Source organism: Thermohalobacter berrensis, from assembly GCF_003609645.1.
Classification (GTDB): Bacteria; Bacillota; Clostridia; order Tissierellales; family Thermohalobacteraceae; genus Thermohalobacter; species Thermohalobacter berrensis.
In genome coordinates this window covers 57,672-115,342 of the sequence record NZ_MCIB01000038.1, presented here as the reverse complement: position 1 = coordinate 115,342, position 57,671 = coordinate 57,672, and the positions used below count along the sequence as shown (strand labels likewise).

The 57,671-nt window shown below is 29.6% G+C and carries 45 protein-coding genes and 1 other RNA gene (2 of these 46 cut by a window edge); 13 read left to right on the top strand and 33 right to left on the bottom strand.

Going from position 1 to position 57,671, the window contains the following annotated elements:
- The 6 genes from pepF to BET03_RS12385 all read right to left on the bottom strand — a co-directional run.
- A protein-coding gene (gene pepF, locus BET03_RS12405) for an oligoendopeptidase F (RefSeq protein ID WP_120170615.1) crosses the window boundary here: on the bottom strand, positions 1 to 65 show its beginning. 1,744 nt of this gene lie to the left of the window's left edge; 65 of the gene's 1,809 nt are visible here — the first part of the coding sequence; it begins with the start codon at positions 63 to 65; its stop codon lies beyond the left edge, outside the window.
- 73 nt (positions 66 to 138) lie between these two features.
- Entirely contained in the window at positions 139 to 3,882 is a 3,744-nt protein-coding gene (locus BET03_RS13860) for a GH36-type glycosyl hydrolase domain-containing protein (protein WP_279230406.1), read from the bottom strand.
- Positions 3,883 to 3,891: 9 nt separating this feature from the next.
- On the bottom strand, positions 3,892 to 8,706 hold the full coding sequence (locus BET03_RS13855) for a glucoamylase family protein (RefSeq protein WP_243096941.1): 4,815 nt from the start codon (positions 8,704 to 8,706) through the stop codon (positions 3,892 to 3,894).
- Between the two features lie 67 nt (positions 8,707 to 8,773).
- Positions 8,774 to 11,221: a mannose-1-phosphate guanyltransferase gene (locus BET03_RS12395; protein WP_243096940.1), complete on the bottom strand. Its 2,448-nt coding sequence runs from the start codon at positions 11,219 to 11,221 to the stop codon at positions 8,774 to 8,776.
- 231 nt (positions 11,222 to 11,452) lie between these two features.
- Positions 11,453 to 11,950, bottom strand: a complete 498-nt coding sequence (locus tag BET03_RS12390; RefSeq protein WP_243096939.1) for a hypothetical protein — start codon at positions 11,948 to 11,950, stop codon at positions 11,453 to 11,455.
- Between the two features lie 40 nt (positions 11,951 to 11,990).
- Positions 11,991 to 12,434 carry a cell wall hydrolase gene (locus BET03_RS12385; RefSeq protein WP_120170613.1) on the bottom strand — a complete coding sequence of 148 codons (444 nt, stop codon included), beginning with the start codon at positions 12,432 to 12,434 and terminating at the stop codon, positions 11,991 to 11,993.
- 178 nt (positions 12,435 to 12,612) lie between these two features.
- On the opposite strand from BET03_RS12385, the gene BET03_RS12380 reads away from it, so the two are divergent.
- The 9 genes from BET03_RS12380 (at position 12,613) to BET03_RS12340 (ending at position 25,771) form a co-directional block, all read left to right on the top strand.
- Positions 12,613 to 13,023 carry a PspC domain-containing protein gene (locus tag BET03_RS12380; protein WP_120170612.1) on the top strand — a complete coding sequence of 137 codons (411 nt, stop codon included), beginning with the start codon at positions 12,613 to 12,615 and terminating at the stop codon, positions 13,021 to 13,023.
- Between the two features lies 1 nt (position 13,024).
- The gene (locus tag BET03_RS12375) at positions 13,025 to 13,882 is read left to right on the top strand and encodes a LiaF transmembrane domain-containing protein (RefSeq protein WP_120170611.1); all 858 of its coding nucleotides are present in this window, start codon (positions 13,025 to 13,027) and stop codon (positions 13,880 to 13,882) included.
- A 215-nt stretch (positions 13,883 to 14,097) separates the two neighbouring features.
- Positions 14,098 to 14,778 (top strand): L-serine ammonia-lyase, iron-sulfur-dependent subunit beta, encoded by a 681-nt coding sequence (gene sdaAB, locus BET03_RS12370; RefSeq protein WP_120170610.1) that lies wholly within the window; start codon positions 14,098 to 14,100, stop codon positions 14,776 to 14,778.
- A gap of 2 nt (positions 14,779 to 14,780) precedes the next feature.
- A complete protein-coding gene (sdaAA, locus tag BET03_RS12365; RefSeq protein WP_120170609.1) occupies positions 14,781 to 15,656 on the top strand; it encodes an L-serine ammonia-lyase, iron-sulfur-dependent, subunit alpha in 876 nt (291 codons plus the stop codon).
- A 151-nt stretch (positions 15,657 to 15,807) separates the two neighbouring features.
- Positions 15,808 to 16,449, top strand: a complete 642-nt coding sequence (locus BET03_RS12360; RefSeq protein WP_120170608.1) for an undecaprenyl diphosphate synthase family protein — start codon at positions 15,808 to 15,810, stop codon at positions 16,447 to 16,449.
- A 133-nt stretch (positions 16,450 to 16,582) separates the two neighbouring features.
- Positions 16,583 to 18,292: a flavin monoamine oxidase family protein gene (locus tag BET03_RS12355; RefSeq protein ID WP_120170607.1), complete on the top strand. Its 1,710-nt coding sequence runs from the start codon at positions 16,583 to 16,585 to the stop codon at positions 18,290 to 18,292.
- 226 nt (positions 18,293 to 18,518) lie between these two features.
- The gene (locus BET03_RS12350; protein WP_120170606.1) at positions 18,519 to 23,408 is read left to right on the top strand and encodes a nicotinate-nicotinamide nucleotide adenylyltransferase; all 4,890 of its coding nucleotides are present in this window, start codon (positions 18,519 to 18,521) and stop codon (positions 23,406 to 23,408) included.
- Between the two features lie 75 nt (positions 23,409 to 23,483).
- Positions 23,484 to 24,725, top strand: coding sequence for a lactate/malate family dehydrogenase (locus BET03_RS12345; RefSeq protein WP_183108857.1), 1,242 nt, complete (start codon positions 23,484 to 23,486; stop codon positions 24,723 to 24,725).
- A complete protein-coding gene (locus BET03_RS12340) occupies positions 24,722 to 25,771 on the top strand; it encodes a flavodoxin family protein (protein ID WP_120170604.1) in 1,050 nt (349 codons plus the stop codon). Before BET03_RS12345 ends, BET03_RS12340 begins: the two co-directional genes overlap by 4 nt.
- 34 nt (positions 25,772 to 25,805) lie before the next feature.
- Here BET03_RS12340 and BET03_RS12335 read toward each other — a convergent pair whose 3' ends face one another.
- The 3 genes from BET03_RS12335 to BET03_RS12325 all read right to left on the bottom strand — a co-directional run bounded on the left by BET03_RS12335 (position 25,806) and on the right by BET03_RS12325 (position 28,611).
- Positions 25,806 to 26,978 carry a MalY/PatB family protein gene (locus BET03_RS12335; protein WP_120170603.1) on the bottom strand — a complete coding sequence of 391 codons (1,173 nt, stop codon included), beginning with the start codon at positions 26,976 to 26,978 and terminating at the stop codon, positions 25,806 to 25,808.
- Between the two features lie 27 nt (positions 26,979 to 27,005).
- Positions 27,006 to 27,974, bottom strand: a complete 969-nt coding sequence (locus tag BET03_RS12330) for a 2-hydroxyacid dehydrogenase (protein WP_120170602.1) — start codon at positions 27,972 to 27,974, stop codon at positions 27,006 to 27,008.
- A gap of 67 nt (positions 27,975 to 28,041) precedes the next feature.
- The gene (locus tag BET03_RS12325; RefSeq protein WP_120170601.1) at positions 28,042 to 28,611 is read right to left on the bottom strand and encodes a xanthine phosphoribosyltransferase; all 570 of its coding nucleotides are present in this window, start codon (positions 28,609 to 28,611) and stop codon (positions 28,042 to 28,044) included.
- Between the two features lie 183 nt (positions 28,612 to 28,794).
- Here BET03_RS12325 and lplA point away from each other — a divergent pair, with 183 nt between their 5' ends.
- Positions 28,795 to 29,778: a lipoate--protein ligase gene (gene lplA, locus BET03_RS12320; RefSeq protein WP_120170600.1), complete on the top strand. Its 984-nt coding sequence runs from the start codon at positions 28,795 to 28,797 to the stop codon at positions 29,776 to 29,778.
- A gap of 30 nt (positions 29,779 to 29,808) precedes the next feature.
- Here the strand turns inward: lplA and yjbM are convergent, their stop codons facing one another.
- The 8 genes from yjbM to BET03_RS12280 all read right to left on the bottom strand — a co-directional run bounded on the left by yjbM (position 29,809) and on the right by BET03_RS12280 (position 39,590).
- A complete protein-coding gene (yjbM, locus tag BET03_RS12315; protein ID WP_120170599.1) occupies positions 29,809 to 30,615 on the bottom strand; it encodes a GTP diphosphokinase in 807 nt (268 codons plus the stop codon).
- A 36-nt stretch (positions 30,616 to 30,651) separates the two neighbouring features.
- Complete coding sequence (locus tag BET03_RS12310) at positions 30,652 to 31,824, bottom strand: trans-sulfuration enzyme family protein (protein WP_243096938.1); 1,173 nt, start codon at positions 31,822 to 31,824, stop codon at positions 30,652 to 30,654.
- A gap of 241 nt (positions 31,825 to 32,065) precedes the next feature.
- Positions 32,066 to 32,854: a 3-deoxy-7-phosphoheptulonate synthase gene (gene aroF / locus BET03_RS12305; RefSeq protein ID WP_120170598.1), complete on the bottom strand. Its 789-nt coding sequence runs from the start codon at positions 32,852 to 32,854 to the stop codon at positions 32,066 to 32,068.
- Positions 32,847 to 33,671 (bottom strand): aminotransferase class IV, encoded by an 825-nt coding sequence (locus BET03_RS12300; RefSeq protein ID WP_120170597.1) that lies wholly within the window; start codon positions 33,669 to 33,671, stop codon positions 32,847 to 32,849. Before BET03_RS12300 ends, aroF begins: the two co-directional genes overlap by 8 nt.
- A gap of 18 nt (positions 33,672 to 33,689) precedes the next feature.
- Entirely contained in the window at positions 33,690 to 35,063 is a 1,374-nt protein-coding gene (pabB, locus tag BET03_RS12295; protein ID WP_120170596.1) for an aminodeoxychorismate synthase component I, read from the bottom strand.
- Positions 35,053 to 35,643, bottom strand: coding sequence for an anthranilate synthase component II (locus BET03_RS12290; protein WP_279230404.1), 591 nt, complete (start codon positions 35,641 to 35,643; stop codon positions 35,053 to 35,055). Before BET03_RS12290 ends, pabB begins: the two co-directional genes overlap by 11 nt.
- A gap of 167 nt (positions 35,644 to 35,810) precedes the next feature.
- Positions 35,811 to 37,163 carry an amino acid permease gene (locus BET03_RS12285; RefSeq protein WP_120170594.1) on the bottom strand — a complete coding sequence of 451 codons (1,353 nt, stop codon included), beginning with the start codon at positions 37,161 to 37,163 and terminating at the stop codon, positions 35,811 to 35,813.
- A gap of 276 nt (positions 37,164 to 37,439) precedes the next feature.
- Positions 37,440 to 39,590 carry a M20/M25/M40 family metallo-hydrolase gene (locus BET03_RS12280; protein ID WP_120170593.1) on the bottom strand — a complete coding sequence of 717 codons (2,151 nt, stop codon included), beginning with the start codon at positions 39,588 to 39,590 and terminating at the stop codon, positions 37,440 to 37,442.
- Between the two features lie 288 nt (positions 39,591 to 39,878).
- On the opposite strand from BET03_RS12280, the gene BET03_RS12275 reads away from it, so the two are divergent.
- The gene (locus BET03_RS12275; RefSeq protein ID WP_120170592.1) at positions 39,879 to 40,496 is read left to right on the top strand and encodes a metallophosphoesterase; all 618 of its coding nucleotides are present in this window, start codon (positions 39,879 to 39,881) and stop codon (positions 40,494 to 40,496) included.
- Between the two features lie 12 nt (positions 40,497 to 40,508).
- The gene (locus BET03_RS12270) at positions 40,509 to 41,507 is read left to right on the top strand and encodes a hypothetical protein (RefSeq protein WP_120170591.1); all 999 of its coding nucleotides are present in this window, start codon (positions 40,509 to 40,511) and stop codon (positions 41,505 to 41,507) included.
- Between the two features lie 28 nt (positions 41,508 to 41,535).
- On the opposite strand, the gene BET03_RS12265 is transcribed toward BET03_RS12270, so the two are convergent.
- The 13 genes from BET03_RS12265 to BET03_RS12205 all read right to left on the bottom strand — a co-directional run bounded on the left by BET03_RS12265 (position 41,536) and on the right by BET03_RS12205 (position 54,103).
- Positions 41,536 to 42,432: a DNA-processing protein DprA gene (locus BET03_RS12265; RefSeq protein ID WP_120170590.1), complete on the bottom strand. Its 897-nt coding sequence runs from the start codon at positions 42,430 to 42,432 to the stop codon at positions 41,536 to 41,538.
- Positions 42,433 to 42,504: 72 nt separating this feature from the next.
- Positions 42,505 to 43,587 (bottom strand): peptidoglycan-binding domain-containing protein, encoded by a 1,083-nt coding sequence (locus BET03_RS12260; protein ID WP_147417158.1) that lies wholly within the window; start codon positions 43,585 to 43,587, stop codon positions 42,505 to 42,507.
- Positions 43,588 to 43,818: 231 nt separating this feature from the next.
- Positions 43,819 to 44,174, bottom strand: a transfer-messenger RNA (tmRNA) gene (ssrA, locus tag BET03_RS12255).
- Between the two features lie 9 nt (positions 44,175 to 44,183).
- Positions 44,184 to 44,648 carry an SsrA-binding protein SmpB gene (smpB, locus tag BET03_RS12250; protein WP_120170588.1) on the bottom strand — a complete coding sequence of 155 codons (465 nt, stop codon included), beginning with the start codon at positions 44,646 to 44,648 and terminating at the stop codon, positions 44,184 to 44,186.
- Positions 44,649 to 44,721: 73 nt separating this feature from the next.
- Positions 44,722 to 45,648, bottom strand: coding sequence for a UvrB/UvrC motif-containing protein (locus tag BET03_RS12245; protein WP_120170587.1), 927 nt, complete (start codon positions 45,646 to 45,648; stop codon positions 44,722 to 44,724).
- Complete coding sequence (locus tag BET03_RS12240) at positions 45,645 to 45,815, bottom strand: GIY-YIG nuclease family protein (protein WP_120170586.1); 171 nt, start codon at positions 45,813 to 45,815, stop codon at positions 45,645 to 45,647. Before BET03_RS12240 ends, BET03_RS12245 begins: the two co-directional genes overlap by 4 nt.
- A 54-nt stretch (positions 45,816 to 45,869) precedes the next feature.
- Positions 45,870 to 46,559 (bottom strand): cation:proton antiporter regulatory subunit, encoded by a 690-nt coding sequence (locus BET03_RS12235; RefSeq protein ID WP_120170585.1) that lies wholly within the window; start codon positions 46,557 to 46,559, stop codon positions 45,870 to 45,872.
- Between the two features lie 305 nt (positions 46,560 to 46,864).
- On the bottom strand, positions 46,865 to 48,991 hold the full coding sequence (rnr, locus tag BET03_RS12230) for a ribonuclease R (protein WP_120170584.1): 2,127 nt from the start codon (positions 48,989 to 48,991) through the stop codon (positions 46,865 to 46,867).
- 19 nt (positions 48,992 to 49,010) lie between these two features.
- Positions 49,011 to 49,562: an HDIG domain-containing metalloprotein gene (locus BET03_RS12225; RefSeq protein WP_120170583.1), complete on the bottom strand. Its 552-nt coding sequence runs from the start codon at positions 49,560 to 49,562 to the stop codon at positions 49,011 to 49,013.
- Between the two features lie 47 nt (positions 49,563 to 49,609).
- The gene (locus BET03_RS12220) at positions 49,610 to 50,356 is read right to left on the bottom strand and encodes an alpha/beta hydrolase (RefSeq protein ID WP_120170582.1); all 747 of its coding nucleotides are present in this window, start codon (positions 50,354 to 50,356) and stop codon (positions 49,610 to 49,612) included.
- A 139-nt stretch (positions 50,357 to 50,495) separates the two neighbouring features.
- Positions 50,496 to 51,662: a D-alanine--D-alanine ligase family protein gene (locus tag BET03_RS12215; protein ID WP_120170581.1), complete on the bottom strand. Its 1,167-nt coding sequence runs from the start codon at positions 51,660 to 51,662 to the stop codon at positions 50,496 to 50,498.
- A gap of 12 nt (positions 51,663 to 51,674) precedes the next feature.
- Complete coding sequence (locus BET03_RS12210; protein WP_120170580.1) at positions 51,675 to 53,336, bottom strand: UDP-N-acetylmuramoyl-tripeptide--D-alanyl-D-alanine ligase; 1,662 nt, start codon at positions 53,334 to 53,336, stop codon at positions 51,675 to 51,677.
- 2 nt (positions 53,337 to 53,338) lie between these two features.
- Positions 53,339 to 54,103, bottom strand: a complete 765-nt coding sequence (locus BET03_RS12205; protein ID WP_120170579.1) for an alpha/beta fold hydrolase — start codon at positions 54,101 to 54,103, stop codon at positions 53,339 to 53,341.
- A gap of 289 nt (positions 54,104 to 54,392) precedes the next feature.
- Between BET03_RS12205 and BET03_RS12200 the strand changes: the two genes are divergently transcribed.
- Positions 54,393 to 54,650, top strand: coding sequence for a CPF_0552 family protein (locus BET03_RS12200; protein ID WP_120170578.1), 258 nt, complete (start codon positions 54,393 to 54,395; stop codon positions 54,648 to 54,650).
- 95 nt (positions 54,651 to 54,745) lie between these two features.
- Here the strand turns inward: BET03_RS12200 and BET03_RS12195 are convergent, their stop codons facing one another.
- The 3 genes from BET03_RS12195 to eno all read right to left on the bottom strand — a co-directional run.
- Positions 54,746 to 56,740, bottom strand: coding sequence for a sodium-translocating pyrophosphatase (locus tag BET03_RS12195; protein ID WP_120170577.1), 1,995 nt, complete (start codon positions 56,738 to 56,740; stop codon positions 54,746 to 54,748).
- A gap of 31 nt (positions 56,741 to 56,771) precedes the next feature.
- Complete coding sequence (gene secG, locus BET03_RS12190) at positions 56,772 to 57,002, bottom strand: preprotein translocase subunit SecG (RefSeq protein WP_207666075.1); 231 nt, start codon at positions 57,000 to 57,002, stop codon at positions 56,772 to 56,774.
- 162 nt (positions 57,003 to 57,164) lie between these two features.
- Positions 57,165 to 57,671, bottom strand: the 3' end of a protein-coding gene (gene eno, locus BET03_RS12185) for a phosphopyruvate hydratase (protein ID WP_120170576.1). Its footprint extends 783 nt past the window's final position; 507 of the gene's 1,290 nt are visible here — the last part of the coding sequence; the start codon falls outside the window, past its right edge; its stop codon occupies positions 57,165 to 57,167.

Here is a 57,671-nt window from a genome sequence, read left to right as displayed (position 1 = left end):
AGGGCCCATTTATATTTAGGGTCTATATCTTTCCTCTCATTTACCTTATTTTTTTCATTTGCCATTCTTACTCTCCTTTCTTTTCAATTTTATCTTAACAAAAGTTATACCATGGATTAATCCATGGCATAACATTTGTTAGCCTAAAACTACTTCAACTTTATGCTCTTTATTATCATTAACTAGTGGTATATATTTTTCTTTAAGTTCTTTTCCATCTAAAATTACTTTCACAACATTTTTATTTACTCTATTAGGATTTTTTACTACTATTTTATAAACTGTATTCTCATATCTATATTTTATCTTATAATTTAACCAATCTCTAGGGATACATGGGTCAATAATTAACTTATTTCCTTCTTTTTTAAATCCTAATATATATTCAATACCTACAGTGTACATCCAGCCAGCAGCTCCTGTATACCAAGTCCAGCCACCTCTACCTACATGGGGACTAACTGCATAAACATCTGCTGCCATAACATATGGTTCAACTTTATAAGTGGAGCATTCAATTGAAGTCCTTGAGTGGTTTATTGGGTTTATCATATTATATAACTTCCAAGCTCTATCTCCTTTTCCCATTAAGGCATATGCATTTACAACCCATGTTGCAGCATGTGTATACTGACCCCCATTTTCTCTAACACCTGGTACATAGCCTTTTATATAACCTGGGTCATGCTCAGTTTTATCAAAGGGAGGAGTAAATAGAAGGATTAACCCTTCATCTTCTTTAATAAGATATCGTTCTACTGATTCCATTGCTGATTTTACCCTATCTTTTTTTCCAGATCCTGAAATAATTGACCAAGACTGAGCAATAGAATCTATTATACACTCTGTATTCTCTGATGAACCTAGGGGTGTTCCATCGTCAAAATAGGCTCTTCTATACCAATTTCCATCCCAAGCATTCTCTTCAATTGATCTAGTAATTTTTTCAATAGCATTAGAATATTCTTTTGCCCTTTCAAAATCTTTCATCTCTTTACAAATTGGTATAAACCTTTTTAGGATAGTACAAATAAACCATCCCAGCCATATACTTTCTCCCTTTCCTTTATTTCCCACTTTGTTCATTCCGTCATTCCAGTCACCTGAACCCATAAGTGGTATTCCATGTTCTCCATATTTAAGGGACCTATCAATTGCCCTTATACAGTGTTCATATATAGTTGAACTTTCATCAGAAAATCTAGGAATATCATATTTTTCATCTTCATTTTCTTTTAATGGTTCACTTTCAAGGTATCCTACCTTCTCCTCTAGAATACTATAGTCACCTGTTTTCTTCACATATTCTGCTGTAGCTAAAGGAAGCCATAATAAATCATCAGAAAATTTGGTTCTAATTCCCTTATCAGGTCCATCAACTCCTGTTTTATGCCACCAATGCTGTACATCTCCTTCAACAAATTGATGTGCACTGTGTAATATAATTTGTTTTTTAGTAGCCTCAGGTAGTACATTTATTGAATTCATTGCATCTTGAAGTTGATCTCTAAATCCATATGCACCCCCAGATTGATAAAATGCTGATCTGGCCCAAAGCCTACAAGCTATGGTCTGATATAGCAGCCAATGATTTAACATAATGTCCATAGATTTATCAGGTGTACTAACTTCTATAGTTTCTAATACTTTATTCCAATAGTTTTTAACTTCAGTTAATGCATTTGTACAATTAGCTATTTGAGTATATTTATTTACAATTTTTCTTACTTCATCTATAGACTTTCCTTGACCTAGTATGAAAACAACTTCTTTTTCTTCATCTGGATCTATTTCAACTACAGTTTGTATTGCACCACAAGGATCAAATCCGGCTCCTAAGCGATTTGAAAGAGTTTCTCTTTTTAAGGCCTCTGGATTTTTTAAACTACCATCTATACCAATAAACTCTTCCCTATCTCCTGTATAACTTTTACCTACTTCTGATGTATTAACAAATGCAATTCTTCCTGGAAAATCTGGATTATAAGGATTTTTAATTAAAATAGCTCCACTCTCTTCATCTATTTCAGTTATAATATGTTGTTGTGTCATTTCATCTATTACTCCTAAAACTGGCCTTATATAATAGGTTAAAGATATTTTTCTCCTTATATTTGAATTATTTTTTAATTTAACTAAATTAATTTTTGCAGGTTCATCTAATGGTACAAACATAGTAAGTTCCTGTTCTAATCCATTACTTTCACGAATGAATGTTGAATATCCTTGCCCGTGTTTTATAATATATGTTCCACCTTCTCTAATAGGTAATGGAGTAATTGACCAAGTATGGCCATCTTGTTCATCCCTTATATATATTATTTCTCCAGGTGGATCTGATACTGGATCATTTGACCAAGGAGTTAATTTGTTTTCTCTACTATTTTCTGACCATGTAAATCCACTACCACTTTCAGAAACTTGAAACCCAAATTTACCATTAGAAACTACATTTATCCACGGTGCTGGTGTATTATTATAATCCATTAATTTAATAATATATTCTCTACCATTTAAGCTAAATCCACCATATCCATTAAAATATGATAATTCGAAATTTTTTTCCCTATCCATGTATATTATATTGCTTTGCTTAAATTCTTTTTCATTTGGTAGTTTCTCTGTTTCATTCTTTTCTCTTAACTGAGTTAGCAGTGGAACATTATCTGCTCTTAATATTAAGCCTGCTGAAGAATATAGTAGTATTTTATCTTCATCAGGTATACTATTAGCATTTACAATGTAAATACCTCCAGGTTTTGAATATATATGTCTACTATTACTTTCAGATACTTCATTTTTAATCATATGATATAATGGTTGAAAATAGTTACTCTTATCTTCATTTAAGATAACTAAGTCAACAGTTAATCCTTTCATTCTAAAATATTCATGGGATTTTAAAACTTTTCTTAAAACATCTAAATACTCTGCATCTTTAATTGTTAAAAGAATTATTGGATTGTCTCCAGAAATTCCATAAGCCCAAAGTCCTGACTGACCTTTAGTATTTTTCTTTATAATATTTTTATATTTCTTTCTATTTGGACTAAGAAATACTATATGTGGTACTATTTCTTGGAATAGTTTAATATCTTCTTCGCCTACATTAAGGTAGCTATTTTCTACTTGGCTTCTTGTAAACGCTAAATCAAATGCCCTTGTAATATTTGGTGTATCTGTATATTTCCTTGAAAGTTCAATAACTTCTTTTTTATTGTTACCTACTCCAGTTATAAAGGAAACCTTTGCTGTCTCACCTGGTTTTATTTTTATTTTTTTCCTTAAGCTCATTATTGGATCAATTACAACCCCAGTTGTGTTTGATAAAGGTTGTGTTAATGCTTGAGGGTTAGATATATCTCTTCCTCTACCTATAAAATTATCTCTATTAGTTTCGTATTGAAGACTTCCAAGTGTTTCTCCCTCAACTACTACACTATGGAATGCCCAAACTGTTTTTTGCCCCTCTTCTCTGGGTCTTCTAGAGGCTATTATTGTATCACTTTCATCTAAAGCTTCTGTCCTTACAAAAAGATTACTAAATGCTGGGTGTGCAATATCTGCAGATTGATTAGTTAAAACAGTTTCAAAATAACTAGTTAATTCAATTATTAATTCTTTCTCTCCATGATTTGTAAGTCTTACTCTTCTAATTTCTGCATCATCTTCTGATGTTACAATTACTTCTGTATGTGTATCTATATTATCATCAGCTCTAATATACTCTGCCTTATCTTGAGAAAATCTAACTTTATAACCATCTGGTTCTTTATTTAATGGATCATATGTTGCAGACCACATTTCTCCAGTTTCTTCGTTTTTTAAGAATATAAAATTACCATATTTATGGGTTAATAAGTCACTTCTCCAACGTGTTATTTGAAGCTCTTATTTTTTGCTATAACCTATACCCTTATCTGTAACTAAAATAGAATACCTACCATTAGAAAGTAACTGACATTTTGGCAAATAGGATTTTGTAAGACCAAATTCCCTAATTACTTCTCTTCCTTTTTGTTTGTCCTCCTCTAATGGTTCTATAAGTTCTTTGTTTTCTTTTGTAATAATTGCCCTTATAGGTACTTTTTCTTGTAATAGTATTTCACCTGCTTTCATTACTGGATTGGAATGGAACCTCTTTTGCATAATATTTTCATTTATATAGTTATTAAGAGCAATAAAACTCATTCCTTGATGATGTGCCATAAAACTTTTTATTATCCCTTTTTTTTCTCCATATGGTAGACGTTTTGGTGTATAATCAACCGCTTCATAAAGACCATATAATCCTTCTAACCCATCAGATATAAGTTTTTTGATATTTTCAATTGCTCCCTTTGGGTCAAAGGGTAGTGCCAACAATGTTGAATAACATGAAACTACCATATCTTGTACAAGGCCTCTTTTTAAGCCTAAATCTGGCACACCAAAGGCTTTATATTGATAGTTTAGATCTATATCAAAAGCAAAATATCCTGATTCTGAAGTTCCCCATGGAACTCCTCTAGCTTTTCCATATTTTTTCTGAGCTTTAATAACTGTTGAATATGTTTCATCCATAAGTGTATTATCATAATTCTTCATTATTAAGGATGGCATTAAATATTCAAACATAGTTCCTGTCCATGAAACTAACCCTCTATAACCATTAATTTTAGATAATGCTCTACCTAGTTTATACCAGTGTTTTTCTGGAATTTCTCCTTTAGCTATTGCAATGTAACTTACAGTTCTAGCCTCTGATGCTAATAAATCATAATAGGAATTGGTAAGTTCTTCATCCTGTATATTATATCCTATAGCAAACAGATGTCTTTTTTTATCATAAAGTGGTTCAAATTTTGCATTATCAATTATTTTATCTATTCTGTCTATCAATAAAGAAGTTTTATTAACAGTGTCTTGTACATTATTTTTTACTTTAAGTATTTTTTCTTTTATAGATAATAATTTCTCTTTATTGGCATTATTTTTATCATTTATAAATTTAGTTATTTTTTCTAATAGCTTTTCATATATATTATTTAAAGTAGTTAACTCCCTTGTTGATATAATTTTTTGTATATAATCATTAAAATTTTCATTAGGTAAATCCTTTAATATTTCTATTTCTTCTTCTGTAGGTAGAATTTCATCTATTTCTTCTGAAAAAGAATTAATCATTTCTACTAATTTTTGATGCCAAACCGAGACTTCTCCATCTATATTTGAAAAGTTCTTAAGTAAAGTTCTCCATTCTTTTAAATTAATCTCTTTCTTACTTAGTAAGAAGTTTATATATTCATCATCTGGCTTCTTATCTTCTATTAAGTCTAAAGTATCCTTTATACCTTTTACTAAACTTTTATCAATTAAAGGCTTTTTAAGATATTCTTTAAGACCTTCTTTTAAAGTTATTAGATATGCTATAAAATTTCCATTGTCTACTGTAGAAATAAAGTATGGTCTTAATGGTTCTAAAGTTTTTATATCATACCAGTTATATAAATGTCCCTTCCAAGTATCTAATTTTTCTATAGTTGAAATTGTTTTTTCTATCCTATCTATCATTTTTGTAGTTGAAATATATCCAAAATCTCTAGCAGCTAATATAGAAATTAATAAAAATCCTATGTTAGTTGGAGAAGTTCTATATGCCAACCCGTTAGGAGGGTCTTCTTGATAATTATCAGGTGGAAGATAATTGTTTTCTTCTCCTGAAAAATCTTCAAAATAAGCCCAAGTTTTTCTTCCGATTCTTCTTAATATTTCTATATCTTTACCTGCTAATTTTTCTATTCCTTTAATCTCTGGTTGACTTATTTTATAGGCTACATATGGACCTATTGCCCATACTATTGTAATTGGTATAATATATAGTAAATTTTGTGGTTTTATAAATATCCCTAAGGCAAACACAAGTAAGGCTATAAATATAGAAGGTCTCATTCTGCTTATAAAACTAATAGTGTTATTTTTTAATCTTTTTTCTACATCAGCTGCAGTAACCCATTCTAATAAATTCTTTTTAGATATAAATACTCTATAGAGAGTTCTTAAGATAGCATCAGCCATCATATAACCTTCATATGGTAAAAAAACAAATAAAAGGATTACAAGATAAAAGGTCCTTTTTAATCCATATATAAGATTTCCATTTAATTTATCCCTTGATGCCCTATAATATTTCATAATTAAATAGTTTGCAAATTCAATAACTAATGGAAAGCCTAAGGCTAATAAAGCTAATCCTACCCATATATATGCTTTACCAGGCAGAAGGAGTAGGCCTAATATAATTAATAAGGTTAAAGTTACAGGAACTAGACTTCTTCTTAGGTTATCTAATATCTTCCATTTAGAGAGTGTTGATAAAGGGTTTTCTACAAGTACTCCCTCTCTATTCCTCACTTTTGAAAAAAGCCACTTTATTAACTGCCAGTCACCCCTTATCCATCTATGCAACCTCATAATATATGAGTTGTATTTTGATGGATAACCATCAACAAGCTCTATATCTGTTGCAAGGCCTGTTCTTATATAACTTCCTTCAAGTAAATCATGGCTTAATATTGAATTATCAGGAATAGTATCACTTAAAACTGTATCAAAGACATCAACATCATATATACCTTTACCAGTAAATATTCCCTCTCTAAATAGGTCTTGATAAATATCTGAAATTGCAGTTGTATATGGGTCAATTCCCCCTTGTCCTGCAAAAATTCTTGTGAATAATGAAATATTTGCACTCTCTATATCAAGACTTATTCTAGGTTGTATTATCCCATAGCCTTCTGATACAATCTTATTGTTTTTATCAAGTTTAGCTTTATTTAAAGGGTGTGAAATTGTTCCTATTAGTTTTTTAGCAGTATTTAATGGCATTTTTGTATCTGCATCAAGTGTTATTACATATTTTACTTTTTCCTTAAGTTTAGAAATATCACCAGTTACTATAGAGTATGATGTATCTTCTGCTCCTTTAAGTAATCTGTTTAATTCTACTAATGCACCTCTTTTTCTTTCCCAACCCATCCATCTATTTTGAGTTTTTGAGAATTTCCTCTCTCTATGGAAAAAGAAAAAAATATCTTCATCTTTGGCATATTTTTTATTTAATTCTTTTATTAACTTTATTGCTGTCTTTGTTATTTCATTATCTTCATTATTTTCTTTTTTATCAGAATCTTTAAAATCACCCACTAATGCAAAATATAAATTATCTTCTTTATTTGATAGATAGTGTATTTCTAACTGGCTTACTAATTCTTTAACAGTTTTTACATTTGGTAATAGAGTAGGAACTACCACTAAAGTTGTAGCTTTTTCAGATATTCCATTTCTATATTCTAATTTAGGTAATAGGGCTGGAGGAACTAAATGAGTGTAAAGCCAGTTTATACTTTTTACAGCTATATCGCTTACTGGAATTACAGTTATAACCGCAGTTAAGATAGTAGTTAGAATACTTTCAGATACCCTATAAGTATATATAGTAAATAGTGTTACAATTGTAAATACAATTAATATGATAGGAGCTATATAATAAGAAAAAGGGTAGTCATGAAAGTTATCCTTCCCTGTGTATCCTAATTCTTTTAACAATTTTTTTCTTCCATTATCTATTAAATAGTATCCAACATGTCCCTTTTTATTCTCATCATTATTGGATTCTTTTTTAGCTATTTCGATTGCTTTTCTAGCTACTGTAGTTTCTGGTATTCTAGTTTTATCTGCAATATCTGCAATTTGCTGTCTATAATAATCTCTTGACTCAAAATCCATATCTGAATATACCTTTAATGGATCATCTCTTAAAATCCCTTCAACAACACATAATGTTTCAAATATGTCATTCCAATCAAGTTTAGAAACAACCTTAAGACTTGTAATTGCATTTCCAAGTGAATTCTTTAATTCAGCTTGTTCGTTATGTGATTCTTCTATTACCCTTTCTAGTGCAGTATTAAATTGTTCTAACTTATTATTTATTATCTCTTTTATATTACCAATATCATATTTCTTATTCCTTATTTGTCTTATTAAATACTCAATAAATACTGGGTTTAATCTATTCATATTTTCAATAGTAGTATCTACTGAATCTAATAGTTTATCATATGGTGCATCTGTTAAATTTTCTATTTTAGTCCAATCATCCTGAATTTTGTGAATTCTTTGGCATAAATTTCTAATATACTCAATTAATGCTATTCTTATCATTAAAGAGAGGGACCATATTTCTGCAATAGAAAGTATATGTTGAGACTGATATGCCTTTATAAACTTTATTAATTGTTCTTCATCTAATCTTCCATCTGTATGTGAAATTAATTCAAGTGTTAAAGCATATACCCTTGGATATCCCTTTAAAAACCCATTGTTCAATACTCTTAACTTTAGATATTTTTTCTTAGTAAGTTTTTGTTTTACTTCTTTTACTTGTTCTTCAATTAGATAGTAGTTATCAAGTAACCACTCAGAGGCATGGGACAAGTTTTGGTTGTTTTTAGAAAGCTTGTTTAGGCTATTATATACTGAGGTTATTATATTAAAATTTTGATCTAATCTTTTTAATAAAGACCTTGTTGGTCTTTTATCTTTTGATACATTATGAATTTTAGCAACCTCTTTGGCATGTTCAATTAAATCCTCTGGATCTAACAATACATCTTTAATTTGAATAAATTTATCATTAGTTTTGTTTAAATTTTTTAACATTCCTCATCCCTTCCCTCTGTTTTTTTAATCTTTTATCTTTTAGTTACTGTCAAAAAATCAAAGGCAATTATTGCCCTTGATTTTTTAATAATTTTTTTACCTTTTCACTATAAAATGTTGATAACTCTTGTGCATACTCTTCCGAAAATCCCTCAGCATATATGTTAAAAACTGGTTTTTCACTATCGGGAAGTATTAAAGCCCAACCTCTGTTATCATTTATTTTTACTCCTTCAAAAAGTTCAATATCCTTATCTTTATTCTCTTCTATAACCTCTCTTATGACTCTTCCTTTATCTTTCCAATCACATGCTATCTCTTCTCTTACATAATGGAAATTTGGCACTTCATCGGCTATTTTACTAAGAGAGGTTTCATTTTGAATAAGAAAATCAATAATTTTACCTGTTCCCCAAATTCCATCAAAATTTAATATATATTGTATTAACGAATTTTTATCTGATATTTCAAATATTCTGTTTATAATGTTTGAAGGATTTGATTTAGTTCTAATTACATCTACGTCATATTTTCTAGCCATTTCTTCAATAACTTTAGGGGAATTATAAGGAATGACTAATTTTTTTATATTTCCAATCTTTAAAGTTATAAGTGAAATTACAGCAATATATTTTTCCTTATCAATAACCCTTCCTTTATCATCAATTAGTATAATATTTTCTCCATTTTCGCTAAATATTATCCCCATATCTGCTTTCTTGTCTTTTACCTGTTTTGATAAAAATGAAAAATATTCATCTACTGAATTATATTTTTCGATTGAGTATTCCGTATTAACTTCACATCCAATATATTCAAGGAACATCTTAGCTAATGAAATTATATTTTGAGATCTTGAGCTAATAATAACTTTAGGATTTTTCCTTTTTATCTGTGAAATATCTTTTAATAAATCTCCTCCATTCTTGATATAAAATGAAGCAAAATTCTGGATTTTTATTACATCTTTTACTTTATCACCATTACATCTTTCAAAGTCTTCTCTATTAAAAATATTTTCAATTTTTCTTTCAGTACTTCTACCAATATTAGCACCATTTTTATCAACAAACTCAATGTGCACTTTATTTTTATTTGAATAATCGATTCTTACATGAATTCCGCCATTTGCTTTATAATGTCTTACTGCAAATCGATTCATAGGCATAGCAGTATTATTAATGTCAATAACTCCCACACCTGTTGAAAGTATTCCAGAAGCTATACAGTTTTTAATAATATTAGAAGCACTTGAATTATCACTACTTACAATAATAGTTGATTCATCATCCATTATAGATGCAAAGGCCGACCCTAAACGTGTAGCAAATTCTGGAGTAATATCTATATTAATATTTCCGGATATATCTCTATATCCAAACAATGTTTTTGATGCCTTAGTACCCCAAATTAAATTTTGTTTTACGATTGTATTCTCTTCTATTTTTTTATCTGGCCAAATCTTAATATTAGGCTTAATGACAACATTTGATGATACTATACTTCCTACTCCTACTGCTGAACCTTCAAACAATTTAGCCCTATCATTAACGTGTACATTATTACAAATTACAGTTCCCCTACCTTCTACTTTCTTACCAATTCTAGAATTATTCCATATTATACTTCTTTTTAAAGATGTATTTTTTTCAATATGACAATTATGTCCAATTATAGTATATGGTTCAATATTAACATTATCTTTTATAATACAATTTTTCCCTATATAAACTGGTGGTATTATTTTTACATTTCTACCTAATTTTGTTCCTTCTCCAATCCAAATTCCTTCTTCTACTTTATTTAAGCTTAAATCTACATTTACTTTTCCATTTAAAATATCATACTGTGTTAATTTATATGTATTTAGGTTTCCAATATCACACCAATAGTCATCTGTTACATATCCATACATTGGTACCTTATCCCTTAGCAATTTAGGAAAAAGGTCTTTACTAAAATCAAAATTGTCTCCCTTTTTATAATAATCTAAAACTTCCGGTTCTAATATATATATACCTGTGTTTATAGTATCACTAAAGACTTCGCCCCAACTTGGTTTTTCTAAAAATCTTACTATTCTACCCTCATCATCCGTTATTATTACTCCATATTCTAAAGGAACTGATTCTTTTTTTAATACTAAAGTTGCCTTTGAGTTTTTATCTTTATGGAATTTAATAGCCTCTCTTAAATTTATATCAGTTAAAGCGTCTCCACTTATTACTACAAATGTATCATCTAATATTTCTTCTGCGTTTTTAACACTTCCACCTGTACCTAGAGGTACATCTTCAATAAAATAATTAAGGTTTACCCCCCATTCTTGGCCATCCCCAAAATAATCTGTAATAACAGAAGGAAAATATGCCATGGTTACAGCAATATCATTTATATCATGTTTTTTTAAAAGGTTTATAATATATTCCATTACAGGTTTATTAAGAATTGGAACCATTGGCTTTGGTATATCACAGGTTAAAGGCCTTAATCTTGTTCCTTTTCCCCCGGCCATTATTACAGCTTTAATATTCACCACTCTCCTTTAAAAACAAATTTCTTTAGATATACTGATATTCTATGAAAAATTAAGCCTTTGTATTCATCAAGAATATATAAGTTTATAAGTTATTCACCAAATTGTGAGAAAATTTACTTATCTTCATTTTTATTATTAGCTATATTAGTTTTATTTTTTCATAAAAAAAGGCTATTAAGTTAAGGAATACTTAATAGCCTTTTTGAATTAATAAAATACTTTAACAAATTTTATAGAGTATAGATCTGCTATAGTTATATCATCTGATTCAGGTTCTCTTAATACTACATGGTCTATTCCTACTGATAATAGAGTACCTGATCTGTCTACAACAGTGTTAGTACCAATTAAAAAATCAATTCTTACAAATCTACCTATTAAGGTTCTCAAATATCCTTGAAGATAATTGGTACTTGCAGTTACTGGTGGTCCTGGCTCAAACTCAAAATCTACCTCTGGTTCAAATTGAGGTGGCCTTACAACTGGTGGTCTTCCACCAGGATATCCATAATAAGGTGTATAAGGTGTTGGCATGTAAGGCATTTGTGGTGTTCTTGGCATAGTTGGTATAGGTGGTTGTGGCATATCTGGTCTCATTGGTCTTTGTGGCATCTCAGGACCCATAGGCCTTTCTGGCATCTCTTCTCTTTGCATTGCTTCTGGTCTTTGATATTCATCTCCATTTTGTTTTTTTCTTTTACTCATTAAAATCCCTCCTTTATAAATTACAAAAATTTAGGCCATCTTAAGTGTCTCTATAACGTTCAGTTGGCTGATAAAAACAATGGTTTCTTATTTTAATTGTATATCTTCCTGTTCCATTCCAAGGAAATGTGTAAGGACAGCCTGGACGATATGGATTCATATACCATAGGCACTGACCCACATTATAAAGCTTATTCCCAGCTAAAGCCCAATCTGCTATTTCATAATGTATATCTTCCGGAGGATTAGCCCATATTGTTTGAGGATTTGACCTTCCCCCTATAATTCCCTTTACACAATCAAATTGACATTCTTGATATATAACTTTACGAAGGTCTCCCTGAGCAACCCTACGATATTCCCCGTACGGTGCATGAACTCTATTCATTACTACAGTTGCGACTGCTTTCATTCCTCTTTCTCCTTCTCCCCCAGCTTCACATTTAATTATTCTTGCTAATAGTTCACGGGCTGAATAAGGCAAGCTATTCCCCCCTTTCAAAATGCTGGTACTATTAATATATTAAATTAAACAAAATCTGGTACTAATTTAAAGGAATATATTAAGAAATATTAATTTTCAATATTTTTTATAAATAGTAAAGGATTTTATATCTTAAGAATATAACTAAATAGTAGAAGTTTTTTTAAGGAGGTTGCTTATGGAAAAAAAATTATATCGTTCAACAGAAAATAAAGTTATAGCTGGAGTATGTGGAGGGGTTGCAGAATATTTGGATCTAGATGTTACTCTTGTAAGAATCCTTTGGGTTTTAATTAGTTTTGCTATAGGAGCTGGGATTATAGCATATATTATTTGCGCAATAATTATCCCAGAAAGGGGTAAGGTTCAAGAAGTTACAAATACAGAAATAGTAAAAAAAGATAACAATACTAGTTCAACTGAGCATTCAGACAGGAATAAGGTTTTAATTGGAATAATCTTGGTGTTGGCTGGAAGTATAATTTTGATTGAGAAAACTTTCTATTGGTTCGACTTTGATAAGCTTTGGCCGATTTTCTTAATACTTGGAGGATTATATATTATATATAACCAAAGGGGGAAAAAATAAGTTGAAAAATCGAAATCTAATATTAGGACTTTTTTTAGTTTTGTTTGGTATATTTCTTATTCTTAGAAACTTTGGAATAATTAATTGGTCTATATGGTATACATTATTTGATTTATGGCCATTTATTTTTATAGTTTTAGGGATAAATTTAATCTTCAATAAAAATAAAAATGTTAAAATAATTACTTGGATATTATTTTTTGCATTAATAATAGGTTATGGATTCTACACTCAATTTAAATTAGAAACATCTTCTAATTCAAAGCTAGTATTAGAAGAACGAAAGGATATTAAACATGGAAATTTAATTCTTGATTTAAATGGTGCAAAGATAGATATAAAGGAAACAAATGATAATCTCATATATGCTGATGTACCAAATCCAATTGTAAAAAATGATGTTAAATTTCGTAATAACACTGTTGATATAAAGTTTAACCAAAAATCTCACAAAAAATATAATAATGAAATCTATAGTTTTAATTTAAACAACGATATTGACTGGGATATAAGAGCAGACCTTATAGCAATTGATGGTAACCTAGACTTTAGTAACCTAAAAATTAGAGAAACAGATTTAGAGGTTGAAGCTGGTAACATAGAAATTAATTATGGTAATCTTATGGAAAGTTCTAAAGTAAATATAGAATCTAGGGCAGCAAATATTAAAATTATTATTCCAGAGGATATAGGAGTAAAATTAGCATTTGATGGAGTATTAAATCATACTAATTTAAAAAATTTAAATTGGGATTACTCTGATAGTTATTACTACTCTCCTAATTATAATGATGCTAAATCTAAGTTAGAGGCTGAAATAGATATGGAGGTTGGAAACCTAACTATAATAACCAAGTAAGACTATCCTAAAGTTTATACTACTGTTTTTAATTTTACATTTTCTGTTTCAAATTAGTTTTTCTAGTAATTAATGGGAACTAGGTTCCCCTAGCGAAGCGAGCTTTGCTCGCTTTTTTATTTGTTAAGTTTTTCTGGATTTTATACAGTTGTAATTATACTTTTCAAATGTTAAAATTTAGTTGTACATATTCTCCTTTAGAAGGGACGGTTGTTATGGATAATTATAGTGTTTTTGACATACTTGGTCCTATTATGATAGGTCCTTCAAGCTCCCATACTGCAGGAGCTGCTAAAATAGGTAAATTAGCACGTAAAATTTCTGGAAATGATTTTGATTCTGTTCTTTTTTATCTTCATGGTTCCTTTGCTAAAACATATAAAGGTCATGGAACAGATAGAGCTTTAGTTGCAGGCATTCTGGGAATGGAACCATATGATGAAAGGCTTAGGGGCTCTTTAAAAATCGCTAATAAAAAAGGAATAAAAGTAAAGTTTGTAGAAACTGATTTAGGTTATCGGCATCCAAATACAGTGAAAATAGTTTTTTATAAAAAAGGCAAAAAACAAGATGAAATAATTGGTTCTTCAATAGGTGGAGGAAATGTTATTATAACTAATATAAATGGATATAAAGTGGAATTTACAGGAGATTATCCTACATTGATTACTAGACAATATGACAGACCTGGGATTATTAGTAAGGTTACAGCTATTTTTGCTACGAATAACATAAATATAGGTAAAATGAAGGTTAATAGGAAGGGAAAGGGTCAAGAAGCATCAATGGTTATCGAAACAGATAGTGAAATACCTAATGAAGCTATAAAGAAAATTTTACAAATTAACGAAATTATATCTGCTAGGGCTATAAATTTACGTAAAAAAGAGGTGTAATTATGTATAACACTGGTTATGAGCTTCTTAAAATTACTAAAGAGAAAAAAATAAAAATTTCTGATGTAGTTGTTCAAAATGAATGTAAAGTACTTGAAAAATCAGAAAGTGAAATAAGAAATAAAATGAAAGAAAATCTAAAAGTTATGATAGAATCATCAAAACAGGGATTAGATGGAGAAATAAAATCAATAAGTGGTCTTATCGGTGGAGATGCTAAACGTGTAAACGATTACATCAATACTAAAAAGACTACTATATGTGGGAATACACTTAACAAGGCTATGGCTAGAGCCCTCTCTTGTTCAGAAATTAATGCAGCCATGGGTAAAATAATTGCTGCACCAACAGCCGGTTCTTGTGGTATATTACCTGCTTCTATTATTACTTCAGCTGAAGTGTTAAATCTAGATGAAAATGCAATGATAAATGCTCTGTTTACAGCAGCAGGAATAGGTCAAATTATTGCTAAAAATGCAACCTTATCTGGTGCTGAAGGTGGATGTCAAGCTGAATGTGGTTCAGCATCTGCAATGGCTGCAGCAGCAATAGTTGAAATGGCAGGTGGGACACCGGAAATGTCTTTAAATGCTGCTGCCATAGCTCTAAAAAATATTTTGGGTCTTGTATGTGATCCTATAGCAGGGTTAGTTGAAGCTCCCTGTGCTAAACGTAATGCATCAGGTACAGTTAATGCTATGCTTGCTGCAGACCTAGCCCTTGCAGGTGTAAAAAGTATCATTCCCTTTGATGAAGTTGTTGAAGCAATGTATAATGTAGGAAAATCCCTTCCCCATGAACTTAGAGAAACGGCTTTAGGGGGCGTAGCAGCAACAAAATCGGGTAAAGAAATAGAAAATAATATATTTGATAAGTAGTTTATAGTAAATAACAAGAATTGGAGGCATTTTGCTTCCAATTTTTTTAATACTATAATTTGATCCTAATAATTTTAAATATATTTGGTTATTGTGTATATATAGCTAAATTTTGCTAATAATATAGCTAAAAAATAGCGGAGGTATATAAATGAGAATCCCTAATCATATTGGTATAATTCCTGACGGTAACAGACGATGGGCTTTAAAAAATGGATTGAATAAAGAAGATGGCTATGACTTTGGCTTAAAGCCAGGCTTAGAGCTTTTCAGATTATGTAAAAAAGTAGGAGTGAAGGAAGTTACATACTATGGCTTTACTATGGATAATACTAAAAGACCATCTGTTCAAACGAAAGCTTTCACTAAAGCCTGTATAAAGGCTGTAAATATGCTATCTAAAGAAGAGGCTTCTCTTCTAGTTGTTGGAAATACTAAATCTCCTAAGTTCCCTAAAGAATTATTACCATTTACAAAAAAAAGAAAAGTTTTTGGAAATGGTAGCATAAAAGTAAATTTTTTAGTTAATTATGGTTGGCAGTGGGACATCAGAAATTGTTTAAAGAATATTCATAATAAAAATTTCCTCAACTCCCTACAGTCTAAAGACATATCTAGAGTTGAGTTGATAATTAGATGGGGAGGAAGAAGAAGATTAAGTGGTTTCCTTCCAATTCAGTCCGTATATGCTGACTTTTATGTTGTAGATGACTATTGGCCAGATTTTAAACCGGAACATTTTTATGAAGCACTAAAATGGTATGACTGTCAGGATATTACCCTTGGAGGTTAAATAGTAACGAAATTTAAGGCTGTTGAATATTATAATTCCAACAGCCTTTTTCTTATGCCTATCACCAAATATATTTTTTAGCTATCATTGGTAATTTTGGACATAAATTTTTTTTAATAAGGGAGATTTTATTATGTCTGAAAATTATATGCCTCCACAACCAAATAATCCAACTAAAGAAGAAAGATACAAATTAATTAAGTATGCATTAAAAGAAAATAATCGTCTAGAAGATCTTCAAAATATAATAAAATTAATGAGCCCACCCCCAGATGTAACTTCTGTACTTCCCCCTGGAAAATGTAAAGGAGTAAAAGTAGCTATAATTGGTGCTGGTGAAGCAGGACTTTCTGCTGCCTTTGAACTACGGAAATTAGGCTTTAATATTACAGTTTTTGAAGCTTTAGAAAATAAAATTGGAGGTAGAGTATATACTTATTATTTTACTGAAGATTTGTATGGAGAATTAGGACCAATGCGTATTCCTGTATCCCATGAGGCAACTTGGCACTATATAAACCTCTTTAATTTAGATACTAGACCCTTTATTCAGACAAATCCAAATACTTATATATACGTGCAAAATACAAGAGTAATGAATGATGGTAATGAGATAATGAAATATATATATCCAAAATTTAAATTAACTCCTATAGAGGGAACAATTCCTTTTGATGAATATTTGGAATGTATATATAGCAAAAGATTACTTAAAATTCCTAAAAGTGTAAGAAAAGAATTATTACAAATAAAAAAGGTATATGACCCGCAAATAGTATATCTTGATACTTTAAATGTTAGAAATGTCTGTCAGTTACTTGGACTAAGTGAAGGAGCAATTAACTTAATCCAAAGTGTAGCATCTTTTGATTCTGCCTTTTTTTACTATGCTTTTACTGAATTACTTAAAGATGAATATGCAGTAAATTTTAGCTTTTTATACGAAATTGTTGGTGGCTTAATAAAGCTACCCCTTGCATTTTATAAATCCCTAGTAAATCCTTATCCTAAAGAATATTCAATTCCAAATAATTTATTAGGTAAAATAGTTTTTAAACAGGGTACTCCAGTTGAAGGAATATATCAAGAGGATAAGGATAAAGTAATTTTAAAATATAATAATAAATATTTAAATAAACCTTCTTTTGAAAAATTTGACTTTGTTATCTGTGCAATTCCCTTTAGTAGTCTAAGGAATGTAGATATATATCCTGGATTTTCTAACAGAAAAATGCAAGCAATAAGGGAAGTTAATTATGCTACATCACAAAGAACACTATTTTTATGTAAAAAAAGGTTTTGGGAAGAAGGACCACCTAATAAAAGAATAATAGGTGGTGGCTCATATACTGACCTTCCTATTACTACTATATGGTATCCTTCTGACCATGGTAAATGTTATGATTTAAATACATTTAAAAGAAAATATAAGAAGGGTTGTTCCCCATATGAGCCCGGTGTTCTTCTAGCATCCTATAATTTTAACCTTGATGCAATCCGCCTTGGGAATTTAGATGAAGAAAGGAGATTTGAAGAAATCAAAAGACAGGTAGAGCTTGTCCATGGGCTTCCAAAGTATTATCTAGATGATATTGTTATCGACTATAAAAGCATAAACTGGAATGATTTACAATGGTTCTTAGGAGCAGTATGCTTTTTCCAACCTGAGCAAAAGCGAGTCTTTTCATATGCTATGACTAAACCTGAATATAACTTAAGGGTTTTCTTTGCAGGTGAACATATTTCAGTACATCACGGTTGGCAACAAGGTGCACTAGAATCAGGTATGAAAGCTGCCTATGATTTAGCAAAAGTATGTAAAAAAGTCTTCTATTTTAAATAGAAGACTCTTAAGGTGACTTTTTTGAAACACATAAGGGAATTTAGAATTTCTTATGTGTTATAAAAAACAAATATGTGTTTAATCTTAATGATGGTCAAATAAGACCATCTTTTTTTATAATCTTTAATCCTTCAATAGCTTCTATAGAAAAGAATAAAAAAATATTATATAATACACATAACAGCAAACATTTTCACAGTTTTTACTGTCTTTAGGGAGGTATTACATGAGTAATAAAACGGCATTATCTATATATCATAAACTATCTAATCAATTGTTAAATCTAAATTTAATAAGAAAAGATTTAAGAAGCTACAAAGTTGTTAAAAACTTTATTAAAAGTCCTTCAATAATGGAGGATATCGGGAAAATCGTAGAAGAAAAAGATTACAGCTGTAAAAGAATTCTTAACTTTTGCCATGATATGCTATATGAACTATCTGGTAAGAAGCTACCGAATGATTGGCTAAACTATGTATATCAGTATTCATTAAATAATTCATTTCCCTGTGCTGTAGACATAGATTTTTATAAAGATTTAGATATAGCTTGTATTGTTTATCTAGAAATACTAAGGGTGTTCTCAGAATTTGAAAAAACATCAAATAACAATACATGTCAAAGCAAATATCCCTTAAACTTTCTAACAGAAGATGAAGAAAATAATTTAGTAAATCCAAATGAGTATAAAAAATTTAAAAAAGTTTTTAGAGATAACTATGTATATGAAATGATGAAACTAAGCCAAGAAATAACAAGGCATAATACTTTAGACCATATATGTGGTGTTCATCATTTAGCCCTATATATTGGAAGACAATTATTTAAAATAGGCTTACCCGTTGATTTAGGTCGTGTATCTGGAGCCGCTGCAGGTCATGATATTGGTAAATATGGCTGTAAGGGACCTGAGCTAAAAAGAGTACCATATCTTCATTACTACTATACTGACCTATGGTTTAAAAGACATAATATTCAATATATAGGTCATATTGCGACTAATCATTCAACTTGGGATTTAGAACTTGAAAACTTATCTCTTGAATCATTAATTCTTATATATTCAGATTTTAGAGTTAAAAATAAAAGAAAAAAAGATGGAAGTAAAGAAATGTATGTATATAGCCTCAAAGAATCCTTTGATATAGTTCTAAATAAGCTTGATAACGTTGATGAAACAAAGGAAAAAAGATATAGACGTGTGTATGCTAAGCTTAAGGATTTTGAAAACTATATGATAAACCTTGGTGTAGAAGTTGAATTAGGAAAAGATTATGATTATAAACCTAAGAAAAAGTATTATTCCTTAATACATGGAAATCAAATTGTTGAAAACCTTAAATATCTTTCAATTGATCACAACATACATCTAATGAATAAACTAAAAAATGTTTCATCACTAAATTCAATTTTAGAACTTGCAAGAAGCGAGAATGACTGGAAAAAATTAAGGGCTTATCTTCAGATTTTTGAGGAATACTCCACATATCTAACTCAAAAGCAAAAATTAATCACACTTAACTTTTTATATGAATTGCTTATTCATAAAGAAGGAGATATAAGGAAACAGTGTGCTGAATTAATAGGAATTCTTATTGCAAAATTTGATGAAAAATATAGAAAAGAAGTTCCTAAGGATGTAGAATTAGAACCACCAGAAATAACAAGTAGTGAACTTCTAAACAAATATATAAAACTCTTTCTATATCCAGACCATAAAATAATCGAAATACATCGAGAATGGATTGGTTATAATCTTAGAAATATGATCTCTGCTCTATTTATGCACTGCGAAGATAGTCAAAAACTTGAATATAGAAACATACTATTAAAATACTTTAAACGTACAGAAAATATAGATAAAAACATCCAATTCTATTTACTTCAATGTGTAAAATATATTCCCTATATTAACACTATAGATAAACCAATGGAAATACTATTTGAATTTGTCTTAAAAATGATAAATAGTGAAGATTTAGAAATAAGGCTTGCTGCCCTTGAAAGAACATATAATCTTCTATTTAGATTAGATAAAAATAATTTATTTGTAAACAAACTAAAAAATATGTTAACTAAAAATATAGTATACTGTGATGTCCCTGCAGAAAACTTCTTGAAATTAAAAATTGCTGAACGTTTAAAAATAAATAAAGAAATATTAGACAAATATAAATCATTTTATAAAAAGGATAAAGATAAAATACCTGATTTATTCTTAAAAAATCTAAAAAGTGCTACTAACTGGATAAGCAAAAAGATTCATATAGAACTTTTACTTGAGGAAGTTATTAAATCACCAAAAAGAACAGGACTTCATACAGCTATGCACTTCTGTAATCTTGTAAAAGTAAGTGCCATTGAAAATGTTAGAAATCATGCAGGAGAAGCTTTAGTTAAAATTATTCCATCCCTTTCATTAGATCAAAGAAATGATGTTACAGTAGAGTTATTACGTGCTTTAGAAATGCAAGGCTATCAATTTACAAAATATATTCCTTATTATCTTGGTCAGATAATGTTGTACCTTCACCCTGTAGAACTTGATGAATTAATAGATGATTTTGAAGAAAAAATTAGGCAATCAAATACTCAGATAAGTCTTTTACTTCTTAAAACAATAGGTGTAGCAATCCAACATTATCCAAAATATAAAAACTTTTTTGATGAGGAAGAAAAAAAATATAAAAAACGCCTAATTAAAATGCTTGGAATTCTCTTAACAGGCCTAGTAAACTATGATATTCAAGTAAAACAAGAAGCCTTTAGTGTCATTGGAAAGGATATTTTTGGTTCAAAAGAATTAAATCTTGAAGAAAAAAGAGAGATTTTCCAATATATAGCTAAAAAGATACTAACATTATTAACTAACAAAGATGAAAATGAGTTACTTTTCCTTAATAACTCAGCTGCACTAAATCATATATATAGGTTTATATCTGATTATGTATTTTTTAAAGGTGAGATTAAACTTAACCATAGTAAAAAAATTGCCTTTTTCCCAGGGAGCTTTGACCCATTTTCATTAAGTCATAAAAAAATAGCTAAAGAAATTAGAGATATGGGATTTGAAGTATATTTAGCAGTAGATGAGTATTCATGGTCTAAACGAACTCAACCCCATAAGTTGAGAAGAAGAATTATTAATATGTCAATTGCAGATGAACTTGATATATATCTTTTTCCTGAAGATATACAGGTTAATATTGCAAATCCTAATGACTTAAAGGTTTTAAAGGAAATTTTTAATAACTATGAAGTATATATAGTTGCTGGAACAGATGTTGTATTAAATGCATCATGCTATAAGAAAAAAATTGAAAAATATTCAATTCATAACTTCCCTCATATAATATTTAAAAGAAGAAGTTTTCTGTCAACAGAAGATGATGATATAAAGTTTGAAAAAGCAGTTAATAAAATTAATGGTGAAATAATTAGATTATCTCTACCACCTCAGTATGAGGACATTAGTTCTACAAGAATAAGAAATTATATTGACCAAAATAGAGATATTTCACAACTAATTGATTCCCTTGCACAGAAATATATATACGAGTATGGTCTATATAGACGAGAACCTCAGTATAAAAGACTTGTACAAACTAAATCCCTTGATATTGAAGTATTTGACGATTTAGATGAAGGTCTATTAGATATTCTAGTTTCGCAATTTTTCAAAAACAGCAAAGATGCATATACTAAGCTTAAAAACCTTAAATCTAAGCTATCTCCAAGGATTATAATAATAAGGGATATCAACAATAATGGAAAAATTATAGGTTTTTCCGCTTTTCATTGGGTACGTTCAAGTATGCTATTTCATGAATTCAAAAATAATAATATATCGGAATATATTAGAGAAAACGCAGTAGGTAGAATAATTGCTATTGATGGAATCTTTATTGATAAAGATTATAATTATGAAAATTTAGAGCAAATACTCCTTACAGAAACATTAGCATTTTGCTTAGCTAAAGATTACAATTATGCTATCTTTCATAATATTATTGAAGACTATTTCTCTGAAACACTATATGAAAACCTAAAACTTCAAGGATTTAAAGAACTACATTATGTCAATAAACAGAATCCCGTGTTAGTTGTTGATATGAGTAATCCATGTACCCTTAATTTAGATTTAGAAACATTAATTAAAGAACCCTTTAGAAGTAACCAAAATGTACTAAAAGTAATTCAACAAACAAGAAAAAATCTACAAATAGCCCTTACAAAATTGTACCCAGGCCAGCTTGTATTATCCTTTGATAGAAATGTATTGTATGATAAATTAATTGAAAAAATATGTGAAGTAAATAATATGCCAACAAAACAATTAAAACCTAGAAAACTAGGACCTTATATGTGTGTACCCTTTGGTTCAATTTTAAATGGCTGTATAGTTCCAAATACTGTTACTAAATCAATGCATACAGAAAAATTATTTAGTTCAAATATTAGAGACTTTACAATAGGACCATTCCCATACTATATGAGTTTAGAAAATCAAATAAAAATGATACATTCCTTTAATAGAGAAGTAATCCTAGTAGATGATTTACTAAATAAAGGTTATAGAATTAAAGTTATTGACCCTCTTCTTAAAAATGAACAAGTTAAAGTTAGAAAGATAATAGTTGGTATATTATCTGGTCGAGGTAAAGAGTTAATGGATATTCAAAATAGAGAGGTGGACAGTGCTTACTTTATCCCTAATCTAAGGGTGTGGTTTAAAGAAAATACCCTCTACCCTTTTATTGGTGGAGATACCGTATGGAGAGGCTTAAATCCTCAAAGAAATCTACTTCCTTCTATTAACTTTATTTTACCTTATGCATCTCCATCTTTTATTAGGGGAACTACTAGAGATGCAGTATATAATCTTTCAGAAGTATGTATTAATAATGCATTAGACATAATAACTACCCTGGAGAAAGAGTATCAAAATATTAATGAGAGAAACTTAACCCTTAGACATTTAGGAGAAGTTTTCATATCTCCAAGATGTCCAGATAGAGGTAAAAATATTGACTATGATCTAAATTTAAAACCATCTGAATATTTAAGAAATGACATTGAACATTTAAAAAGAATTAAGGATATGGTAATAAGATAAAATAAGCGGGGATTTTTTTCTCCGCTGCTATATTTTCTTAACAAATATAACTACTGAAAAATGAGGTGAAATATGATGTTTTACTATAGACTAAAAGATAAAATACTTTTTTCCCGATTTAAGTATAGTAATTTAATAGAAATAGATGAGAAAGAAGCCAACAAATGTGATAGTATGATATATTTTTTAACTAAAATGGACCCTAAAAAATCTAGAAGAAGTTTTGCCATTTCAGACCCCTCATTACTTTTTATGAAAAGTGAAAGTGTAGAACTATTACAAAAAGAAAATACAAGTTATAATATTCCAAGCTGGATTGAAGAAAAAGTTAATTCACTGAAAGTAGTATCTATAAATACTTCTTATCCTAATTGGCAAGAATCTCTTAATCTTTCATATCCTAAAAAATGGAGAATTAATATTTTAGCATTAGGTGATGTAGGTGGAATGCTTCTTACAGGATTAAGACTTATTGGAGGTAATTATATTTCCAGTATTGGAATTTATGATAGAACTCCAAAAAAAGTAAAAAGATGGGAATATGAAATGAATCAAGTTTTATCTCCTTTTGATAATAAAAAATATCCTGAAGTATACGGTATTACAAAAGAAGAATTGTTTGACTGTGATATGTTCGTCTTTTGTGCTTCAAAAAGTGTTCCTCCTGTTGGTAATGAAACTAAGGATGTCAGAATGGTTCAGTTTAAAGATAACTCAAAAATTATTAAAGAATATGCAAAAATGGCTAGGAATAAAAATTTTAAAGGAATTTTCTCAGTGGTATCTGACCCAGTTGATTTGTTGTGTAAAGTTGTATTTTTGGAAAGTAATAGGAATAGTAATGATAAGCTAGACTTTCAAGGATTAGCTCCAGAACAAATAAGAGGATATGGTTTAGGAGTCATGCATGCAAGGGCTTGTTATTATGCAAAACAAGACAAATCAACTATACATTACTTAAAAGAAGGAAGAGCCTTTGGTCCCCATGGAAAAGGGTTAATAATTGCTGATAGTATAAAAAACTATAATAACCAGCTTTCAGAATATCTTACTAAAAAAGCTTTAAAGGCAAATCTTGAGGTTAGAAAAACAGGTTTTAAGCCCTATATTGCCCCTGCATTATCATCTGGTGCATTATCTATATTAGCCACAATAAGTGGTAAATGGCATTATAGTTCAACTTTTTTAGGTGGAGTATTTATGGGGACAAATAACAGACTAATTGAAACAGGTACTGAACTTGAAAGGCTTGATTTACCTAAGGAACTATTTAAGAAGATTAAAAATACTTATGAAAGGTTGGAAAAAATTGTATGAAAAATACATATTTAATTATGCCTGAAAATCCATCTTTATTGTTATATAAAATGGTTAAAGCTACCACTTCTAATACAAATACAATTTTGATAAAAAATGTCAATAATTTACCTGATTTAAGAAATAAAAAAATTGTTTTTGCAGTTCAACTAAATAACGCCGGTTTTAACATAGAACTTTCTAAAATATTTACAAAATTATGGAATAGAGGTAAAGATGCATTATCAGGCTCAACAGGTGTTGTTTTAACTCATAGTCATAATGAATTATTTACAAAAACATCAGCCCAAAATATAATATTTCACGCTAACCAACTTGGATGCCGTTTTCCCGGAAGACCTTTAGTTGAAGCAACAGGTTCTCTATGTAATCTTTTAACAATGCAAAAAGTAGTAAATAAACCTTTAGAAAATGTTTGTCTTAAAATGTGTGAAAGTTTGGGAAAAAGGTTGATTAAGGATAATCCCAAACTATTAAAAAATCCTAAAATTTTAGTACTACATTCAAGCAATCACAAAACATCAAATACATTAATGTTATGGGATATGGTAAAAAAGCACCTTAGGGGTTATCAGATATCTGAGATTCATATCGAAAATGGTACTGTCAGAGACTGTATCGGCTGCCCTTATACAATGTGTAAACATTATAGTAAACAGGAAAGGTGCTTTTATGGGGGAATCATGGTAGAAGAGGTCTATCCAGCAGTTTTAGAAGCTGATGCTATAATTTGGATATGTCCTAATTATAATGACGCTATTTCTGCAAATTTAACTGCAGTTATTAATAGATTAACAGCTTTGTTTAGAAAAACAAAATTTTATAATAAAACATTGTTTGGAATTATTGTTTCAGGGAATTCAGGAAGTGATGCTTTAGCCAAACAATTAATAAGTGCATTAAATATTAATAAGACCTTTAGACTACCACCCTATTTCTGCATTATGGCAACTGCAAATGATAAAGGCGCTATATTAAAAGTTCCAAATATTGAAGAAAAAGCTAAGGCTTTTGCTGAAAATATAAAAAAAGAAATAAAAGCATAAGTAATACTAAAATTAGTATTACTTATGCTTTTATTTATAACTGATTTATAGCCTTTTCTATTCTTTCTAATCCTTCCTTTATAATTTCACGTGGACACCCAATATTCATTCTTTGAAAACCTTCTCCTCCACTTCCAAACATAGCCCCATCACTTAGACCTACTTTTGCCTTGTCTACCATTAAATTTTTTAATTCTTTGTTACTAAGCTTTAATTCACGGTAGTCAAGCCAAAGTAGATAAGTTCCTTCAGGTCTAATTGCTTTTATTTTAGGAATTCTCTTATTAATAAAGTTTATGGAATATTCAATATTACCTTCTAAATATTTTAGTAAATTTTCAAGCCATTCTTCTCCATATCTATATCCTGCCTCCAGTGCCTCTATACCAAATATGTTACCCATTCCTATATGAATTCTTTCAAGGATATTTTTATATTTATCTTTTAACTTTTTGTTAGGTATAATAACAACTGAAGTATAAAGACCTGCCACATTAAATGTTTTACTAGGAGCAATACATGTAATTGTATTTTTAGCTAACTCTTCACTAATTGATGCAATTGGGGTATGTTTATATCCCGAATATACAATATCAGAATGTATTTCATCTGAAACAATTATTATATTATTTTTTAAGCATATTTCACCAAGTCTTTTAAGCTCTTCTCTACTCCATACCCTTCCAACTGGATTGTGTGGACTACATAAAATTAACATCTTAGTTTTTGAATCAATCTGTTTTTCTAACCTTTCAAAATCCATTACATAATTACCATTTTGTAACTTTAACTCATTATTTACAAGTACTCGATTATTATTTTTAACTGCTGAAAAAAAGGGAAAATATACTGGAGATTGAACAACAACCTTATCTCCTGGATTTGTCAATGCCATAATTAACATATTTAATGCCGGTACAACACCTGGACTAAAAGAGATCCACTCTTCCTTTATATCCCAATTATGCCTTTTTTTCATCCAATAAATAATCGATTCATAATAGGAAACTGGTCTTTTAGGATAACCATATATTCCATGTTCAGCCCTCTTTACTATTGCATCTACAATTGGCTGTGGACATCTAAAATCCATATCTGCAACCCACATGGGTAATACATCATCTTTTCCAAATACATCTTTTAACCCGTCCCATTTAGCAGAGTTAGTATTTTTTCTTTCTATAATTTGGTCAAAGTTATAGCTCAAAGTATCACCACCTAAAAATAAATATTTTTATACTCTATTTACCGGAGTTATTGCCTCCTTTCCACTCAATACTGCTATAATATTTTCTGCTGCTAACTTGGCCATCTTTTCCCTTGTCTCCTTAGAAGCACTCCCAATATGTGGGGTTAAAACAACATTGTCAAGTTCTAAAAGCTCTTCTTCTACCTCTGGTTCATTTTCAAAAACATCTAGCCCTGCTCCCCATATTTCTCCTTCTTTTAAAGCCTTTACTAATGCTTTTTCATCTACTACAGGACCCCTAGCCGTATTTATTAATATTGCATTTCTCTTCATTAATTTAAGTTCCCTTTCACCAATCATATATCTAGTTTCTTTAGTTAAAGGAACATGTATAGAAATAAAATCTGCTTCCTTTAATATAGTATCTTTGTCTACCCACTTAGCATTTAATTCCTTTTCAAACTCTTCATCTCTTTTTCTATTGTGATATAAAATTTTCATGTCAAATCCTAAACTTTTCTTAGCAAAGGCCTTACCAATTCTACCGGCTCCAATTACTCCTAAAGTTTTCCCATATATATCTTGGCCTAAAAGTAAGTTAGGAGAAAACACTTGCCATTTACCCTCTTTTATGTACTTATGTCCCTCTACTACCCTTCTTGCTACACTAAATAGTAATGCCCATGCAAGTTCAGCAGTAGTATCTGTTAGCACATCAGGAGTATTTGTTATCTGTATACCCCTCTTAGTTGCAGCATCAATATCTATATTATTAAATCCAACTGCGTAATTTGCAAATATTTTTGTCTTTTTTTGTGCCTTTTCTAAAACCTCATCATCTATTACATCAGTAAGCTGGGTTAATACAGCATCTTTGTCAACTACCTTTTCCATTATTTCTTCTTTAGTAAGAGGTCTATCTTCCGGATTAATTTCAACATGAAAATGTTTCTTTAATAACTCAATTCCTATATTGGGAATTTTTCTTGTTATGTAAACTTTTTTCTTTTCCATAAAAAAACCTCCTTAAATCTTTTTATTTTATAATTCTATATTTTTTTAATTATTCCTAGCTATAAAATTATTTAAATATTATTTTATTATTTCCCATTGATTCAATAATTGCTAATGAATTGACATTAATTCCTCTCTTACGTAAAATTTTACCTCCCTCTTGAAAACCCTTTTCTATAACAATGCCTGCGCCAACAATATTTGCCCTCGCTTGTTCAATAATATCTATTAAACCTAAAACTGCTTTTCCTCTAGCTAAAAAATCGTCAATTATAAGTATATTGTCTTCATTAGTTATATATCTTTTCGATATTTTAATTTTATACTTTTTTCCTTTTGTATATGAGTAAACTTCACTTTGATATGTTTCCTTATCTAGATTTTTAGATTCGATCTTTCTAGCAAATACAACTGGTACATCAAAATATTGAGCAGTAATTGCAGCAATAGCTATTCCCGATGTTTCTATTGTAAGTATTTTTGTAATATTACTATTGTCAAATCTCCTTCTAAATTCTTTACCAATCTCATTTAATAAGTCTATATCCAATTTATGATTTAAAAAGCTATCAACCTTTAATATATTACCTTCCTCTATTCTCCCCTCTCTTAATATCTTTTCCTTTAATAAATCCATATTAACCCTCCTAAAAAAGTAATAAATTAGTTTTATTTTAAACCACTGTATTCTAAAAAGCAAACATGTCATGTAATTTTATTTCAATAAAATTACATGACATAGTTGAATTGGTATAAAATGTTTATTATACTAAAAGGAGATTGTTATTTTTTTATCAATTTGAAAAAAGGGGGAATTCTTATGATATACATATACAATGATAGTACAAACCCATATTTCAATCTTGCAACAGAAGAATATATTTTAAAAGAATTTAAAGAAGACTGTTTTATGCTTTGGAGAAATAAGCCATGTATAGTTGTAGGAAAAAATCAAAATACCCTTTCAGAAATCAATCTTGATTATGTAAAAGAACATAATATTCCTGTTGTTAGAAGACTTTCTGGTGGTGGGGCTGTATTTCATGATTTAGGTAATTTAAACTTTACCTTTATCTTTAATGATAGTACTGGAAATAGTTTTAGTAACTTTAAGAAATTTACTCAGCCAATTATAGATGTATTGAAAAAACTTTCTGTAAATGCAGAGTTTAGTGGTAGAAATGACTTAACAATAGATGGTAAAAAGTTTTCAGGTAATGCACAATACCATTATAAAAATAGGATCCTTCATCATGGAACCTTACTTTTTTCTGCAAATATGACTGACCTTACTGCTGCTTTAAAAGTAAAGCCATCTAAATTTAAAGATAAAGGAGTAAAATCCATAAAAAGTCGTGTAACAAATATCACTAAACATCTAAAAGAACCATTAACTATTTTAGAATTTAAAGACTTAATTATGGAACACATTAAAAATACATATGGCGGAGAAAACCTTTATTCTTTTACAGAATCAGATATAGCTAAAATAAATAAGCTGGTAAAAGAGAAATACGAAACATGGGATTGGAATTTTGGTAGTTCACCAAAATATTCTTTTAAAAAGGAAATGAGGTATGGAGGAGGAACTGTAGAAATTAATTTAAATGTAGAAAAGGGATTAATAAAAGATGTTAAAATATTTGGTGACTTCTTTGGAAAATATGATATTTCTCATATAGAAAATGCCCTTAAAGGAGTTAAGCATTCTGAAGATGAAATATATAAAACACTTTCATTCTTTGATATAAACAATTATTTTTCCAATATTTCTCTTAAGGAATTAATTAAATGTCTATTTTAATAAGGTGGTGCTTAAGCACCACCTTATTACTTAAATTAAAGTCTTAATTTTATATTTTTTTATAAGTTCTTGTAGTTCTTCGTTAAACTTTTTTAAATTTTCAAAGTTACCCTCACGCTGAAGCTTAAGGAAATTCTCATGTATTTTTTGTATCCTATTAACCTTACCTGAAAAATACAAACTTTGTATATTTTCTAAAATATCCTCTATTAGAGTAGATTTTACTTGAAAGGCCTCCTGGGCTTCCATTATCTCATCCCTTATTTCTGACATCTCTTTATCTAATTTAAAGGCTGCTTCAGCGGCATTTTTCAAACGTTCCCTCACGTTTTGTGGTATATTCCCTTCAAATTTATAATTTAATGAATGCTCTATAGTTGCCCAAAAATTCATAGCTAAAGTACGTATTTGTATTTCTGCTAATATTTCCTTTTCTCCAAAGGCAGTTTGAACAGGATATTTTATTATTACATGATAACTTCTATAACCACTTTCTTTAATATTAGTAATATAATCCTTTTCACATATAATTTTTAAATCCTTACCATCTCTCCTCTTGATAAGTCTTACCACCTTATCAATATCCTCAACAAATTGGCACATAATTCTGATTCCTGCTATATCTTCAATTTCATCTTCTATTTTTTCTAAAGGTACACCTCTTTTCTTAGCCTTGTCAAGGATACTAGATACCTTTTTTACTCTCCCTGTAACAAACTCAATAGGTGAATATTTATCTAATTCCCTATATTCATTTTTTATACTTTCAAATTTAACAACAATTTCTTCTACTGCTTGTTTATAAGGTATTAAAATTTTTTTCCAATCTAAAATCAAAGCAGACCACCACTTTCTAAAGTCTTGCTAATACTATTAAAGTTTTTGTAAAGCTTTTTCAAATTGTTCAATAATGTCATCTATATTTTCAAGTCCAACAGAAATACGAAGTAATCCATCTGTTATACCTATTCTTTGCCTATCTTCTTTATTCATATTTCTATGAGATGTTTTTGCTGGATATGAAACAGTAGTATCATAGCTTGCAAGGCTAGGTACAAATTTCACCTCTTTTAAGGCTTGTATTAACTTATTTACTGTCTCATATCCCCCTTCTATCTCTATACTTAACATTCCTCCAAAAATTTCATTACTAAAAATTTTCTTTGCCATATTATGATAAGGGAAACTTTCTAAACCTGGATAATAAACCCTTTTTATTTTCTTATTATTTTCAAAATATCTTGCCAGCTTAATAGCATTTTCAGAATGTCTTTTAACTCTAAGTTCTAATGTTCTTAAACTTCTTATGAGTAACCAACCATCAAATGGACTTAAACTGGCTCCATATATTGTACCTATTTTCCCAATTTTATCTATTGTGTCACTGTCAGAAACTACGATTCCTCCCATTACATCACTATGGCCTGAAGTATATTTAGTAGCGCTATGAATTACTATATCAGCACCTAATTTTAAAGGTTGGCATATAATTGGAGTAGCAAAAGTATTATCAATTACAAGTTTAGCGTTATATTTATGTGAAATTTTAGCTATTCTCTCTATATCAGTTACTTCCATTAATGGGTTGGAAATAGTTTCTGTATATACTATTTTAGTATTTTCCTTAAAATGCTTTTCTATATCATCCTTTCTAAAATCTATAAAGGAAACTTCAATTCCAAATCTACTTAATTCTTCCTTAAAAAATTGGAGTGTTCCTCCATATAAAACACTATCAGCTATAATATGGTCCCCTTGTTTAACATGGGATAAAATAGTTGTAGTAATAGCTGCCATCCCTGTTGAATAAACTCTACAAGCTTCTCCCCCCTCTATACTTACCATAATTTCGCTTAAAGAATCATAAATAGGATTATTAATTCTAGAATATATGTACCCTTTTTCTTCACCATTATATATTTTATCAAGGGTTTCAATGTCATCAAAGGAAAAAACTGAGCTTAAATAAATTGGTAATACCTTAGGATTATTAATGTGGGACTTTTTTCCCATATGAGTAAGTTCAGTCATCAAATCTTTATTCACATATATTCCCCCCAAATTCTAATTAAATTTCCCGTTCTATTGTATTTTACCATAATTAAACTTAATTCTTAAATTTTAGTTTCCATAGCATATTCGACATTATTTTCAAGATATGCAAACAGGGACGGTTCTCTTTTTCACCATTTTTTACCAGATAACAAAATAATTCAATTATTCTTGCCTAACCCCATTTACAACAAAAAAAACGGTTACTTTTGGTAGTAACCGTTTTTTGCTTTTACTAAATTATTGATATAACCTCTTTATATAGTTCTTTGTATTCATCAATATTTAAAGATTGTTTCCCATCACTTAAAGCCTCTTTAGGGTTAGGATGTACCTCTACCATAAGACCATCTGCACCACAAGCAATCGCTGCCTTTGACATAGGCTTTATCAGTTCCCTAATTCCTGTACCATGGCTTGGGTCAACTATTACCGGTAATCCTGCTTCCTTTTTCATTATTGGTACAGCTGATAAATCTAAAGTATTCCTAGTATAAGTTTCAAAGGTTCTTATTCCTCTTTCACATAAGATAATATTTTCATTTCCATAATATGCAATATATTCTGCAGCCATTATCCATTCTTTTATACTTGCACTCATTCCCCTTTTTAATAGAATAGGTTTGTCTACTTTACCAACAGCTTTCAAAAGGGAATAATTGTACATATTTCTTGACCCTATTTGTATAATGTCAGCAAACTCAGATACTACACCTATATTCTTTTCATCCATTAGCTCAGTAACCACTGGTAAACCTGTCATTTCACCTGCTTCTTTTAAATATTTTAATCCTTCCACTCCTAACCCTTGAAATGAATATGGGCTTGTACGAGGTTTAAATGCACCGCCCCTTAATATGTTAACACCTATTTCCTTTAATGCCATTGCTGTATTAATTATTTGTTCCCTAGATTCTACTGAACAAGGTCCAGCTATAAAGACAGGAGGATTATCACCACCAATATTAAGTTTTCCAACCTTTACAACATTCTGTTTTCCATTTAAAACCTTAGTATTAAGCATTGGCATCTTCCTTTAATTTGTTTTTATATTCCCTTATCAATAATCTAGAAATCTCATTTTTGTCCATACTAAATTCTATATCTTCTACCCTAGATACTGGCATTATATCCATTAGAGAATTAGTTATAAATATTTCCTCGGCAGATAATATGTCTTCTTTTCTATATCTTCCTATTTCTATTTTTAAGTTAAGATTATTAGCAATATCTATAATTTTTTGCCTAGTAATTCCCGATAATAGGCCACATTCTATTAAAGGCGTATGTATAATACCTTCTTTAACAAAAAATATGTTTGAAATAGATCCTTCACAAAGTTCATCCATTACATTTAAGAATATAACCTCATTATATCCTCTTTTTAAAGCTTTATTTCTAGCTATAATATTTGTCATATAATTGTTAGACTTAATATAGGTTAATGGTGAATAGGGATTTCTTTTTATATCAGAAAAACATAGCCTAAAACCTTTCAAATAATCTTCTTTTTTATAACTTATTTTCCTTGTGGTTACTATAAAATAATAACTACCTTTATTAGCAGTATAAACAATCTTAATTGCTCCATAGTTAATATTATTAGCTTTAATTACCTCATTACATATTTTTTTTATTCTTTTAGAATCAATTTCTAGTTTTAAATCTAAAGATTTACATCCATTTATTAATCTAATTATGTGTTCATCTAGAAATATAGGTTTTCCATTATAAGCCTTTATAGTTTCAAATAATCCATAACCATACATAAATCCTTCACTTTCTGGGGATATTGAAGCTTCTTCTTTTTTAACCAACCTACCATTAATTGAAATATACAAAACAACCACCCCAATATCTTAACTATTTAGGGCTTCCATTAATGCCTTCCCTTTATGTAATGTCTCTTCATACTCAAGCTGTGCTTCTGAATCCCAAACAATTCCTCCACCAACCTGAAAATATGCCTTATTATCTTTACAAACTATTGTTCTAATTGCTATATTTAAATCCATATCTTCATTAAAGCCTATATACCCTATAGAGCCAGTATAGACATTCCTTTGAGTTGGTTCTAATTCATCAATTATCTCCATTGATCTTATCTTTGGAGCACCAGTAATTGATCCCCCTGGAAATGTTGCCATTATACAATCTATAGGATCACATTCATCCTTTAATTTTCCTGTTACCGTGGAAACCAGATGATAAACTGTAGAATATTCTTCTAATGTAAATAATTCCGGTACCTTTACTGTTCCAACTTCTGATACCTTACCTAAATCATTTCTTTCTAAATCTACTATCATTAATAATTCTGCTTTATCCTTTTCACTTGATAATAACTCTTCTCTATTTTTTCTATCTTCTTCTAGAGTTTTACCCCTTGGTCTAGTGCCTTTAATTGGTCTTGTTTCTATTATTCTATTTTTTAATTTAATAAATCTTTCAGGCGAGCTACTTACAATATGACCCTCTCCAAAATCCATAAAAGCTGCAAAAGGAGCTGGATTTATACTCCTAAGCTTGGCATAAAGCTCATAGGGTGTCTGTTCTATTTCACATTCAAATCTTTGGGTTAAATTTGCTTGATATATATCCCCTGCTTTAATATAATCCTTTATTTTATTTACTGCATTTATATATTCTTCTTTTCTAAAGTTTGATTTAAATTCTATATTTTTGCTTTTATTTTTTATATTTATTTTTACTCCTTTTTCTTCACCAGATTTTATTGTTCTTTCAATATCTTTAATAATCTTTTCTGGTAAATCCTTAATACCTAAAGAAGCTATATACACTCTGTTCTTATCTGTATGGTCTATAATGATTACACCATCGTATAATCCAAAAAAACTATCAGGAATTTTTACATCATCAACTGCAGTTCTTGGAAGCTTCTCTATATGGTGACATAAATCATATGCTAAATAGCCTACTGCCCCACCTATAAATGGGAATCTAGAATTATAATTCATTTTATATTTATTTAATACTTCTTTTAATTTATTGAATGGATTTCCATAAAAAGTTTCTTTCTTACCATCCTCTGTTATATGTATAACATCATTTTTACTTTTAAAGACTAGAAATGGGTCAAAGCCAATAAAAGAATATTTTCCAAGTTTACCGTGGTCCATACCACTATCTAGAAAAAAGCTATATTTATTTTCCTTAAAAAGTGTATATATTTGGAAACTGTCTAGACTTGTATCTATCTCCTTAATAAGCATTGTAACACCTACTTTTTTCCCTTTTAGATTCTTTTAGGAAATTTTCTAAAAGTTCCATACCCATTTCAGTTAATATAGCCTCTGGATGAAATTGAACTCCTTCAATTAATGATTCCTTATGTCTTATTCCCATAATCTCACCTTCATAGGTCTCTGCTGTTATTTCAAATGAATCAGGTAATGAATTCTTGTCTAATATTAATGAATGATATCTAGTAACTTTAAGGGGATTTTTTAGGCCTTTAAAAACTCCTTTGTTGGTATGTTTTATAGGGTGTACCTTTCCATGAACAGGTTCTAATGTCTTAACAACTTTAGTGCCAAAAACATGTCCTATTGTCTGATGGCCTAAACATATTCCTAAAATAGGTATCTTACCCTTAAACTTGTCCACAACATCTATACAAATACCTGCTTCATTTGGAGTACATGGACCTGGTGATAAAACTATCATATCTGGATTTAATTTTCTTATTTCATCTATTGTTATAGAATCATTTCTGTAGACTAAAACTTTCTCTTTCAAACATTGTAAATACTGGACTAAATTATAAGTAAAAGAGTCGTAGTTATCTATCATTAAGATCAAAAGTAACACCCCTCTTATGGATACCATATAGGCTAATTTACAGTTTAACTCTTTTTTCATTATACATCTAAAACCAATTTTTAGTCAATAAGTTTGTTATTTTTATAACAATATAATAAGCGTCCAAAATGGACACTTATTATATTAAATTTAATTTTTCATCTTCTGTGGAAATTTGCAGAATATTTTTTTATATATTTAGCTACTAGATATATAGTAGCATACAATGTAACGAAAATTAATCCTGCAAAAAGTCCTTCTCCTTGTCCAGGGATTAATGGCATAGTTATGATTATCGTAAGTACTGCCGTAATTGCTATCCATGAAGTATAAGGATATCCAGGAAGTTGACATTTTCCCTTTGGTGGACATCCATGTTTTTTCCGAAACTTATAATGGGTAGCAAGTATTATTAAATAAGTAAATAAGAGTGAGAACCCACCTGAACTTACAAGGAAAAGATAAATCTTCTTAGGTAAAATAAATCCCAACCCTAATCCTATTAACATTGCAAGTCCTGAAAAGATAATCCCTTTATATGGAATATCTCCTTTATCCCTTAAAAATAATGGAGCATAGCCTTCATCAGCTAAAGAACGCATCATTCGTCCTAATCCAAAAGTAGCTGCAAGCATTGTAGACAAAATGGCTGTCACTAATACCACATTAATAATATTAGCTGCCCAATATATTCCATTTACTTTTAACGCAGCTACTAAAGGACTCACTTCTTCATTTAAATATGAGGTTGGAATCAGTGGAAGTAAAAAACCTATGGCTAAAGTGTAAAGACCTACTAAGCCTAAAACAGTATATAGAATAGCCCTTGGTATTGTGCGGTGTGGGTCATATGCTTCTGTTGAAGCTAATCCAATAATTTCAAATCCAGCATAAGTAAACATCACAATAAGCAAACTTCCAGCTAGTCCTGGCAATCCCTCAGGTAGGATAGATTCATTATCTAGCACTCCTATTCCTATAGCATCTCTACCTGGGAAAATTCCAAAGATTAAAGCTAAAGCTAATACTATAAATCCAACAATAGCTAAAAGTTTTACAGCTGCAAGTCCACTTTCCAATTTACTTAATTTATCAGCTCCTAAAAGGTTTAATAATGTTATTGTAATTATAATTATTGTGCCTAATAAAGGTATTGAAATTTGTGGAAACCATACCCTTAGAAATACTGATACTGCAATAGCTTCACTTGACATTGCAAGTATTAATCCAGTCCAATATATCCAGCCTACTACAAAGCCAACTCCAGACCCAAATGCCCTTTCTGCAAAAGTCCTAAATGAGCCTTCAACAGTATCAGCTACAGTCATTTCTGAAAGTGCAAATAAAATTAAATATACTAATCCACCAACTAAAATATATCCTAACAATATAGAAGGTCCTGCAGATCTAATTGCAATTGCTGAACCTAAAAAAAATGAACCACCAACTACAGTTCCTAATGCTAACATCGTAAGTTGCCAAGGTGAAAGACCTTTATCCCGCTTTTCCATTATAAATCCTCCTTAAGTACATATAGTATTATAATAAATAGTATTATCATTTTGTAAAATACTTATTAAAAAAACGCGCAAAGCTCGCTTCAGCTAGGGGACCCTAAAATTTTTCTTAATACTTAAATACAGTATTTGCCTTTGTTTCAGCAATTCGTTGAAATATACTTTTTTATACAATAAAAAGCCGATGGATTCGTAACCCATCAGCTTTTAGCTAACTATTGAAATTGTTTGTTCTACAGCTTTATAGACATTAAAAAATAATATTTTCAATTACTTATTTCCTAATCTATATAAAATTACTGCTAATAAAGCTGCCTTTTCTATAAGACTATGCTTTAAAATGTATTCTGAATTATTTTCCATTTTTATACCTATTGGACCTAAACCATCAATTTGGGGTATATTTTTATCTACAAAACATATATTTGATGAATTCCATGAATGTTTTTCAATAAGTATTATATCCATCTTTTTAGCTATATCCTTAATCATTTTTACAAGAGGTTTTGTATTTTCTAAATACTCCATTGAAGGCCGCTTAATACCACCATAAATTTCAAAATATAGGTTATCTTTAAGGTTTCCTCGAATACTTTTTTTTATTTTTTTATCCAAATTTTCTATTTGAGTAATATCATTAAATTTAACTTTAAGTAATAATTCTCCATAGGCCTTTAATTCTTCAATATTAGTTGTTATATTAACACAACTTGGTGAAAGGATTAAGCCATTACTTTTATCCGTAAGGGCTGTCCAATCATTTATAAGCTTAGTAAAAATATTAACTGCTTGTGGAATATCATCTTCTCCCTCTGGATTTGTTAGTCTCATTTGACAGTGGTATTCAGCAGAACCGGCCCTAGAAGTAATTATCCCTCCAGTAGGAGTACTTCCTGATAATCCTATAACATTTTTGACTTTTTTAGATAACTTCTTAATAATGTTTTGGGAAAACTTCCCTTGTACTGAATTATCTGTTGTTAGTAAAACTCCAATTCTTAGCTTTTCTAAATTTCCTGTATGCTTTAATGCTTCTATTGCAGCTAACATCATTACAATGCCACTTTTATATTTCCATATGCCAGTACCATATAATCTTTGTCCATTTTTAGAATAGTACCTATGTTGTGGCAAAGGTACAGTATCATCTAAATGTCCCAATAACAATACATCATATTCTCCTGTTTTACTATTACTAAAATGTATAAAGTTTCCCACATCTACTTGCTTTATGAATTTACCTTTAAACCCTAAAGATGATAAGTAATTTTTAATAATAGTGCCTAATTTGTTAACTCCCTCAATATTTTTTACATAAGTGTTTATATTCACCATTTCCTGTAGCATGTATTCAAAATTATCTTGCCTACTACGTAAATAGCTTCTAATTTCTATTGGTAATCTTTCTTCCTTATCCTCAAAGCTGTTAGAATTAGAAAATGTTTTTAGAAAATATCTCTTTACTGCTACTTCTAGCATTTTATTAATCAATTTATTAAAGGTATAGCCGTTGGCCTTAGCAGCTTGAACAAATGAACCACTATTGCACAAACTTGCCATAGAATTTATTTCTAAAACATATATATTATTGTTTGCATCTAATCTAATGTCTACCCTTGCATAGTCCCTTAATTGTAATGCTTTGAAGGCTTTTTTACTTAAATGAACCATCTCAGTAGCTATTTTATCTGGTATATTAGCCGGACAAATTTTACGCTTTGATGAATTCTTTTTATCCTCAAAGGTCTGTATAGCATTTGGATTATTCCCTAAATCTATTTCTAATACAGGAAAAGCCTCTATAGGCTCATTTCCAAGTAAAGCTACACAAAATTCCCTACCTGGAATAAATTTTTCAACTAATGCTTGTTGGTTATATTTTTTAGTTATAAACCTAATAGCTTCTTTTAATTTATCATCATTATAAACTACTTTAAGTCCAAATGATACAGACTCCATCTTCGGTTTTACAATACAGGGATATTTAACCTGTGATAAATCCTGGTATTCCGATGAAAATGTCCAAAACTCTGGTGTAGGAATTCCATGCTTTTGCATGATAGTTTTAGCAACTATTTTATCTAAGGCTAGTGCATGTCCTGCAGGGCTTGACCCAACATAAGGGATTCCTAACATTTCTAATAATGCAGGTATATGTGTATACCTGCTTTCCCCTTGTATACCATAGGCCATATTGAAAACCATGCCCATTTTTTCTCCTTCCATTACTTTAGGCATGAACTCTTTCAACTGTTCAATAGCATACATGTTACCATCAATTATGGTAACATTGTGTCCTCCATATTCCAATGCTTCATATACTCTATTAATAGTTTCAGTATCATATACTTCCCTATTTTGCATTCCAAATTTATTAATTACACCATTAAAGTCCTTATTATATATGATAGCTACCTTCATATTACACCTCTTTTCTAACTAATATAATTACTTTTTTATAATAAACCATGATTTTTTAGTAATCAATGATTTTTTTGTAAATATAATAAATATTTTTGACTAAGTGTTTATACTACTAAATAGCTTCTATATTCGGAAAATAACTGCCAATTATTCTATGATTCCATTAAATGTAAAGTAGTCACAATTATTCTAATCGTATGAAAATTAACTCGATTTATGGTATAATTAGTGTATTATTTACGAAATTAAAAGAAAAATGTTTTAGTGTCTAATAAGGGTGATTTTATGGAAGATTTAAAAAGAAACATATATTTCTTAATTGGTAAAACATATATACCTAGAAATATACTTAATTATAATGGTAAACTTTTACTCCATATATCTGACACTCCTGAATCATTTTATAATAGCTTAAAAGAAATTATTAATAAGCTAAATCCCAATTATATAGTTCATACAGGGGATTTAGTTGACAATATAAAATTACAATTATATCCAAAAAGGATTAAAAGCTATGAAAAAGGGGTAAGTAAATTAATAAATATACTTGAAAATTCATCAGCTGAAAAAATCTTTATAGCATTAGGAAATCATGATAATAGAAAAATTGTTGAAAATATTAAAAATAGAAGTATATTAATTGAAAATAACAATACAATTAATATTGAGGATATAGAGTTTAGTATAAATCATTTTCCAAGCAAAATTTTAAAATCCCCTTCCAAAGTAAATTTATTTGGACATAACTTGACTTTGAAAAGCGCGGAAGAAAATGGTAATATCTATTTGAATGGCATATCTAATATTAATATTATTGGATTAAATGATTTAAAAGTATTTAATTTATTATATCCTTTTGGTACAGATTGTAACAGACTTTGCAAAAATAAGATTGGATTTTAAAGGAGTGAATTTATGTTATCCCTTGTTAGACGTACTGCTAAGATTCTTTTGTTAGAATCTAATAATATTGCTAAACTTGAAAACTGTCTAATAGAAAAGTTCGGAGCTACTAAATATGATATAGATACTGCCTTTGAAAATGCAAGTCAAGAATCTACCATAATTTTTATAGTAGATAAACTTAAACCTTCCATAAGATTTAATGATGCAAAAAGTATTTTGGTCTTACAGACTCAAACAGACGTAATTTTAAGTTGTATAATTAATGCTAAGCAGTGCAATCTTATTTCTAGTGCTAGAATTGCTCCAGTAATGCTTATTATGAGAACCTTTGGTGATGTAGAAAAAATTATAGACAAAATACAGCAAAAACATAGATGTGAAGTAGGTTCAATAGACTATTTATGGCAAAAATATAGCATTGGATCTTTAATAGCTTTTACTGAAAAACCTCTAAATAAAGTAATTAAGATGTCTGATTTGTATGAAAAAGGAGTATATGTATCAGAAAATTACGTAAATCTTATAGAAGAGTTTAGAATAAAAGGGTTTGAATATTTAAATGCAGGAATTAATAACAAAGATTGGTATGAACTTGAAATAAAGATATATGATAGATATAGTAAATATCGCTTACATTATCAAAGACTATTAAAGATAATCGAGAATCTGGAATTAGGTTTAATACTAGGTGAAGCATGGGGAAAAGATGGTGCTTTAATATTCTTATATGTACAGGTATATAGAGTAAGGTTATTTACGCTATATAAACCTGAATATATAAAAAAGATTCTTTTAGGTTTAGAACATTTAGATGATGGAACAAGGATAGTGGATTATGACCTTTTTTATAATAAGAAAAAAATCCATTGGACTGACCTAAAGGATAGGAAGGGCTCCCGTGCTGATGTTAGTAAAAAATATCGAAAAGAGATTTTTTCTCAATTAAGTGAAGAAACTATTGATGAAGTTCTTAAATTAGAAAAAAAGATACTAGAAACAAGGGATTAAACATACTCTCCCTTGTTTTTTAATAACCTTATAATTCTTCAAGATCTTTTAATCCTGATATTTTTATTGTATCCTCTTTTTTTAACAGGACTTTATTGCCCTGTAAAGATTTATACTTACTATATTCCTTTGGATAGGTTAAACAAGCAAGCTTCTTTCCATATTTTTGTGTAAATTTTACTGTATGCATAGTTCCACTATTTAAATCAGTTTCAATAACTATTACAACTTTTGATAATGCTGCCTGCAATCTATCCCTTTCTATAAAATGATACCTATTAAGCTTAGTCCCAATCGGGTATTCAGAAATTAAGCATCCCTTATTTTCTAATATTTTTTCTGCTAATTTAATATTTTCTTTTGGATATATATTTATTAAATCAGTTGGAAGAGTTGCTACTGTTTTTCCTCCATTATCAACACATCCCATATGTCCAAAGGTATCACAACCATATGCAAGTCCACTTACAATAACGTAATTCCTATCTGTTAAATACTCTGCTATTTTATAAGCAAGTCTTTTTCCCCTTTTAGTTGGATTCCTTGTACCAATAATTGCTATTTTTTTATTTTCCAATAGTGCTTTGTGATTGCCCCTTGAATAATATAATATAGGTGGAGTATCTATATTTCTAAATTCATTGGGATAATCTTTATCTTCGATAGTTGTTATTTTTATTCTAAACTTTGTACAGTCTTCAATAATTTTAATTGCTTTTTCATCTTTAGCCTTTACTTCATCTATTGTTGGAACCTTTATTCGTTTATCCTTACTTTTTAGTTTTTTGTAAATATCAACAATATCTGTATTATTTAAAGTAGATATTTCTATGTTATTATCTTTTATAAAACTTCTAAACTGTAATATGGATTTTATTCCTATACCATCAATTTGATTTAACTTTAAATATATTTGTTTACACATAAAATTCTCCTATCCTTAGTTTTTATAATATAATTATATCAAAGTATTATAAAAAGAGCAGCTGGACTGCTTTTACTTAATAAGTCCAGCTGCTCTTTTTACTTGGGTCTGATGACCTTCATCTTTTCTATTGGTTGAATGTGTTTTACTATTTTTAAAATGTAAACATACATGTCCATCAAATCCGTTTCCTTTAACTGTATCATAATTAGTACCTGCACCGTAGTCTCCGCTTCTCCAATTTACCCATACCCTTGAAGGTTTACTATCAATTCCTGCATGGGGCATACCATTCATAGATGCCGCTATTGCTCTTCCTTTAGTATAAACAATAACAGCTCTCCTTTTCCAACTATATGTTCCACCCCAAACCTTCTTTAGTGCTAATGCATCTTGAACTGTCAAAGGTTCAACATCTGCATGATTTGTTCCACCTGTTACTTTCACTTTAAATGTTATACCAGTATCTAAATCTCTAACAGTTAATACATCATACCAATTAACTAATGACCCTTTCACTTTTGTCCACCAATCTATATACTCACCATATCGTCTATAACCATTTCTACTTGTATAAGTTTGTACGTTATTAAATAGACCTAAATTCCTCATTTTATTAATCGTATTTGGTCCTACAATGCCATCAACGGCTAAACCATATTTTCTCTGAAACTCCCTAACAGCTTCTTCTGTAATAGGACCATAGTAGTTTGTAATTTTATGAAAATTAAATGTACCAGCTTTTTTTAATGCCTTTTGGATATAGGAAACTTCTTTATATTCATCACCTTTTTTGTATATGTTTTTTGAAAATTCAATTTTTTTGTTTCCTTTATAATAAGTACCTGAATCATTAATTAATCCTAACGATTCCATTTTATTTAGAGTTTGTTTTCCAGCTATTCCATCTACTAGTAAACCATATCTTTTCTGAAAACTCTTTACTGCTGATTCAGTCAAATTACCATAAAAATCTGTTACTTTCCTTATGTTTAATAATCCTTCCTTTTTTAATGCCTTTTGAATTTGTATTACATCTTCATGTCTTGTCCCTTTTTTATATATAGATAGAGAAAAATCATATGCATAAGCAGATATACTAGAAGATATTAGTATGGAAGTAGCTACAGTTAAAGATGCAATTAGCTTCTTCAAAATCTTCACCCTTTCCTTAATTGTTTTAATCTTCGTATTTCACACTTATAAATACTTTAACTTTTTTGTACTGAATTTTCAATTTTTTCAACCACTATTTCCCATGGTAATTTCTGTGATAAAAAAATTAGTCAAGGGATAATGAACTGACCCCTTGACTAATAATGTTTTTTATACAATAAAAAAACGGAGTTAATCCTCCGTTACTTCCATACTATAAATATTATTTTTTGGTGGAGGTGGTGGGAGTCGAACCCACGTCCGAAGACACCTTACCAAAAGCTTCTCCGAGCGCAGTTGCTGTTTTATTATTCGCCTAGTATAACGCCCAGCAACAGGCTTTATACTAGGCTAGCTCCAGTTATACTACTATAGGTCGGAACACCCCTATAGCAGTGGCCCGCAAAATTATGGCGCTTACACTCTAGTAGGCGGGTCTACTAGAGGAAGCGGCTGCGTATTCTTATTACGCAGCTAAAGCGTAATTTTCTTCAGCGTTTATATTTAGGTGCCACTTTTTACGTTGATTGGCCACAACGGCTCGCTACTCTTGGCTTAGTGCCCCCGTCGAAACCATATTCACCCCCATAAAATAATTAATATCTATTCTTTAAACTCATATGCTTTCTCATTCTTCTTTCTGCATCCTTCTTTGCTATATCTTGTCTCTTATCATAAATCTTTTTACCTTTAGCAATGGCTAACTCAATCTTTACTTTACCATTTTTAAAATAAACACTTAAAGGAATAAGTGAATATCCTTTTTGAGTAGTATATCCAATTAGTTTATTAATTTCCCTTTTATGAAGGAGTAACTTTCTCTTTCTTAAAGGGTCTACATTATAAATATTACCTTGTTCATATGGACTAATATGCATATTGTTTAAGAAGACTTCTCCATCTTCCACCATTGCGTAACTATCTTTTAAATTTACTTTTCCCTGTCTTATAGATTTTACTTCTGTTCCTTTAAGAACAATACCAGCTTCAATAGTTTCTTCTATAAAGTAATCATGTCTTGCTTTTTTATTTCTTGCTATTATTCTTTTATTACCTGCCATAATATCACCAACAACCTTTTTTAAAGTCCATTTTTTATTATAACAAAGGTAATTTATTATGTCAACCCTTCACTTACAGACTAGCTTTAAACTTTTTAAATCTGTTTAACGAATTGATAATCTTATCTGTAGCCTCATCTACTATATTCCTATTTATTTTGTGTTTTATTTTTATATTATTTATCTTATTTAATGATAGATAAGACTCTATTATCTGAATTTCATCTATCTTTTCTTGTAATACAAGCTTATGTTTTTTCCTTATCCAATCTGTAGCATAATATTTTTTAATAAATCTTTCAATTTCTTTTTTATTATAATCATAAATGTTTGTACTGAATTTACCTAACATCTGTCCCCATCTTACAAAAAGTATATTTATAAACCCGTCTTCCCTTTCTATAAAAGCTATAATATCATAATCTAGTAATGCTAAATTTACAGCCTTTTGTTTATTTATTATATGTCTTAATGATTTTATTTGATTCTTTAGCTTTAAGGCCTTTTCAAAATTCTTTTTCTCTGCTTCTTTATGCATTTTCTTTTCTATTTCTTTTATTACATTACAATTTTTCCCTTTTAAAAACATAATAATTTTATTTATTAATTGAAAATACTCATTTTGGGATACCTTCCCATAACAGGGACCTAAACACTTCTTTAAATGAAAATTTAAACAAGGTTCACTTGTTTTAGTGAATTTTTTATTGCACCTTCTAATGGGAAAAATTTCTTTTAAACATTCAATTGCCTCATAAACACAACTGTTTCTAGTATAAGGACCAAAGTATTTAGCATTGTCATCTTTAATATCTTTAGCTATCTCTAATTTAGGAAATTTGTCTTTCAGATTAATTTTAATATATGGATAATTCTTGTAATTTTTAAGTAGAGTATTGTATCTTGGTTTATATCTTTTAATAAGCTTATTCTCTAATAGTAGAGCTTCAAGTTCTGTATCAGTTATTATATAGTCTAAATCATCTATATTGACTATCATTGCTCAATCTTAGTAGATACTTTTCTAGAGGGTTGAAAGTATTGTTTTACTCTTTTTCTTATATTTTTAGACTTACCAATATATATAATGTTATTATATTTATCTCTAATTAAATAAACTCCTGTTTTTCTAGGAAGGTGATCTATTTTCTCTTTTAGTTCCTCCATATTTTCCCACTTCCTATTTTAAAAATGTATCATTTATATTATTATACACTACTATTAATTAGTTTCCACATCTGCATATTGTTTCAATACTAACTTGCGTATACTTTCTAGTTGTCCATATACTGTTACCTTATCGCCTTCTTTAAACACAAAATGGTTTCTTGGAAAATGAATAATATGGGAACCCCTATCTATATTCAGTACTTGTATATTCTTTTGTGTTAAATCCGACTCAGCTAAACTTTTCCCCTTTAGACCACAGCCTTCTTCTATAACAATTTCTGCTATACCAAATTCGTCATTAAGATTTAAAACTTCCTCTACAGTCTTCCTCTTTTTAATTTTATTCATCCTCTTTAGCAACTGCTTTTCAATTATTTTCTCTAATCTATATATTAACCACTTATTTCTTATGACAATTAATATACCTAACAAAACTATCATTGTAATGACAGTAATATATATTAATCTATAATTGCTTTGTAGAATATTTACTATTAATCCTATCAAGGTAGCATAACCTACATAACTTATAAGCATAAGAATCTGAGCAATCTTTCTTCTGGTGGCATGTTGAGTAATCAGTTCTGCCTCATTTGTTGTAAATCCTGTATTAGTAATTATTGATATTACTTGAAATCTAGCCTTATCTAAGTCTAATCCAGTTAATTTTAATGCAATGGATAATACCTCAACTATAAAAATTAAAATTATAAGAATAATTAAACTAGCTATAATCCCCAATTAAATTCCCCCTTATACTTTCTCTATTATTAAATATATACCCATTTTATTTATATAGAACAAATTCTTCTGACGACGCTTTGTTAGCCTTAAGCCCCTAGCTATCAACGAACGTCTTTACTCTAAGAACTAGAAACTGCATTAAAACATTATTTACTGACAAATATTTGTAATTTATTATATGCCCTGAATTCATTTAGATTCACACATACAATTTCTTGCAAAAAATGTTTGAGTTGTAGACAATGAAAAAGCTGATGGACTATTAATCCACCAGCCAATAACATAGATAATTTATTCTAACTTTAATTTTCATCTTCATCTACTAAAATAAAGTCTATCTCTCTTTTAGCAATATCTGCTTTAACTACTTTTACTGTTACTATATCGCCAATTCTATAGGTCTTATTTGTCCTTTCTCCAATAAAGCAATAGTTATCTTCATCATATTGATAATAGTCATCAACTAAACTACTAATATGGACTAACCCTTCTATAGTATTTTCTAATTCAACAAATATTCCAAAGGGGGTTACCCCAGATATTATACCTTCATAAACTTCACCAATTCTCTCTAACATAAATTCAGCCTTTTTCAAGTCTTCTACTTCCCTCTCAGCCTCTTCAGCAACCCGTTCTCTCTCAGAAGACTTATATGCAACCTTTGGTAAAATTCTTTCTAGCTTTGCAATTCTTTGTTCATTTAGGCTATTTTTTAAAAATTCTTTTATAATCCTATGAATCTGTAAATCAGGATATCTTCTTATTGGTGAAGTAAAATGGCAATAGTATCTTGCAGCTAATCCAAAGTGTCCTGAATTTTCCGTACTATAAATAGCCTTTTTTAAAGATCTTAACATTAAAGTATTTATAATATTTTCCTCTTTTTTTCCTTCAACCTTATCTAATAGAAGTTTTAATTCCTTTGGATGTATCTCTTGTATTCCCTTTAAACTATATCCAAAGTTATGTATAAACTTATTAAATTCTATTATTTTCTCTTCGTCAGGATCCTCATGGATCCTATATACAAAAGGAACTTGACTCCAATACATATATTCAGCAACTGTTTCATTGCACACAAGCATAAATTCTTCTATTATTCTATTTGCTATTCTTCTTTCTGCCTTTTTAACTTCAACTGGTTTTCCATCTTCATTAAGTATAATTTTAGATTCAGAAAAGTTAAAATCAATACTTCCCCTTTCTTCCCTTCTTCTTCTTAAAATATTGCACAGATGTTCCATTTTTTTAAGGTCATCTAATATATGACTATATCTTTTTCTTAATTCTGGATCTTCATTCTCAAGTAGATCTGATACATCAGTATATACAAGCCTTTCTTTACTTTCAATAACACTTTCAACTATTTCATGGTCTACTACCTTACCATTTTTATCTATTTCCATAAAAACACTTAGTGTCAACCTTGGGACATTTGGATTCAAACTACATGCTCCATTTGATAGTTTTTTAGGAAGCATAGGTATTACTCTATCTACTAAGTATACACTTGTTCCTCTTTTTAATGCCTCTTTATCCAAAGGAGATTTTTCCTTTACATAGTAGGATACATCTGCTATATGTACACCTAGCCTATAGTTTCCATTGTCTAGTTCTTCTATAGACACAGCATCATCAAGGTCTTTTGCATCTGCTCCATCTATTGTAAATATATTCATTCTTCTTAAATCAACTCTTCTTTTGATTTCTTCTTGAGGAATTTTTTCAGGGATTTTATCTACCTGTTTTATAACATCTTCTGGAAAATCCTCCGGTAAATTATATTTTTTTATAGCTGCTAAAATATCTGTTCCTACATCATCTTTATAACCTAATATTTCAATTATCTTCCCCTCTGGACTTCTCCTTTTTTCTGGCCATCTAATAATTTCTACTACAACTTTATGGTCTGTTTTAGCACCATTCATCTCTACTTTTGGTATAAATACATCCATACTTATTCTAGGGTCATCTGGAACTACAAAACCAAAGTTTCTACTTTTTTCAAAGGTACCTACTATTTTGTAATTAGCCCTTTCTAGTATTCTTATTATTTCACCTTCATGATTTTTTCCATCTTTCCCCTTTTTTATTATTCTTGCTATAACCTTGTCTCCATGTAATGCACCATTTAAATCTTGAAAAGGAACAAAAACATCTGTGAATTCTTCATTTATTGGTACAACAAAACCATAGCCTCTAGGATGTCCCTGTAATATACCAACAACTAAATTCATTTTTTCAGGAATACCATATCTTTTACGTCTTGTCTTAATTATGTGGCCATCTCTCTCCATCTCATCTAAAATATTGTAAAATTCTTTTTTTTCTTTATTTGTTATATTAAAAAAATTTGCTAACTCTTCCTTTGTCATAGGTTTATAAATTTCTTTTTTCATAAACTCTATTAATTTTTCTTTTGTATTCATATTATTTTCCTCCAATTGCTTATAGTCCTAATTCTTTAGAAATACCCTGCATAGATTCAAGCCCTAATTCTATAAATTCTTCTAAATCAAGGTTTATTTCACTACAGGCCTTAATTTGATCTCTACTAGCTCCCCTTGCAAAGGATTTATCATTAAATCTATTCATCACAAATTCTGTATCAATACTATTTAGCTTTTTCTCTGGCGATATAAGTGCCGCAGCTACTATTAATCCTGTTAATGGGTCTGTACAATATAGAGCTTTATCCATTAGAGATTTTCTCTCTAATCCATGTATTTCATTATGTACCTTTACAGCATAAACTATATCTTCATCATATCCAAGTTCCTCTAACATTTCTCCACCTACTAAACTATGTTTATGTGGGTCATCTCCTGTTTTTTCATAATCTATATCATGTACTAAACCTGCTATTCCCCATTTTTCTTCGTCTTCACCAAACTTTTTAGCTAACCCTCTCATTATTGCTTCTGTTGCCAACATATGTTTTACAAGATTTTTGTTCTTAACATTTTCCTTTACATGCTTTAAAGCTACTTCCCTATTCATATAATCCCCTCCTATAATTTATTTTATAACTAAAAAATTTATATTAATTATATTTCTATTTCATTTAAAAATCTTGCAATTTCATTAAAAACTTTCTCTTTTTCAGTATCTAAAGTTATAATATGTCCACTATCTTTTAGATATATAAGCTTTTTAATTTCTGAGCCTATGTTTTTGTAGATATATTTTGCACTTTCATATCTTACAGTATTATCATTTTTGGATTGAATAATAAGTGTTGGTACTAAAACTTTTTTAAGTCTTCTCTTTGTTTTTCTAATAAGTTTTAAAAGATGTGGTACAGAAGCCACAGGAGTTTTATCATAACTTATAAGATAGTTTTTTTCTTTATGTCCTATTTCTTTTTTTCTCTTAGGAACATATTTTTTATAGTATTTTATTATAAATGCAAAAGGTGCTTGTCTATTATGTATTTTTATAGGTGAAGCAAGACTTATAACTGCATTAACATCGAATCTTGAAGCTAAGTTAAGGGCTATTATTCCTCCCATAGATAATCCAATAACTACTATTTTATCACATTTGTTTTTTAAATCTATTAAACCATATTCAGCAGATGAAAGCCAATCTTTCCAAGTAGTTTTTTCCATATCCTCTACAGAAGTGCCATGGCCTTTTAAACATACACCCTTTACTGTATATCCTTTTTTATTTAAATATTCTCCTAAAAGTCTCATTTCACTTGGAGAGCCTGTAAAGCCATGAATTAAAAGACAACCTATATTATTACCTTTAAAATAAAAGGGCTTTGCATTTTCATGCAAATAATTCATCTATTGCACCTACTTTCAAAAGCTAGTTATACTTCATATTATAGAATATTTTGCTAAATATATGCAAATAAAAAAGCCGATGGGTTTAAAATCCATCAGCTTCATTACTTTAATTTCAATTATCAGTTTACTACTGCTTTTAACTTTTAATTGATTTTTTCTTTATATCTATTTGTTTAAATAAGTCAACATCATAGGAATACATATTCTTATTTTTCTCTCTATGGACTTCCATTGCTATCTCAATTAGCTCATTAATTAAATCTTTAAAAGTAATTCCTGCCGGTTCCCATAGGTAGTAAGATATTGAACCTGGTAAAGTATTTATTTCATTTACATAAATATTTTCATCCTTGTCAACTAGAAAATCAATCCTGGCTACACCTCTACCATCAACAGCCATGAAAGCCTTTTTAGCTAAAGACTCTATTTCTTCCTTTATATTATCTTTTAAATCAGCTGGTATTATCCTTCTATCACCTTTGCCTGATTTGCTATTACTTTTAATATATTTATCCTCATATGAAAGAAGATCTTGCCAACCTACTGGCTCCTCACATACAGAAGTTTTTATTTTATCATCATAACCTAAGACAGCACAATTTATTTCCCTAGGATTTTCTACACCCTTTTCAATTATTATTTTCCTGTCATACCTTATAGCAATTTCTACTGCTTCTTTAAGCTTTTCCCTATCTGTTGCCTTAGAAATACCTATACTTGAACCTAAATTAGCTGGTTTTACAAAAACTGGATAACCCAATTTTTCTTCTGCTTCTTTTATAATTTCTTCTTTATTTTCATCCCATTTTCTCCTGAAAAACCAAATATAATCTACCATTGGTAATTCATATGCCTTAAAAACTGATTTCATCATTATTTTGTCCATTCCAACAGCTGAACCTAATACACTTCCACCTACATATGGTATATTAAGTAATTCAAATACTCCCTGTAGTGTTCCATCTTCCCCATTTGTCCCATGTAATGCAGGAAAAACAACATCAATATTATCTATCAATTTTTTACTAAATAAACCTATTTTTTCAGGATGTAAATAAATTTTATTATCATTATATATACTTGTAAGTATTATTTCCTTTAATCCTTTTAAATTATCATTTTTAAAGTTCTCAAAATCTAATAGGGCATCTCCTGTAAGCCACTTTCCCTCTTTATTAATATAGATTGGTATTACATCATATTTTTCTTTATCAATATTTTCTATAACCTGTAACCCTGTTATTACTGAAACTTCATGTTCTACACTTCTCCCACCAAAAACAACAGCCACTTTCTTTTTCATATACAGACCTCCTTATTCCTCATTATAGGTATCAGGTAAATCATTTTCAAATAGGACAACATCTTTAGGTTTTACTATCTGTTGTAACCTCTTAGTTGCATCATCTAAAGAATTTACAACAAAAATACTTTCCGTATTAAACCCTTCTTCTATTAATCCCTCGTAGATTGGCTTAGTTCTATTTTTACCTACTAAAATTGCATAGTCACATACCTTTGCAATACTCCTTCCAAACTCTTTATTTTCCTTTTCTTCTTCTTTTCCTAATTCTACCATACCTGGTGTCACTATTACTTTCCTACCTTCTCTAAACTGACTTAAAACCTCCAATGCAGCTCTAGCTCCTACTGGATTTGAATTAAAGGCATCATCAATTACTATTACCCCTGTTCCTGGATTAATTAACTGTAATCTATGGGGTACTGGTTCTACCTTTTCAATCCCTTTTGCAATTTCTTCCAATGTTAAACCTAAGGCTTTACCTGCCGCCGCACCTGCCAGTAGATTAGATATATTGTGTTTACCTAGAAGATTTGATTTACATTTTACACTATTGCCTTCTTTATCCTTTAGAATAAAAGTTGAACCTTCTTCTGATACCTGGATATCAGTAGCATATAAGTCTAGTTTCTCTGTATCATTCATTCCATATAGTATCTTTTCTTTAAAAGTCTTATCAGCAAGCCTTCTTACATATTCATTATCATAATTAAATATTGCAATACCATCTGGTGGCAATTCTTCAATTAATTCATACTTTGTCTTCATTATGTTCTCTATATTTTTGAATGTATCTAAATGTGCTGGTCCAACTGATGTTAAAATCCCAATATGAGGGTTACTAAGCTGTGCCACTTCCTTGATATCTCCAATCTTTCTTGCACCCATTTCCGCTACAAACACTTCATGTTCTTCATTTAGAGTGTTATTTATAACTTTACTTATTCCCATTGGAGTATTATAGCTTTCAGGTGTTTTTAAGACATTAAACTTTTCTTTAAGTATAGTTGTTGTTATAAATTTTGTACTAGTTTTTCCAAAACTACCTGTTATACCTACAACTTTTAAATCTTTAAATCCCCTTACTTTATTATATGCCATATTATAATAGTAATTATTAATCCTTTTTTCTATTGGAGAAACTAAAATATTGGCTAATATCATATTATAAGGTACATATAAGTATATTAAAGATAGTCCAACTAAAATTATTGGATAAGAGTAATTAGTTAACTTAAATAATTTGTAATAGATTATATATAGAATTGCTAATTCAAAAATATTAACTATAAAATTAGATATAAAAAGCCTTTTTGCCCTCTTAGTAAATATTAGCTCTTTTTTTGCCTTTTCTTTTTTAAATTCTACTGATAATAAAAGTAAAATAATCCATAAAACTACAAAGCCTAACCATATCGCTAAGCTTTTAGTAATATTGATGGTTATTAAATGAATTATAAAAAGAGCCATAATTCCTATAATAGGAAAAGCAACTTTTCCCGGGAAAACTCTATGTCTAAATTCTTTTAGCCAATTTATATAGTTTTTAGTTTTATAACCTTCAAGCTGTATCATGTGAAGGGCAAACTTGCTTCTAAAATATAAAGCTACAAACCATACAATTAAGGTTATTGAACTTATCATAGTAAATATACTACTATTAATAATATTCATATTTATTCACTCTCCTCTAAGAACTTATCTACAATTAAAACAAATCTATTAAATTGGTCTAGATATGAAAAATGTCCTGCATTTTCTAATACTACTAAACCACTATCTTCTATTTCTTTTTCCATAATTTTACCCATATATACTGGAGTAGCCTCATCATTCTCACCCCATATTAACAGAGTAGAAGCTTTAATATCCTTTAACAAAGGTTTTAGATTTTCATTTACTACCTTTACTAATATTTTTCTCATATTTCCGGCTTCTCTATAGTCCTTTGACCCAAACTTTTTATAAAATTTCTCCATTCTTTTTTCTTTATCATCCCAAAAGAATATAGTTCTATAAAGGAATTTTAATAATTTAAAGGAATAAACTTTTATGTAATATTTTAAAGGTCTTTTAGGGATAAGTCCTGCACTATCTACTAGGATCATCTTCTTAATTAATTCTGGATACTTATTTGCAAGAACTATTGATACACGACCACCAAAGGAATGCCCTATAAGTATCACTTCTTCTATTCCCATTTTATCAATAAATTTTTTAGTTAGTCTAGCATAATCAAAGACTCCCCATACCTCTCTAGGTGGATCACTTTTACCAAAGCCAGGAAAATCAATTGAATAAACCTTAAACCTTTTTTTTAAATGATTAAAAACGGGTAAAAAGCTTTCAATAGATCCTCCCCATCCATGAAGAAGAAGAATATTTTTACCCTGGCCTTCACAAGTATAATTTATATTTAATCCTTCAATAGTAACTTTCATATTACCAACTCCATTTAAAATTTTATAATCTCTATAAAATTCTATTTATTATTAATCTATTATTGACTTACCTTAATTGATTATATCAAATCTTTTAAATCTATACCATAATTCTTTTAAAAATGTGTTCTTTAGTAACAAAACCAATGTTATATATTACCAGTTTTTAAAGCAGACTGGTATCTATTTGTGATATATGTTTTTTTTGGTATAAATTATATTTTTTTAATCAATAATATTAACTAGATATATATTCCTATATTACTAAATATAAATTGGGGGTGTAAAAATGAAAAAAATTATGGGTGTGCAAGTTGATAATCGATTTGAAGAGGTCGACAGAATGCAAAAGGTCTTTACAGAGTTTGGCTGTATCATAAAAACAAGAATAGGATTACACCAACAGGCTGAGTTTAATGAAGAGTGTACAGAAAAGGGATTAATTTTGTTAGAGTTAAATGATAATAGTAACGACAGAAGTGTTGATTTAGAAAATAAGCTTCAACAAATTGAAGGGTTAACTGTTAAATGTATGGAATTTCAGTAAATAAAAAAGTCAACAATTTTTATTTGTTTATAATTTCCTATGTATTATAAAAAATCCCTCTCGTTTGAGAGGGATTTTTTACTTTATTAAGTTTATTAGAATAAGCCTCCAAATTTAAGGAATAATGGAGCAAATACTAATGCAACTATAGTCATAAGCTTTATTAGTATGTTTATTGAAGGACCTGAAGTATCTTTAAATGGGTCACCTACTGTATCTCCAACAACTGCTGCTTTATGAGCTTCACTACCTTTTCCTCCATGATGTCCTTCTTCTATATACTTTTTAGCATTATCCCATGCTCCACCAGCATTAGCCATTAGTATAGCCATAAGCACACCTGAAACTAATGCTCCTGCTAATAGTCCTCCTAATGCTTCTATTCCAAGGATAAGTCCTGTTAATAAAGGAGCAACTACTGCAAGTAATCCTGGTACCATCATTTCTTTAAGCGCTGCTGCTGTACTTATATCAACACATCTCTTGTATTCTGGCTTAGCTTTACCTTCCATAATACCAGGTATAGTTTTAAATTGTCTTCTTACCTCTTCTATCATACTAAATGCAGCTTTACCAACAGCTTCCATAGTGATAGCTGAGAATAAGAATGGTAGCATACCACCAATTAATAATCCTGCAATAACTGTTGGCTTAGTTAAGTCTATACTTTCTAGGTTTACAGCTTGTGTATATGATGAGAATAATGCTAAAGCTGTAAGTGCTGCTGAACCAATAGCAAATCCTTTACCAATTGCTGCAGTAGTATTTCCAACTGCATCTAGTTTATCAGTTATATCTCTAACACCTGCTGGTAATTCACACATTTCTGCAATACCACCAGCATTATCAGCAATTGGACCATAAGCATCTACTGCTACAGTCATACCTGCTGTTGAAAGCATACCTACTGCTGCTAATGCAATTCCATACAGACCTTCACCTACTTCTTGTCCTCCTCCTGCAGCATAGAATGCTATTAAAATACCAATAGCAATTACTAAAATAGGAAGTGCCGTAGAAACCATACCTACTGCTAAACCACCAATTATGTTTGTAGCACTACCTGTTTCAGATTTATCTGCAATTCTTTTAACAGGCTTAAATTCTCCTGAAGTATAGTATTCTGTAAGTTGTCCTATTATTAGACCTACTATTAGACCTGTTACTATAGCTATAAATGGCTTTAATGTTCCTAATAGTGAGTTGCTTAATATGTAAGCAACTATTACAGTAATTATACTACTTACATAAGTACCCATTTTTAAAGCTTTATGTGGGTCAGAGTTTTCATCACCTCTTACGAAGAATGTACCAATAATTGATGCTATAATTCCTGTTGCTGCTAATAATAATGGATATAAAGCTCCATTAAGATTGAATGCTGCTATCCCTAAAGTAATAGCTGATATAATTGATCCTACATATGATTCAAATAGGTCAGCACCCATTCCTGCAACGTCTCCAACATTATCTCCAACGTTATCTGCTATAACCGCTGGGTTTCTTGGGTCATCTTCTGGAATTCCCGCTTCAACTTTACCAACTAGGTCTGCGCCTACATCGGCTGCTTTAGTGTATATACCTCCACCAACACGTCCAAATAGCGCAATTGATGAAGCTCCTAATCCAAAGCCTGTAACATAAGTAATATCATTAAAAATTAAGTAAAGGCCTCCAACACCTAGCAAACCTAATCCTACAACTGACATTCCCATTACTGCTCCACCTGAGAATGCTACATTTAATGCCTTATTCATTCCTGATTCTTTTGCTGCATTAGCTGTTCTTACATTGGCACTTGTAGCAACTCTCATTCCAAAGAATCCAGCTAAAGCCGATGAAATAGCTCCAACTAGGAAGCATACAGCTGTTTGAATGTTAATACCAAAAGTTAAAACTACAAATAATACTGCAACAAAAATTAATAGTGCTTTATATTCTCTTGATAAGAAAGCCATTGCTCCTTCTTGGATGTAAGAAGCTATCTCGCCCATTCTATTAGTTCCTACATCTACTTTTTTAATAGTAGAAGCTTTATAATATGCAAATAATAGAGCAATTATACCTACTATTGGTGCTATAATAGTCACTTAGATAACCTCCTTTATTTTGTTTTTATTGTTATTGTAGTGCAGCTAGTGCTAATGCAGATATTATAAAAACAACTGCTGAAATTGTTGTTACTTTACTTAATATCCCTTCATAAGTTCTTCCTTTGTTTTTACCTAATAAGCTTTCAGCTCCACCTGCAATACTACCAGATAAACCAGCACTTTTACCTGGTTGTAATAAAATACTTCCTATAAGTATTAAGCTTGAAATTATAAGTAATATAGTGAAAAATATGTTCACTTTTGCACCTCCCTAAGTTTATAATTAACATAGTTATTCTAACATAGGAGAATTATAAAATCAATAAATTTCCTTTCAAAAATATAAAACCAAATAATAAGGATAGACAATCCATCCTTATTATTTGGCAAAATTTCCTCTATTTATTCATTTTATCCAAAATTATTTTAAGTTATAGAATGAATCTCTACCTTTATATTCTGCAATATTTGCTAATTCATCTTCTATTCTTAGTAATTGGTTATACTTAGCAACTCTATCTGTTCTAGAAGGTGCACCAGTCTTAATTTGCCCTGCATTAGTTGCTACAACAAAATCAGCAATTGTAGTATCTTCAGTTTCACCTGACCTATGTGATACTACTGCAGTATATCCTGCTCTTTTTGCCATTTCAATTGCATCTAAAGTTTCTGTAATTGTTCCTATTTGGTTTACTTTAATTAGAATTGAGTTAGCTACTCCATTTTCGATACCTCTTGCAAGTCTTTCAGTGTTAGTTACGAATAAATCGTCACCAACAAGCTGTACTTTCTTTCCTAGTTTTTCAGTCAGTAGCTTCCATCCTTCCCAATCTTCTTCATCAAGACCATCTTCAATTGAGATTATTGGGTACTTTTCAACTAAATCTCCATAGAAGCCTACTAATTCTTCTGCAGTAAGCTCTTTTCC

Excerpts from the sequence above, each read along its gene's own strand:
- BET03_RS12290 (WP_279230404.1), bottom strand. The coding sequence starts at position 35,643 with ATGATAGATAACTACGACTCTTTTACTTATAATTTAGTCCAGTATTTA.
- aroF (WP_120170598.1), bottom strand. The coding sequence starts at position 32,854 with ATGCTTAATACTAAGGTTTTAAATGGAAAACAGAATGTTGTAAAGGTT.
- BET03_RS12225 (WP_120170583.1), bottom strand. The coding sequence starts at position 49,562 with ATGAATAGGGAAGTAGCTTTAAAGCATGTAAAGGAAAATGTTAAGAAC.
- BET03_RS12340 (WP_120170604.1), top strand. The coding sequence starts at position 24,722 with ATGAAAAATACATATTTAATTATGCCTGAAAATCCATCTTTATTGTTA.
- BET03_RS12395 (WP_243096940.1), bottom strand. The coding sequence starts at position 11,221 with ATGGCCGGGGGAAAAGGAACAAGATTAAGGCCTTTAACCTGTGATATA.
- BET03_RS12355 (WP_120170607.1), top strand. The coding sequence starts at position 16,583 with ATGTCTGAAAATTATATGCCTCCACAACCAAATAATCCAACTAAAGAA.
- BET03_RS12240 (WP_120170586.1), bottom strand. The coding sequence starts at position 45,815 with ATGGAGGAACTAAAAGAGAAAATAGATCACCTTCCTAGAAAAACAGGA.
- BET03_RS12285 (WP_120170594.1), bottom strand. The coding sequence starts at position 37,163 with ATGGAAAAGCGGGATAAAGGTCTTTCACCTTGGCAACTTACGATGTTA.
- BET03_RS12280 (WP_120170593.1), bottom strand. The coding sequence starts at position 39,590 with ATGAAGGTAGCTATCATATATAATAAGGACTTTAATGGTGTAATTAAT.
- sdaAA (WP_120170609.1), top strand. The coding sequence starts at position 14,781 with ATGTATAACACTGGTTATGAGCTTCTTAAAATTACTAAAGAGAAAAAA.
- BET03_RS12330 (WP_120170602.1), bottom strand. The coding sequence starts at position 27,974 with ATGGAAAAGAAAAAAGTTTACATAACAAGAAAAATTCCCAATATAGGA.
- sdaAB (WP_120170610.1), top strand. The coding sequence starts at position 14,098 with ATGGATAATTATAGTGTTTTTGACATACTTGGTCCTATTATGATAGGT.
- BET03_RS12360 (WP_120170608.1), top strand. The coding sequence starts at position 15,808 with ATGAGAATCCCTAATCATATTGGTATAATTCCTGACGGTAACAGACGA.
- BET03_RS12200 (WP_120170578.1), top strand. The coding sequence starts at position 54,393 with ATGAAAAAAATTATGGGTGTGCAAGTTGATAATCGATTTGAAGAGGTC.
- BET03_RS12215 (WP_120170581.1), bottom strand. The coding sequence starts at position 51,662 with ATGAAAAAGAAAGTGGCTGTTGTTTTTGGTGGGAGAAGTGTAGAACAT.
- BET03_RS12265 (WP_120170590.1), bottom strand. The coding sequence starts at position 42,432 with ATGTGTAAACAAATATATTTAAAGTTAAATCAAATTGATGGTATAGGA.
- BET03_RS12210 (WP_120170580.1), bottom strand. The coding sequence starts at position 53,336 with ATGAATATTATTAATAGTAGTATATTTACTATGATAAGTTCAATAACC.
- BET03_RS12380 (WP_120170612.1), top strand. The coding sequence starts at position 12,613 with ATGGAAAAAAAATTATATCGTTCAACAGAAAATAAAGTTATAGCTGGA.
- BET03_RS12325 (WP_120170601.1), bottom strand. The coding sequence starts at position 28,611 with ATGGATTTATTAAAGGAAAAGATATTAAGAGAGGGGAGAATAGAGGAA.
- pabB (WP_120170596.1), bottom strand. The coding sequence starts at position 35,063 with ATGCTTATTAAGGAGATAGATACAAGTCTAGACAGTTTCCAAATATAT.
- BET03_RS12275 (WP_120170592.1), top strand. The coding sequence starts at position 39,879 with ATGGAAGATTTAAAAAGAAACATATATTTCTTAATTGGTAAAACATAT.
- BET03_RS12390 (WP_243096939.1), bottom strand. The coding sequence starts at position 11,950 with ATGAGTAAAAGAAAAAAACAAAATGGAGATGAATATCAAAGACCAGAA.
- BET03_RS12220 (WP_120170582.1), bottom strand. The coding sequence starts at position 50,356 with ATGAATTATTTGCATGAAAATGCAAAGCCCTTTTATTTTAAAGGTAAT.
- BET03_RS12270 (WP_120170591.1), top strand. The coding sequence starts at position 40,509 with ATGTTATCCCTTGTTAGACGTACTGCTAAGATTCTTTTGTTAGAATCT.
- smpB (WP_120170588.1), bottom strand. The coding sequence starts at position 44,648 with ATGGCAGGTAATAAAAGAATAATAGCAAGAAATAAAAAAGCAAGACAT.
- BET03_RS12245 (WP_120170587.1), bottom strand. The coding sequence starts at position 45,648 with ATGATAGTCAATATAGATGATTTAGACTATATAATAACTGATACAGAA.
- lplA (WP_120170600.1), top strand. The coding sequence starts at position 28,795 with ATGATATACATATACAATGATAGTACAAACCCATATTTCAATCTTGCA.
- rnr (WP_120170584.1), bottom strand. The coding sequence starts at position 48,991 with ATGAATACAAAAGAAAAATTAATAGAGTTTATGAAAAAAGAAATTTAT.
- BET03_RS12350 (WP_120170606.1), top strand. The coding sequence starts at position 18,519 with ATGAGTAATAAAACGGCATTATCTATATATCATAAACTATCTAATCAA.
- BET03_RS13855 (WP_243096941.1), bottom strand. The coding sequence starts at position 8,706 with ATGTTAAAAAATTTAAACAAAACTAATGATAAATTTATTCAAATTAAA.
- BET03_RS12205 (WP_120170579.1), bottom strand. The coding sequence starts at position 54,103 with ATGAAAGTTACTATTGAAGGATTAAATATAAATTATACTTGTGAAGGC.
- BET03_RS12345 (WP_183108857.1), top strand. The coding sequence starts at position 23,484 with ATGTTTTACTATAGACTAAAAGATAAAATACTTTTTTCCCGATTTAAG.